The organism is Micromonospora terminaliae (assembly GCF_009671205.1).
GTDB classification, from domain to species: Bacteria; Actinomycetota; Actinomycetes; order Mycobacteriales; family Micromonosporaceae; genus Micromonospora; species Micromonospora terminaliae.
Genome location: NZ_CP045309.1, coordinates 112,984 through 170,278 on the forward strand (window position 1 = coordinate 112,984; position 57,295 = coordinate 170,278).

Annotated in this window: 49 protein-coding genes and 3 tRNA genes (1 of these 52 cut by a window edge); 32 read left to right on the forward strand and 20 right to left on the reverse strand. The window is 74.3% G+C overall.

What is annotated here, in order from left to right:
* Positions 1-530, forward strand: partial view of a transketolase-like TK C-terminal-containing protein gene (locus GCE86_RS00540; protein ID WP_154225077.1) — the final stretch only. Its footprint begins 1,828 nt before the window's first position; the window shows 530 of its 2,358 coding nt (coding positions 1,829-2,358); its start codon lies off the left edge, out of view; the stop codon is at positions 528-530.
* Positions 531-533: 3 nt separating this feature from the next.
* On the opposite strand, the gene GCE86_RS00545 is transcribed toward GCE86_RS00540, so the two are convergent.
* The 3 genes from GCE86_RS00545 to GCE86_RS00555 are packed head-to-tail and all read right to left on the reverse strand — an operon-like array spanning position 534 to position 5,238.
* Entirely contained in the window at positions 534-2,144 is a 1,611-nt protein-coding gene (locus GCE86_RS00545) for a metallophosphoesterase (RefSeq protein ID WP_154225078.1), read from the reverse strand.
* Positions 2,145-2,198: 54 nt separating this feature from the next.
* Positions 2,199-3,374 (reverse strand): PQQ-dependent sugar dehydrogenase, encoded by a 1,176-nt coding sequence (locus tag GCE86_RS00550; RefSeq protein ID WP_154225079.1) that lies wholly within the window; start codon positions 3,372-3,374, stop codon positions 2,199-2,201.
* 58 nt (positions 3,375-3,432) lie between these two features.
* The gene (locus tag GCE86_RS00555) at positions 3,433-5,238 is read right to left on the reverse strand and encodes a SpoIIE family protein phosphatase (protein WP_154225080.1); all 1,806 of its coding nucleotides are present in this window, start codon (positions 5,236-5,238) and stop codon (positions 3,433-3,435) included.
* Between the two features lie 142 nt (positions 5,239-5,380).
* On the opposite strand from GCE86_RS00555, the gene GCE86_RS00560 reads away from it, so the two are divergent.
* A complete protein-coding gene (locus GCE86_RS00560) occupies positions 5,381-6,307 on the forward strand; it encodes a 2-hydroxyacid dehydrogenase (RefSeq protein ID WP_154225081.1) in 927 nt (308 codons plus the stop codon).
* A gap of 4 nt (positions 6,308-6,311) precedes the next feature.
* Here GCE86_RS00560 and GCE86_RS00565 read toward each other — a convergent pair whose 3' ends face one another.
* Positions 6,312-6,689: a PH domain-containing protein gene (locus GCE86_RS00565; RefSeq protein WP_154225082.1), complete on the reverse strand. Its 378-nt coding sequence runs from the start codon at positions 6,687-6,689 to the stop codon at positions 6,312-6,314.
* A gap of 237 nt (positions 6,690-6,926) precedes the next feature.
* Here GCE86_RS00565 and GCE86_RS00570 point away from each other — a divergent pair, with 237 nt between their 5' ends.
* Positions 6,927-9,194, forward strand: coding sequence for a putative bifunctional diguanylate cyclase/phosphodiesterase (locus GCE86_RS00570; protein WP_244317132.1), 2,268 nt, complete (start codon positions 6,927-6,929; stop codon positions 9,192-9,194).
* 31 nt (positions 9,195-9,225) lie between these two features.
* On the opposite strand, the gene GCE86_RS00575 is transcribed toward GCE86_RS00570, so the two are convergent.
* The gene (locus GCE86_RS00575; RefSeq protein WP_154225083.1) at positions 9,226-10,245 is read right to left on the reverse strand and encodes a LacI family DNA-binding transcriptional regulator; all 1,020 of its coding nucleotides are present in this window, start codon (positions 10,243-10,245) and stop codon (positions 9,226-9,228) included.
* Positions 10,246-10,377: 132 nt separating this feature from the next.
* Here GCE86_RS00575 and GCE86_RS00580 point away from each other — a divergent pair, with 132 nt between their 5' ends.
* From GCE86_RS00580 to GCE86_RS00595, 4 genes are all read left to right on the forward strand, one after another.
* Positions 10,378-10,533: a hypothetical protein gene (locus tag GCE86_RS00580; protein ID WP_239542799.1), complete on the forward strand. Its 156-nt coding sequence runs from the start codon at positions 10,378-10,380 to the stop codon at positions 10,531-10,533.
* Positions 10,530-12,977, forward strand: a complete 2,448-nt coding sequence (locus tag GCE86_RS00585; RefSeq protein ID WP_154225084.1) for a glycoside hydrolase family 2 protein — start codon at positions 10,530-10,532, stop codon at positions 12,975-12,977. Before GCE86_RS00580 ends, GCE86_RS00585 begins: the two co-directional genes overlap by 4 nt.
* Before the next feature lie 121 nt (positions 12,978-13,098).
* Complete coding sequence (locus tag GCE86_RS00590; RefSeq protein ID WP_154225085.1) at positions 13,099-13,437, forward strand: ArsR/SmtB family transcription factor; 339 nt, start codon at positions 13,099-13,101, stop codon at positions 13,435-13,437.
* A gap of 77 nt (positions 13,438-13,514) precedes the next feature.
* Entirely contained in the window at positions 13,515-15,158 is a 1,644-nt protein-coding gene (locus GCE86_RS00595; protein ID WP_204342403.1) for a SulP family inorganic anion transporter, read from the forward strand.
* A 14-nt stretch (positions 15,159-15,172) separates the two neighbouring features.
* Here GCE86_RS00595 and ilvD read toward each other — a convergent pair whose 3' ends face one another.
* Positions 15,173-17,020, reverse strand: coding sequence for a dihydroxy-acid dehydratase (gene ilvD / locus GCE86_RS00600; protein WP_154225086.1), 1,848 nt, complete (start codon positions 17,018-17,020; stop codon positions 15,173-15,175).
* Positions 17,021-17,131: 111 nt separating this feature from the next.
* On the opposite strand from ilvD, the gene GCE86_RS00605 reads away from it, so the two are divergent.
* The 4 genes from GCE86_RS00605 to ilvC all read left to right on the forward strand — a co-directional run bounded on the left by GCE86_RS00605 (position 17,132) and on the right by ilvC (position 23,237).
* Entirely contained in the window at positions 17,132-19,582 is a 2,451-nt protein-coding gene (locus GCE86_RS00605; RefSeq protein ID WP_154225087.1) for a putative bifunctional diguanylate cyclase/phosphodiesterase, read from the forward strand.
* Between the two features lie 180 nt (positions 19,583-19,762).
* Positions 19,763-21,649 carry an acetolactate synthase large subunit gene (locus GCE86_RS00610; protein WP_154225088.1) on the forward strand — a complete coding sequence of 629 codons (1,887 nt, stop codon included), beginning with the start codon at positions 19,763-19,765 and terminating at the stop codon, positions 21,647-21,649.
* Positions 21,649-22,164 (forward strand): acetolactate synthase small subunit, encoded by a 516-nt coding sequence (ilvN, locus tag GCE86_RS00615; RefSeq protein WP_046563652.1) that lies wholly within the window; start codon positions 21,649-21,651, stop codon positions 22,162-22,164. The genes GCE86_RS00610 and ilvN overlap by 1 nt, the downstream gene beginning before the upstream one ends.
* 59 nt (positions 22,165-22,223) lie before the next feature.
* Positions 22,224-23,237: a ketol-acid reductoisomerase gene (gene ilvC / locus GCE86_RS00620; RefSeq protein WP_128138621.1), complete on the forward strand. Its 1,014-nt coding sequence runs from the start codon at positions 22,224-22,226 to the stop codon at positions 23,235-23,237.
* A 79-nt stretch (positions 23,238-23,316) separates the two neighbouring features.
* Here the strand turns inward: ilvC and GCE86_RS00625 are convergent, their stop codons facing one another.
* Complete coding sequence (locus GCE86_RS00625; protein ID WP_154225089.1) at positions 23,317-25,059, reverse strand: tetratricopeptide repeat protein; 1,743 nt, start codon at positions 25,057-25,059, stop codon at positions 23,317-23,319.
* Between the two features lie 270 nt (positions 25,060-25,329).
* Here GCE86_RS00625 and serA point away from each other — a divergent pair, with 270 nt between their 5' ends.
* Positions 25,330-26,928 (forward strand): phosphoglycerate dehydrogenase, encoded by a 1,599-nt coding sequence (serA, locus tag GCE86_RS00630; protein WP_154225090.1) that lies wholly within the window; start codon positions 25,330-25,332, stop codon positions 26,926-26,928.
* 61 nt (positions 26,929-26,989) lie between these two features.
* On the opposite strand, the gene GCE86_RS00635 is transcribed toward serA, so the two are convergent.
* Both GCE86_RS00635 and GCE86_RS00640 read right to left on the reverse strand, forming a co-directional pair.
* Positions 26,990-27,346, reverse strand: a complete 357-nt coding sequence (locus GCE86_RS00635; protein WP_208818056.1) for a hypothetical protein — start codon at positions 27,344-27,346, stop codon at positions 26,990-26,992.
* A gap of 333 nt (positions 27,347-27,679) precedes the next feature.
* Positions 27,680-28,555, reverse strand: coding sequence for an FAD:protein FMN transferase (locus tag GCE86_RS00640; RefSeq protein ID WP_154225092.1), 876 nt, complete (start codon positions 28,553-28,555; stop codon positions 27,680-27,682).
* Between the two features lie 223 nt (positions 28,556-28,778).
* On the opposite strand from GCE86_RS00640, the gene GCE86_RS00645 reads away from it, so the two are divergent.
* Positions 28,779-29,810 (forward strand): 3-isopropylmalate dehydrogenase, encoded by a 1,032-nt coding sequence (locus tag GCE86_RS00645; protein WP_154225093.1) that lies wholly within the window; start codon positions 28,779-28,781, stop codon positions 29,808-29,810.
* A gap of 195 nt (positions 29,811-30,005) precedes the next feature.
* Positions 30,006-31,103, forward strand: a complete 1,098-nt coding sequence (locus tag GCE86_RS00650; protein ID WP_154225094.1) for a branched-chain amino acid aminotransferase — start codon at positions 30,006-30,008, stop codon at positions 31,101-31,103.
* 69 nt (positions 31,104-31,172) lie between these two features.
* On the opposite strand, the gene GCE86_RS00655 is transcribed toward GCE86_RS00650, so the two are convergent.
* The 4 genes from GCE86_RS00655 to GCE86_RS00670 all read right to left on the reverse strand — a co-directional run bounded on the left by GCE86_RS00655 (position 31,173) and on the right by GCE86_RS00670 (position 33,562).
* The gene (locus tag GCE86_RS00655) at positions 31,173-31,901 is read right to left on the reverse strand and encodes a tyrosine-protein phosphatase (RefSeq protein WP_208818057.1); all 729 of its coding nucleotides are present in this window, start codon (positions 31,899-31,901) and stop codon (positions 31,173-31,175) included.
* A 67-nt stretch (positions 31,902-31,968) separates the two neighbouring features.
* Positions 31,969-32,379 carry a PRC-barrel domain-containing protein gene (locus GCE86_RS00660; protein ID WP_154225096.1) on the reverse strand — a complete coding sequence of 137 codons (411 nt, stop codon included), beginning with the start codon at positions 32,377-32,379 and terminating at the stop codon, positions 31,969-31,971.
* An 89-nt stretch (positions 32,380-32,468) separates the two neighbouring features.
* Entirely contained in the window at positions 32,469-32,999 is a 531-nt protein-coding gene (ahpD, locus tag GCE86_RS00665; protein WP_154225097.1) for an alkylhydroperoxidase, AhpD family, read from the reverse strand.
* A gap of 2 nt (positions 33,000-33,001) precedes the next feature.
* On the reverse strand, positions 33,002-33,562 hold the full coding sequence (locus GCE86_RS00670; protein WP_154225098.1) for a peroxiredoxin: 561 nt from the start codon (positions 33,560-33,562) through the stop codon (positions 33,002-33,004).
* A 310-nt stretch (positions 33,563-33,872) separates the two neighbouring features.
* On the opposite strand from GCE86_RS00670, the gene cimA reads away from it, so the two are divergent.
* The gene (gene cimA / locus GCE86_RS00675; RefSeq protein WP_154225099.1) at positions 33,873-35,453 is read left to right on the forward strand and encodes a citramalate synthase; all 1,581 of its coding nucleotides are present in this window, start codon (positions 33,873-33,875) and stop codon (positions 35,451-35,453) included.
* A gap of 3 nt (positions 35,454-35,456) precedes the next feature.
* Here cimA and GCE86_RS00680 read toward each other — a convergent pair whose 3' ends face one another.
* Complete coding sequence (locus tag GCE86_RS00680) at positions 35,457-36,419, reverse strand: endonuclease/exonuclease/phosphatase family protein (RefSeq protein WP_154225100.1); 963 nt, start codon at positions 36,417-36,419, stop codon at positions 35,457-35,459.
* 299 nt (positions 36,420-36,718) lie between these two features.
* On the opposite strand from GCE86_RS00680, the gene GCE86_RS00685 reads away from it, so the two are divergent.
* The 8 genes from GCE86_RS00685 (at position 36,719) to GCE86_RS00720 (ending at position 42,812) form a co-directional block, all read left to right on the forward strand.
* On the forward strand, positions 36,719-37,258 hold the full coding sequence (locus GCE86_RS00685; RefSeq protein WP_154225101.1) for a hypothetical protein: 540 nt from the start codon (positions 36,719-36,721) through the stop codon (positions 37,256-37,258).
* A 195-nt stretch (positions 37,259-37,453) separates the two neighbouring features.
* Positions 37,454-38,503, forward strand: coding sequence for an AAA family ATPase (locus tag GCE86_RS00690; protein WP_154225102.1), 1,050 nt, complete (start codon positions 37,454-37,456; stop codon positions 38,501-38,503).
* Entirely contained in the window at positions 38,500-39,486 is a 987-nt protein-coding gene (locus GCE86_RS00695; RefSeq protein ID WP_154225103.1) for a DUF58 domain-containing protein, read from the forward strand. The genes GCE86_RS00690 and GCE86_RS00695 overlap by 4 nt, the downstream gene beginning before the upstream one ends.
* Positions 39,483-40,442: a VWA domain-containing protein gene (locus GCE86_RS00700; RefSeq protein WP_154225104.1), complete on the forward strand. Its 960-nt coding sequence runs from the start codon at positions 39,483-39,485 to the stop codon at positions 40,440-40,442. The genes GCE86_RS00695 and GCE86_RS00700 overlap by 4 nt, the downstream gene beginning before the upstream one ends.
* A 43-nt stretch (positions 40,443-40,485) precedes the next feature.
* Positions 40,486-41,346: a S1C family serine protease gene (locus GCE86_RS00705; RefSeq protein ID WP_154225105.1), complete on the forward strand. Its 861-nt coding sequence runs from the start codon at positions 40,486-40,488 to the stop codon at positions 41,344-41,346.
* A gap of 94 nt (positions 41,347-41,440) precedes the next feature.
* Complete coding sequence (locus tag GCE86_RS00710) at positions 41,441-41,749, forward strand: hypothetical protein (protein ID WP_154225106.1); 309 nt, start codon at positions 41,441-41,443, stop codon at positions 41,747-41,749.
* A gap of 10 nt (positions 41,750-41,759) precedes the next feature.
* Complete coding sequence (gene arfB / locus GCE86_RS00715) at positions 41,760-42,185, forward strand: alternative ribosome rescue aminoacyl-tRNA hydrolase ArfB (protein WP_154225107.1); 426 nt, start codon at positions 41,760-41,762, stop codon at positions 42,183-42,185.
* A gap of 51 nt (positions 42,186-42,236) precedes the next feature.
* Entirely contained in the window at positions 42,237-42,812 is a 576-nt protein-coding gene (locus GCE86_RS00720; protein ID WP_154225108.1) for a GNAT family N-acetyltransferase, read from the forward strand.
* Positions 42,813-42,815: 3 nt separating this feature from the next.
* Here GCE86_RS00720 and GCE86_RS00725 read toward each other — a convergent pair whose 3' ends face one another.
* On the reverse strand, positions 42,816-43,190 hold the full coding sequence (locus GCE86_RS00725) for a hypothetical protein (RefSeq protein WP_154225109.1): 375 nt from the start codon (positions 43,188-43,190) through the stop codon (positions 42,816-42,818).
* Positions 43,191-43,313: 123 nt separating this feature from the next.
* On the opposite strand from GCE86_RS00725, the gene sigJ reads away from it, so the two are divergent.
* Complete coding sequence (gene sigJ, locus GCE86_RS00730) at positions 43,314-44,222, forward strand: RNA polymerase sigma factor SigJ (RefSeq protein ID WP_244317134.1); 909 nt, start codon at positions 43,314-43,316, stop codon at positions 44,220-44,222.
* A 16-nt stretch (positions 44,223-44,238) separates the two neighbouring features.
* Here sigJ and GCE86_RS00735 read toward each other — a convergent pair whose 3' ends face one another.
* Both GCE86_RS00735 and GCE86_RS00740 read right to left on the reverse strand, forming a co-directional pair.
* Positions 44,239-45,117, reverse strand: a complete 879-nt coding sequence (locus GCE86_RS00735; protein WP_244317136.1) for a 3-methyladenine DNA glycosylase — start codon at positions 45,115-45,117, stop codon at positions 44,239-44,241.
* A gap of 33 nt (positions 45,118-45,150) precedes the next feature.
* Positions 45,151-46,518, reverse strand: a complete 1,368-nt coding sequence (locus tag GCE86_RS00740; protein WP_154225112.1) for a hypothetical protein — start codon at positions 46,516-46,518, stop codon at positions 45,151-45,153.
* A gap of 174 nt (positions 46,519-46,692) precedes the next feature.
* Between GCE86_RS00740 and GCE86_RS00745 the strand changes: the two genes are divergently transcribed.
* The 4 genes from GCE86_RS00745 (at position 46,693) to GCE86_RS00760 (ending at position 48,112) form a co-directional block, all read left to right on the forward strand.
* The gene (locus tag GCE86_RS00745; RefSeq protein WP_154225113.1) at positions 46,693-47,496 is read left to right on the forward strand and encodes a fumarylacetoacetate hydrolase family protein; all 804 of its coding nucleotides are present in this window, start codon (positions 46,693-46,695) and stop codon (positions 47,494-47,496) included.
* A gap of 106 nt (positions 47,497-47,602) precedes the next feature.
* Positions 47,603-47,674, forward strand: a tRNA-Gln gene (locus tag GCE86_RS00750).
* 137 nt (positions 47,675-47,811) lie between these two features.
* Positions 47,812-47,884, forward strand: a tRNA-Glu gene (locus tag GCE86_RS00755).
* 152 nt (positions 47,885-48,036) lie between these two features.
* Positions 48,037-48,112, forward strand: a tRNA-Glu gene (locus tag GCE86_RS00760).
* Between the two features lie 170 nt (positions 48,113-48,282).
* Here GCE86_RS00760 and GCE86_RS00765 read toward each other — a convergent pair.
* Positions 48,283-48,969: an IclR family transcriptional regulator gene (locus GCE86_RS00765; RefSeq protein WP_013284529.1), complete on the reverse strand. Its 687-nt coding sequence runs from the start codon at positions 48,967-48,969 to the stop codon at positions 48,283-48,285.
* A 49-nt stretch (positions 48,970-49,018) separates the two neighbouring features.
* Between GCE86_RS00765 and leuC the strand changes: the two genes are divergently transcribed.
* The 4 genes from leuC (at position 49,019) to GCE86_RS00785 (ending at position 53,933) form a co-directional block, all read left to right on the forward strand.
* Positions 49,019-50,461: a 3-isopropylmalate dehydratase large subunit gene (gene leuC / locus GCE86_RS00770; RefSeq protein ID WP_154225114.1), complete on the forward strand. Its 1,443-nt coding sequence runs from the start codon at positions 49,019-49,021 to the stop codon at positions 50,459-50,461.
* A gap of 15 nt (positions 50,462-50,476) precedes the next feature.
* The gene (gene leuD / locus GCE86_RS00775; RefSeq protein WP_154225115.1) at positions 50,477-51,064 is read left to right on the forward strand and encodes a 3-isopropylmalate dehydratase small subunit; all 588 of its coding nucleotides are present in this window, start codon (positions 50,477-50,479) and stop codon (positions 51,062-51,064) included.
* 160 nt (positions 51,065-51,224) lie between these two features.
* Complete coding sequence (locus GCE86_RS00780; protein WP_154225116.1) at positions 51,225-51,851, forward strand: HU family DNA-binding protein; 627 nt, start codon at positions 51,225-51,227, stop codon at positions 51,849-51,851.
* 132 nt (positions 51,852-51,983) lie between these two features.
* Positions 51,984-53,933: an endonuclease/exonuclease/phosphatase family protein gene (locus GCE86_RS00785; RefSeq protein WP_154225117.1), complete on the forward strand. Its 1,950-nt coding sequence runs from the start codon at positions 51,984-51,986 to the stop codon at positions 53,931-53,933.
* Positions 53,934-54,018: 85 nt separating this feature from the next.
* Here GCE86_RS00785 and GCE86_RS00790 read toward each other — a convergent pair whose 3' ends face one another.
* Entirely contained in the window at positions 54,019-54,900 is an 882-nt protein-coding gene (locus GCE86_RS00790) for an NUDIX hydrolase (RefSeq protein WP_154225118.1), read from the reverse strand.
* A 40-nt stretch (positions 54,901-54,940) separates the two neighbouring features.
* Positions 54,941-57,229 (reverse strand): RNA degradosome polyphosphate kinase, encoded by a 2,289-nt coding sequence (locus GCE86_RS00795; RefSeq protein WP_208818058.1) that lies wholly within the window; start codon positions 57,227-57,229, stop codon positions 54,941-54,943.
* Positions 57,230-57,295 lie beyond the last annotated feature (66 nt).

A 57,295-nucleotide genomic window follows, 5' to 3' on the forward strand; every position in this document is an offset into this window, starting at 1 on the left:
ACCAGGCCCCGTTCGAGGCGGCCCGGGCCCGGATCGGCGACGCGGTGCTGCGCCGGCAGGTGGTGGCGGGCGCGTACCGGCTCGTCGACGCGCACGAGGCGTACCCCCAGCTGGCCGACGCCCCGGTCGTGCAGCTCGCCGCCTCCGGCGCGGTGCTGCCGGAGGTCCTCGCGGCCGCCGCGGAGCTGGCGGAGGAGGGCGTCGCGGCGCACGTCGTCGACGTGACGAGCCTGGACCGGCTCTACCGGGCGTGGCAGCGCACCCTGCGCCAGGGTGTGCGGACGGCGACCGTGCCGAGCGTGCCCGGCGCGCTGCGGTCGGCCTTCGCCGACCGGGTGCCGGTGGTCACCGTGCACGACGCCGCCTCGCACGCGATGGCCTGGCTGGGCTCGGCGCTCGGCGCCCCGGCCGTGCCGCTCGGGGTGGACGAGTTCGGCCAGTCGGGCAGCGTGGGCGAGCTGTACGAGTTGCACGACCTGCTGCCCGGCAGCATCGTCAACGCCGCGCTGGCCGCGCTCTCGCTGCGCTGAGCGTCAGCCCGTGGGACTGGGCGTCGCGGTCGGGCTGCCGTTCGGGGCGGGCGAGGCGGGCCCGCCCCGGGTCGGCGTCGGGGTGACCGGCACCTGGTCGCCCTTCGTCGGGTCCTGGATGATGTGCCGTTCCAGGTTGACCTGCGACTGCCCGGTGCCGCCCACGGTGATGTCGTCGTAGGCCTGGAGCAGCTTCTGCTTGTCGAAGTAGAGCACCGTCATCGACAGCGGGGTGGGCTTCTCGCCCTCCAGGCCGCGCAGCCCGGCGCCGCCCGTGGAGCCCTCGACGAAGAGCTGGGTGGGCTGTTTGCCCGGCACCTGCGGCAGCTTCGACACCTGCCGGGCGTGGGTGTGCCCGGCGAGCACCAGCGGACAGGTGCCGGAGAGCGGGCCGGCCGAGGCCGGGTCGTGCACCAGGGCGATGTTCACCGGCTTCGGCGAGTTGTTCACGGTGACGGCAAGCTGCTCGCCGGCCCCGATCACCTGGTCGGCGACCACCTTGGTGAGCCCGCTGCCGGCCGGCGAGGTCTCCTTGTCGGGGGTGAACCGGGGATCGCCGATGCCGGCGATGGTCAGCCCGGCGACCGTGGCCGTGGAGTTGTCCAGCACGACGGCGTTGGGCTGGGCGGCCACCGCGGCGGCCGTACGCGCCGAGTCGTGGTTGCCGCGGATGTAGACGTAGGGCTTCTTGAGCAGGCCGATCGAGCCGACGAAGGAGGCCTCGGGCTCGCTGCCCCAGTCGGTGATGTCGCCGGTGTCGATCACCACGTCGATGCCGAACTGCTCCACCACGGTGCGGATGAGCTGCCAGCCGGTCGGGTTGAGGTGCATGTCGGAGACGTGCAGCACCCGCGTGGTGCCGGGCGACGGCTGGACCACCGGCAGTGAGGAGACCGTGGTGTAGAGCTTGCTGACGTTGCCGACGAGCCGTTGCAGCTGCTCCGCGTACTTCGTGTAGTCGTTGGCGATCCGCCGCGCGTCACCGACGATCGCCGGGGCGTTGACCAGCAGCCCCTCGTAACGGGGCTCCTCTATCGCCTGCGGCCGGATGGTGGCGGCGGCCAGGCCGAGGCTGCCGGCGGTGACCGCGAGCGCGAGCCCGCCGGCCCACGCGGTGCGGCGCACGTCGCGGAAGACCAGCCCGGCCAGCAGCAGGGTGGCCAGCACCGCTGAGGCGAGGGTCTTGAGTCCGAGGCGCATCGCGCCGGCCCGGACGTCCTCGACCGCCGACTGGCTGGCCCGGCTGATGCTCGCCGGGTCGTCGATCAGCGCCTCGGTGCGCCGCTGGTCGAGCGCGCCCAGCTCGACGGTCAGGTAGGCCGGCCCGTCGTGGCTGTCCAGCAGCAGCGCGCCCAGCGGCGGGATGTCGACGGTGGTGCCGCCGCTCAGTGACGGGCTGAGGTTGAGCTGCGCGCGGAACGGCCCGATGTCGGTGCTTACGTGCCCGCCCGCGTACGTGCCGGCCACCACGCCGGCGAGGGTGACCACGAGCAGGGCCAGCACCACGCCGAGCCGGCGCAGGTGGGGGCCGGGGCGCCACCGGCGGCGGGCACGCTCCTCCTCCGGGGCCGCTCCGCCCCCGGCGTCGTGCTGCTCGTTCTCCTGGCCGTCCATGCTGAGATTCTGACCTGCCCGTCGAAGGATCTTGGCAAACCTGGGGAAGCGGGGTCAGCTGCGCCCGGCGCCGCCGTCCGCGAAGACCAGCCGCAGGATCCGGTCGTCGTCGCCGGCCGGCTTGCCGCGCCCGTCCCGGTTGGAGGTGCTCACCCAGACCGACCCGTCCGGCGCCACGGCGGCGGCCCGCAGCCGGCCGTACCGGCCGGTGAGCAGCTCGCGCGGCTGGCCGAGGACGGTGCCGTTGCCGGCCAGCTCGACCAGCCAGAGCCGCTGCCCACGCAGGCAGGCGGTGATCAGCAGCCGGCCGACGGACGCCAGGCCGGAGCAGGACGCCTCGCCGGTGCGCCACTGCACGATCGGGTTGACGTAGCGCTTGTCGTCGCCGCGACCCTCGACCTGCGGCCAGCCGTAGTTGCCGCCCTTGTTGATCTGGTTGATCTCGTCCCAGGTGTTCTGGCCGAACTCCACGGCGTACAGCTTCTTGTCCGGCGTCCAGGCGAAGCCCTGCACGTTGCGGTGCCCCGTTGACCAGACCAGGGAGCCCGCCGTGGGGTTGCCGGGGGCCGGCTTGCCGTCGCGGGTGAGCCGCAGGATCTTGCCGCCGAGGCTCTTCGGGTCCTGCGCGTTAGCGGTGCGCCCGGCGTCGCCGGTGCTGGCGTAGAGGAAGCCGTCCGGGCCGAAGCCCAGCCCGCCGCCGTTGTGGTTGCCGGCCTTGGGGATGCCCGTGACGATCGGGGTCGGGGGCCGGCCCAGTTCCACCTTCGCGATCCGGTTGTCCTCGGCACTGGTGTAGTAGACGAAGACCGTGCGGTCCCGGGCGTAGGCCGGGGAGACCGCGATGCCCAGCAGCCCGCCCTCGCCGGCGGCGGCCACGTCCGGGACGGTCTGCACCACCCGGACGGTCATCCCCTCCGGCCCCGACTCCGGGCCGACCTGGAGGATCCGCCCGCTGTCCCGTTCGGTGACCAGCGCGGCGCCGTCGGGCAGGAAGGCGATGCCCCAGGGCACCGCGAGCCCCTTCGCCAGCACCGTGGCCACCACCTGCTGCCCGGCCCCGCCGGGGCTGGCCGAGGTCGACGGCGACGGGAAGTTGGGCGGCTCACCGGCCGGGTCGGGATCCGGGTCGCCGAAGGCACAGCCGGCGGTGCCCAGCAGCAGCGTCGCGCAGGACGCCGCCAGCGCCGCCCGGAGGCGGCCGGCGCGGGGGTACGGGGGACGCGGCCTCACCCGGCCCAGCCTAGCCGGGCCGGGTGGGGAACCGGGCCGGACTGAACCGGGTAGCGGCTCAACGGGCGCGCAGGGCGAGCAGGGCGACGTCGTCCTCCCGCCGGTGGGCGGCGGCGAGCAGCCGGTCGCAGAGGGTCGCGAGGGGGAGCGCGGCACCTCCGGCGAGCTGCGCCATCAGTTCGACCTCGCCCTCGTCGATCGGCCGGTCCCGGCGCTCGGTCAGCCCGTCCGTGTACAGCAGCAGCGTGTCGCCGGGCGCGAGGGTCAGCTCCTGGCGGGTGCGCCGGGGCGGGCGGGTCAGGCCGAGCAGCGTCCCCCGGTCGCCGTCCAGGGCCCGCACCGGCCCGTCGGCGGGGATCAGCAGCGGCGGCGGGTGACCCGCGTTGCACCAGGAGACCCGCAGCCCCGGCGCGCCCGGGCGGACCCGGGCCAGGACGGCGGTGGCGACGGTCGGCACGGGCAGGCCCCGGATGGCCCGGTCCAGATGGGTCATGATCTCGTCGACCGGGTCGCCCCGCCCGTACGCGTCGCCCCGGACCAGGTTGCGCAGCTGGCCCATGGTCGCCGCGGCCTCGATGTCGTGCCCCGCGACATCGCCGATGGCGGCCACCAGGTCGCCGTCGGGCTGGACGAAGGCGTCGTACCAGTCGCCGCCCACCTCCACCCGGTCCGCCGCCGGCAGGTAGCGGGCGGCCAGCTCGACGCCGGGCACCACGGGCAGGGTGGGCAGCATGCTGTGCTGCAGCACCTCGGCGACGTGCCGCTGCTCGTCGTAGAGCCGGCTGTTGCCCACGGCCTGGCCGGCCCGGCGGCCGACGTCCAGGGCGGTCCGGAGGTCGGTCTCGTCGAACCCGCGCCGGCGCGGGCCGTTGACCAGCGTGACGGCGCCGATGGCCCGGCCGCCGGTGGCGGTGATCGGCACGCTGAGGTGGGAGCCGAAGCCCAGCCGCTCGGCCAGCGGCACCAGCTCCGGATTGGTGGCGCCCCTCTCGACGTCGGCCAGGGCGGCCGCTTCGCGCCGGACCGGCCGCCCGGTGCGCAGCACGGACCGGATGATCGAGTCGGGGCCGAGGCCGGTGGCCAGCAGCGCGGCGAACCGGGCGGTGTCGGCCGCCCGCTCCGGGTCCCAGTGGAATCCCGCCACGGTACGGGGCCGGCCCGCACGGTCGACCAGGGTGATCAGACACCAGTCGGCCAGCAGCGGGACCATGGCGCGCCCGAGCCGGTCGACCGCCGTGGCCACGTCGAGCGTGCCGCCCAGCATCTCGCTCATCCCGGCCAGCATGGCGAGCCGGTCGTGCGCCTCCTCGGCGCGGCGGCGGGCCTGCTCGGCGCTCTCCACGGCGATCCGCAGCCGCAGCTCGGACGAGCAGGCAGCGGCCAGGTCGGCGAGGGTACGCAGCTGTTCGGCGGTCCAGGCCCGGGGCTTGCTGTCGATGGCGCAGAGCGAGCCGAGCACCCGGCCGTCCAGATCGGTCAGCGGCATCCCGGCGTACGCGACGACGCCGAGGTCCTCGATGGCCGGGTTCCGCCGCACCCGGGGGTAGAGCCGGGCGTCGGGCAGCACCATGGGCACCTCGACGTCGACCACGTGCTGGCAGAACGAGTGGGTCAGCGGGGTCTCCCGGCGGGCGGCCCACGGCTCGGGCAGCCCGGTCGCGCCGGGGAAGAACTGGCGGTCGGCGGTGACCAGCGAGACCAGGGCGACCGGCACGTCGAGCAGGTCGCCGACCAGCCGCGCGAACCGGTCGAACGCCTCGTCGGGTGTCGCGTCGAGCCGGGTCTCCGCGAGGGACCGCAAGCGCTCGGGGTCGGTCAGCGCCGGAATCGGCACGACCGCGCGTCCGGCGCTGTCCTCGCTCATGGCCACCCGTCTTCGGTGTGCGGGGCGCCGGCCGACGCTCCGTCCTCGGTTATACCTCGCGCGCTCCGCCGCCAATCGTCCCAGCGGTGATCGTCACGACCCCGCGCGCCCGGGCGGTCCGGGACGGCTATCGTCGGCGGTCGTGAAGGTATGGATTCCGCACCCGGCCGGCCGGGGCCTCGTCGGCGAGCTGCCTCCGGGCGTCACCGTGGAGGTGCTGGAGGACCCCGCCCGGCCGCCGTCGTCCCCGGCCGGCGTGCGCTTCTGGGTGCCGCCCTTTCTCGCCGGCCCGGACGCCGGCGCGTTCCTGGCCGAGCTGCCGGACCTGGAGGTCGTGCAGCTCCTTTCCGCCGGGGCGGATGCCTGGGTGGGGCGGGTTCCCGAGGGCGTGACGCTCTGCGACGCCCGGGGTGTGCACGACTCGGCCACCGCCGAGTGGGTGGTCACCGCGATCCTGTCCGCGCTGCGCGGCTTCGGCCCGCTGGCCCGCGCCCAGGCCCGCCGGGAGTGGGCGTTCGACGAGGTGGCCCCGACCGACGAGCTGGCCGGCAAGCGGGTGCTGATCGTCGGCGCCGGCTCGATCGGCGCGGCCGTCCGGGCCCGGCTGGCCCCGTTCGAGGTGACCTTCACCCTGGTCGCCCGGTCGCCGCGTCCGGCCGAGGGCGTGCACGGTGTGGACGAGCTGCCCGCCCTCCTGCCCGAGGCGGACGTGGTGGTGCTGCTCGTGCCGTTGACCGACCAGACCCGGGGGCTGGTCGACGAGAAGTTCCTCGCCGCGATGCCGGACGGCGCGCTGCTGGTCAACGCCGCCCGGGGCCCGGTGGCCCGCACCCCGGCCCTGGTCGCGGAGCTGGCGTCGGGCCGGCTGCGGGCCGCGCTGGACGTGACCGACCCGGAGCCGCTGCCCGCCGACCATCCCCTGTGGGAGCTGCCGAACGTGCTGCTCACGCCGCACGTCGCCGGGTCGGTCCGTGGCCTGCTGCCGCGCGCGTACCGGCTCGTGGGGGAGCAGGTGCGCCGGTTCGCCGCCGGGCAACCGCTGGCGAACCGGGTGGTCGACGGCTACTGACCGGTCAGCCCGCGGACTCGGGCAGGGCCTGCCCGGTGGCGGCGACCAGCCGGGGCAGGTCGGCGGCGCGGACCGCGGGGAGCACCAGCGTCTCGCCGTCGTCGAGCCGGGCGACCGCCCGGCCGCGCGGGTCGGCGGCCAGCTCGGCGACCCGCTCCCAGGGCACCCTCCGCTGGCCGAGCAGCGCCCGCAGCCGCAGCTCGCGGGCGTCCGCGTCGGTGCCGGCCCGCCACGCCCAGACGCCGACCGCGAGCGGGATCAGCAGCACCCAGAGCAGCCACCACCGCGCGGTCGCCAGCGGCAGCGCGCCGAGGAACGCGACGATCGCGGCGACGAGGATCGCCTGGCTGTGGCGGAAACGGACGGTGTCGGCGCGGCTCACCACCCGATGATCCCACCCCGCACCGGCGCCGGCTCCGGCGGGCGGCGGGCGCCGACGGGACGCGAGGTGTGACGGGCGTCACGTCGGGTGTCGCGTAACCACGAGTGTCCGGGATCGTTTATGGGCGTGGCCGCGCCGGTCCCCGTCCGGCGCCGGCCGCACCCGCACCCGACCCGTTGACCCCGCACGTCGTACCGCAACCGCACCGCCCCGTGCCCCCTCACGAAGGCGACCGCCGTGCCCGTCACCCACCCCGCCGCCGGCCCCCTCCGCCGGCCACCGCTGCCCGACCTCGCCGTGTCGCTCGCCGGCGCGCTGTTCGTCCTCGCCGGTGCCGCCGGCCTGGTTCCCGGCCCGGCCGCCGTGGCGCTCGCCGTGGCCGGTGGCTCCGCCCTGGCCTGCGTCCGGCTCGCCTGGCTGGCCGGCGCCCCGCCCGCGCCACCCGACCCGGCCGCCCCCGCGCCCGCCGGCCGGCAGGCCCGCCGGGTGGCGCTGTCCCGCCGTGTCGCCGGGATCCTCGACGCCGCCGTGCTGGCCGCCGGCCTCACCGTCGCGGTGCTGCCGCTGAGCGACCCGGCGCACCGGCTGCCGGTCGCGCTGGCCGGATTGACGATCACCGCCCCGCTGTACGCGCTCGCCCTGCTGCGGTTGCCCGGCCGCTCCCGTCTCTCCGGCGGTGAACGGCTGCGGCGCGGCGTGGACGTGGCCGGCCTCGGCGTCAGCCTGGTCTTCGCCGGCTGGGTGCTGCTGCCCGCCGGTCCGGTGCCCCCGGCCGCGCGGGCCGCCAGCGTCGGCGGCGCCCTGGCGCTGGCCGTCCTGCTGGTGGCCGCGTTCGCCGAGCGGCGGCGACGGCCCGGCGCGGCCCGCTGCCATGCCGGCGCGGCCACCACGCTCGGTGCGCTGGCGCTGCTCGTGGTCCTGCTCGCCTACGCCACCCCGGAGCGGGCCCTGCTGGTCGTCGCGCCGCCGCTGCTCGCCGGCGCGCTGCTCACCGCGGCCGGCGCCCGGCGCACCGCCGCCGGGGAGCGGCCGCGCCGGGACGCGGCGCCGGCCGCCTGGCCCGGCCTCACCGCGCCGGCCGGCATCGCGGCGCTGGCCGCCGGTCAGCACCTGTGGACGGTGGGCGAGTTCACCGCCCCGGCGATCGCGCTCGGGCTGTCCGTCATCCCGCCCATGGTCGTACGCGAGGTCCTCGCGGCCACCGACCAGCGGCGCCGGGCCGAGCGGCTGGCCGCCAGCGAGGCACGGCTGCGGCACCTCGTCGGGGAGGACCGCCTGCCCGCCGACACCCCGCCGGCCGACCGGGCGGAGCTGGTCCACGCCCTCACCCGGCGGGCCGGCGGCGCGCTGCTCGTGGTCGACCTGCACGGCGCCGACGAGACGGCGGTGCTCGACCGGCCGGTGCTGGCCGAGGTCGTCCACCGGCTCCGGTCCGGCTCCGGCGCGCACGACCTGGTGGCCCGGCTCACCGACACCGAGTTCGCCGTGCTCACCGACCTCGGCCCGGTGCCCGCGTACGCGCTGGGCACCCGGCTGCTGGCCGCGCTCGCCGAGCCGTGTCCACGGCCCGGCGGGGTGAGCCGGATCCGGGCGAGCATCGGGCTGGCCGAGACCACCGGCGGCGAGCCGGAGGACGTGCTGCGCCAGGCCGACCTGGCCCGGCGGCGCGCCGTGCAGCTCGGCCGCGACCGGGTCGAGTGGTACGACGCCTACCTGGAGGAGCAGCTGGTCCGCCGGCTGGACCTGGAACGCGAGCTGCCGGGCGCGGTCGCCCGGGGCGAGCTGGACCTGGTCTACCAGCCGGTGCTGGCGCTGGCCGACCGGCAGCCGGTGGGCACCGAGGCGCTGCTGCGCTGGCGCAGTCCCGCACTGGGCACGGTGCTGCCGGAGGAGCTGCTGCCCGTCGCGGCCGACCTCGACCTGCTCGGCGAGGTCGGGCGGTGGGTGCTGGACCGGGCCTGCCGGCAGCTCGCCGACTGGTCGGGCAGCGGCCGGGAGCTGTGGATGGCGGTCAACGTCACGCCCCGGGAGCTGGCCGCGCCCGATTTCGTGGCCCGTACGGCGACGGCCCTGGCCGCGTACGACGTGCCGCCGGAGCGCCTGGTGGTCGAGGTGGCCGAGCCGGCGGTGGCCGCCGAGCTGTCCACCGTGGTGGCCCGGCTCGCCGGTCTCCGCTCGCTCGGCGTCCGCACCGCGCTCGACGACTTCCGTGCCGAGCACGCCTCGCTCGCCCAGCTCCGCCGGCTCCCGATCGACTTGCTCAAGGTGGGCCCGCACCTGGTCGGGCCGGGCGCCGACGGGCAGCGCCCGCTGATCGACGTGGTCGCCAACCTGGGCGACCGGCTCGGGCTGGAGGTGGTGGTCGAGGGGCTGGAGTCCGACGCCCAGGTGGCCGGCGCCCGGCGGGCCGGCTGCCGCTACGGGCAGGGCTTCGTGCTGGCCCGGCCGGCCCCGGCCGAGCGGGTGGAGGCGTGGTTCGAGGAGTTTCCCTCGACACCCCGCTGACCTGGCCGGCCGTCCAGGTTGCTGAACCGGTTCAGCGCAGGCGCGGCGGCGCGGTGCTGCCGCGCGGCGTGAGGTGGGCGGTCTCGTCCTGGAGCCCGGCCACCGGCTCGCCCGCGATCACGGCGAGGAGTTGGCGCGCGGCGTGCGCCCCGTACGCCGGGATGTCGCGGCCCAGCGCGGTGAGCGGCGGGTGCACGAGCTGGCAGAGCGGGGAGTCGTCCCAGGCCACGATGGACAGGTCGCCGGGCACGGCCAGCCCCATCTCCTGGGCAACGGAGAGCCCGGCGATCGCCATCACGTCGTTGTCGTAGATGACCGCGGTGGGCCGCGCGGCGGAGCTGAGCAGGCGGCGGGTGGCCCGCGCCCCCTCCTCGCCGGTGTAGTCGGACCACACCGTGCTGGCCTCGTCGAGCCCGAGCCGCCGGCACACCTGCGTGAACGCGTCGGTGCGGATCTCGGTGTGCAGCAGCGAGGGCAGCCCGCCGACCCGGGCGATCCGCCGGTGGCCGAGCGCGACCAGGTACTCCACCGTCTCGACCAGGGCCGCCGCGTCGTCGGACCACACGCTGGCCAGGCTGCCGGTGTGGCCCGGCCCGCCGATGACGACGGCCGGCAGCTGCAACTCCTCCAGCGCGGGCACCCGCCGGTCGTCGGTGCGCAGGTCGCAGACGAACACGCCGTCCACCCGGCGCTCGGCCCACCAGCGGCGGTAGACCGCGATCTCGGCGTCCTGGTCCGCCACCACCTGGAGGGTCAGCGCGTAGGAGCGGGCCGACAGCTCGGCCTCCACGCCGCTGATCAGCTCCATGAAGAAGGGCTCGATGCCCAGTATCCGGGCGGGCCGGCACAGGGCCAGGCCGACCGCCTTGGCGGTGGCGCCGGACAGCGCCCGGGCGGCACTGCTCGGGCTGAACCCGATCTCCGCGGCGATCGCCAGGATCCGCTGGCGGGTCGCCTCGGACACGCCGGGCTGGCCGTTCAGCGCGTACGACACCGCGCCCTTGGAGACCCCGGCCCGCCGGGCGACATCGGCGATGGTCGGCCGCTTCACCGGCGCTCCTCCACTGGTCCGGCCCTCGCGGGCCCGTCTCCGCCGCCGGGGTGAACCGGCGGCCGTCACGCTAATGCACCGCCCGCGGCGCCGTCGGTCCGGCGCGGTGCGCCGCTTGCGCGGTTAAGCTCGATGGTCGCGGTCTCCGACCTGGCCAGCGGCAACTACGTGATCTACCGGCGGGTCCTGGCCGGGGCGTTCATCGCCACCGTGCCGCTGCTCGTCATGCTGTTCATCGGTGGACGTCAGATCGTCCGCGGAATCATGGAAGGCGCGGTGAAGTCGTGAGCCGTCAGACGCTGCACGAGGGTTGGGTGCTGCGGGCCGTACCGGGTCCGCAGGTGCCGCCGGAGCTCGCCGGGCGGGCCGTGCCGGCGACCGTCCCCGGAGAAGTGCACACCGACCTGCTGGCGGCCGGCCTCATCCCCGACCCCTACCTCGACGACAACGAGAACCGCCTGCACTGGATCGGCCGCACCGACTGGGTCTACGAGACCACCGTCCAGCGGCCGCCCGGCGACGACGAGCGGATCGACCTCGTCTGCGCCGGCCTGGACACGGTCGCCACGGTCGGCCTCAACGGCACCGAGGTCGGCCGCACCGAGAACCAGCACCGCGGCTACCGGTTCCCGGTCGGCCCGCTGCTCCGGCCGGGCGCCAACACGCTCACCGTGCGCTTCGACTCGGCGTACCGCTACGCCGAGGCGCACCGGGACCGGCTCGGCGACCGGCCCAACGCGTACCCGGAGCCGTTCCACTTCATCCGCAAGACCGCCTGCAACTTCGGCTGGGACTGGGGACCGACCGTGGTCACCGCCGGCATCTGGCAGGAGATCGGGCTGCACGCCTGGTCCACCGCCCGGCTGGCCACCGTTCGGCCGCTGGTCACCGTCGAGGGCGGCACCGGCCGGGTGGAGCTGCACGTCGAGGTCGAGCGGATGCAGGACGGCCCGCTCACCGTGCGGGCCACCGTGGCGGGCGCCGCCGTCGAGGTCACCGTCCCGGCCGGTGAGTGCCGGGCCGTGGCGACCCTCACCGTCCGCGATCCGGCGCTCTGGTGGCCCGCCGGGTACGGCGACCAGCCCCTCCACGACCTCGACGTGACGCTCCACGCCGCGGACGGCCCGGTGCTGGACCGGTGGTCCCGGCGGATCGGCTTCCGCTCGGTACGCCTGGACACCGCGCCCGACGCGCACGGCTCCGCGTTCACCCTGCACGTCAACGAGGTGCCGGTCTTCGTGAAAGGGGTCAACTGGATCCCCGACGACGCGTTCCCCAACCGGGTCACCCGGGCCCGCCTCGCCGAGCGGTTCGGGCAGGCGGTCGGCGCGAACGTGAACCTGCTGCGGGTCTGGGGCGGCGGCCGCTACGAGTCGGAGGACTTCTACGAGCTGGCCGACGAGCTCGGGCTGCTGGTGCAGCAGGACTTCCTCTTCGCCTGCGCCGCCTACCCCGAGGAGGAGCCGTTCCGCAGCGAGGTCGAGGCGGAGGCGCGGGAGCAGGTCACCCGGCTCGCGAGCCACCCCTCGCTCGTGCTCTGGACCGGCAACAACGAGAACATCTGGGGCTGGCACGACTGGGACTGGCAGGAGCCGCTCGCCGGCCGCACCTGGGGACGCGGCTACTACCTGGACCTGCTGCCCGCGGTCGTCGGCGAGCTGGACCCCACCCGGCCGTACTGGCCGGGCAGCCCCTGGTCGGGCAGCGAGGACGTGCACCCCAACGACCCGGCGCACGGCACCACACACATCTGGGACGTGTGGAACACCGACGACTACACGAAGTACCGGGAGTACGTGCCCCGCTTCGTCGCCGAGTTCGGCTACCAGGCGCCCCCCGCGTACGCGACGCTGCGCCGGGCCCTCTCCGACGAGCCCCTCGCCCACGACTCGCCCGGGATGGCGCACCACCAGAAGGCCGCCGACGGGGACCGGAAACTCCAGCGTGGACTCGAGGCCCACCTGCCGGCGCCCGCGGGCTTCGACGACTGGCACTACCTCACCCAGCTCAACCAGGCCCGGGCCATCCAGCTCGGCGTCGAGCACTTCCGCTCGTACCGGCCGGTCTGCATGGGCACGATCGTCTGGCAGCTCAACGACTGCTGGCCGGTCACCTCGTGGGCGGCGGTCGACGGCGACGGGCGGCGCAAACCCCTCTGGTACGCGCTCCGCCGCGCCTACGCGCCCCGCCTGCTCACCGTGCAGCCGCGCGACGGCGGGCTGGCGCTCGTGGCGGTGAACGAGACCGGCGAGGCGTGGCACGCGCCGGCCACGGTCACCCGGGTCGGCCTCACCGGGGAGCCGAGGGCGAAGACCTCGGTGGACCTCGACGTCCCGGCGTACTCCTCGGTGGTGCTGGCGCTGCCGGCGGAGCTGGCGCGGCCGGACGAGGCCCGGCGGGAGCTGCTGGTCGCGGAGGCCGGGGAGACCGCGGAGCGGGCGCTGTGGTTCTTCGCCACCGACCGGGAGATCGAGTGGCCGGCGGCGGAGCTCGCCGCGACGGTCGAGCCGGTCGAGGGCGGGCAGCGGGTGCGGGTGACCGCCCGGACGCTGCTGCGCGACCTGACCCTCTTCCCGGACCGGCTCGACCCGTCCGCGCAGGTCGACGGGGCGCTGGTCACCCTGCTGCCGGGGGAGTCGGCCACCTTCACCGTGCACTCCGGGGCCGCGCTCGACCCCGCCGCGCTGACCACCCGCCCGGTGCTCCGCTGCGTCAACGACCTCACCGGGTAACCGTTCCTGGATCTTGGCGAGTTGCCGTTCGTGGCGGACGGCAAGTCGCCAAGATCTCGGCAGCTAGTTGAAGATTTTCGCAAGTGCTAAAGTCTTCAGGGTTTTCCGGGGAGGAGTCGTCGTGTCGGTGCCGCTGTACCAGGCCAAGGCGGAGCTGTTCCGCACCCTCGGACACCCGGTCCGGATCCGGGTGCTCGAGCTGCTCCAGGACGGGCCCAAGCCGGTCCGCGACCTGCTCGCCGCCATCGACGTCGAGCCGTCCAACCTCTCCCAGCAGCTCGCCGTCCTGCGCCGGGCCGGCATGGTCACCTCGCACCGCGACGGCCCGCTGGTCGTCTACTCGCTCAGCACCCCGGACGTGGCCGACCTGCTCGCCGCCGGCCGGCGGATCCTCGGCGCGGTCCTGACCGATCGGGACGCCCTCCTCGACGAGCTTCGCGCCGGGGAAGGGGAGCGGTGAACGCGGCGGCCCCCTCGGCCATCGACGGCCCGTCCCGTCCCGGCGTCCCCGGCGGCGGTCCACGGCGGGCCGGCCGGCTGCTCCGGACCCGGCTGTCCGGGCTGCTGCCGGGCCGGTCCGACTGGGCGGCGGTACGCCGCTCGCCCCGCCGCGACCTGCTCGCCGGGCTCACCGTGGCCGTGGTGGCGCTGCCCCTCGCGCTCGCCTTCGGCGTCACCTCCGGGCTCGGCGCGCAGGCCGGGCTGGTCACCGCCGTGGTCGCGGGGGCCGTCGCCGCGATCTTCGGCGGCTCCAACCTCCAGGTCTCCGGCCCCACCGGGGCGATGACCGTGGTGCTCGTGCCGGTGGTGCAGCGCTTCGGCGCCCGCGGCGTGCTGATGGTCGGCGCGCTGGCCGGCCTTATCCTGCTCGCCCTCGCCCTGGCCCGCCTCGGCCGCTACGTCCGCTATCTGCCCACGCCCGTGATCGAGGGCTTCACCGCCGGCATCGCCGTGGTCATCGCCCTGCAACAGGTGCCGGCGGCCCTCGGCGTCACGGATGCCCACGGCGAGAAGGTCTGGGCGGTGGCCGCCGACGCGGTCGTGCGGTTCGCCGCCCACCCCCGGCCCGTGGCCGTCGCCATGGCGCTGGCCGTGGCCACGCTCATGCTGCTCGGCGCCCGATGGCGGCCCGGCCTGCCGTTCTCCCTGCTCGGCGTGGCCGCCGCCACGCTGTTCGCCGAACTCGCCCCGGTCGAGCTGGTCCGCATCGGCGCCCTGCCGCAGGGACTGCCGAGCCCCGCACTGGACTTCCTCGACCCCGGCGCGCTCGGCGTGCTGCTGCCCAGCGCGCTCGCGGTGGCCGCGCTCGCCGCCCTGGAGAGCCTGCTCTCGGCGACCGTGGCGGACGGGATGACCGTCGGCGAACGGCACGACCCGGACCGGGAACTGTTCGGGCAGGGCCTGGCCAACCTGGCCGCCCCGGTCTTCGGCGGCATCCCGGCCACCGCCGCCATCGCTCGCACGGCCGTCAACGTGCGGGCCGGCGCCTCGTCGAAGCTCGCTGCGCTCACCCACGCCGTCGCCCTCGCCGCCATCGTGCTGGCCGCCGCCCCGCTCGTCGGCCGCATTCCGCTCGCCGCGCTGGCCGGGGTGCTGCTCGCCACCACCGTGCGGATGGTGGAGGCCGGGTCGCTGCGTGCGCTGTTCCGGGCCACCCGGGCCGACGCCGTGGTGCTGGTGCTCACCTTCGCGGTCACCGTGATCTGGGACCTGGTCACCGCGGTGGCGGTCGGGCTGGCCGTGGCCGTCGTGCTCGCGCTGCGCGCGGTGGCCCGCAGCGCCCGGTTGGAACAGGTCCCCCTCGACCCCGGCGAGCACAGCGCCGAGGAGCACGCGCTGCTGGCCGAGCACATCGTCGCCTACCGGCTGGACGGGCCGCTCTTCTTCGCCGCCGCGCACACCTTCCTGCTGGAGCTGGCCGAGGTGGCCGACGTCCGGGTGGTCATCCTGCGGATGTCCCGCGTGTCCACCGTGGACGCCACCGGCGCGCAGGTGCTCGGCGACGCCGTCGACCGGCTGCGCGGGCGGGGGATCGCCGTGCTGCTCTCCGGCATCACCGCCGGCCACGACCAGGTGCTCAGCACGCTGGGCGTGGCGGCGGAGCTGCGCCGGGAGGGGCTGATCTTCCCGGACACCCCGGCCGCCATCCGCCACGCCCGCACCATCGCCCTGGCGGGCTGACCGCCCGGGGCGGCTTACTCCGGGACCCGCCGGTACGCGCCGTCGCTGGCCGAGGTGGCCATCGAGGCGTACGCGCGCAGCGCCGCCGACACCGGCCGGACCCGGTCGGCCGGGGTGTACGGGCGGTCCCGCTTCTCCTCGGCCACCCGGCGCGCCTGGAGCACGTCGTCGGGCACGTTGAGCTGGATCGACCGGGCCGGGATGTCGATGACGATCTCGTCGCCCTCCCGGACCAGCGCGATGAGCCCGCCCGACGCCGCCTCCGGGGAGACGTGCCCGATGGACAGGCCGGACGTGCCGCCGGAGAACCGGCCGTCGGTGAGCAGCGCGCAGGAGCGGCCCAGCCCGCGGCCCTTGAGGAACGAGGTGGGGTAGAGCATCTCCTGCATGCCGGGGCCGCCCTTCGGGCCCTCGTAGCGGATCACCACCACGTCCCCGGCCACGACCTCCTTGGCCAGGATGGCCGTGACCGCGTCGTCCTGCGACTCGTAGACCTTCGCCGGCCCGCGGAAGGTCAGGCACTCCTCGGGCACCCCGGCGGTCTTCACCACGCAGCCGTCCGGCGCGAGGTTGCCGTGCAGGATGGCCAGCCCGCCGTCCGCGCTGTACGCGTGCTCGCGGTCCCGGACGCAGCCGCCGGCCGCGTCGGTGTCCAGCGAGGACCAGCGGTTGGTGGTGGAGAACGGCTCGGTGGTGCGCACCCCGCCCGGTGCGGCGTGGAACAGCTCGACCGCCTCCCGGGTGGCCGAGCCGCCGCGGACGTCCCAGTCGGCGAGCCACTGCTGGAGCGAGGGGGAGTGCACCGCGTGCACGTCCCGGTGGAGCAGGCCGGCGCGGTCGAGCTCGCCGAGGATGGCCGGGATGCCGCCGGCCCGGTGCACGTCCTCCATGTGGTACTGCGGGGAGTTCGGCGCGACCTTGGCCAGGCAGGGCACCCGCCGGGAGATGGCGTCGATGTCGGCCACGCCGAAGTCCAGTTCCGCCTCGCGGGCGGCGGCCAGCAGGTGCAGCACCGTGTTGGTCGAGCCGCCCATGGCCACGTCGAGCGCCACGGCGTTCTCGAAGGCGGCCCGGCTGGCGATCGACCGGGGCAGCACGGAGGCGTCGTCCGAGTCGTACCAGCGCTTGGCGATCTCCACGGCGGTGCGGCCGGCCTCGACGAAGAGCGACCGGCGGGCGGCGTGGGTGGCCAGCGTCGAGCCGTTGCCGGGCAGGGCCAGGCCGATGGCCTCGGTGAGGCAGTTCATCGAGTTGGCCGTGAACATGCCGGAGCAGGAGCCGCAGGTCGGGCACGCGGAGCGCTCGATCTCGCCGAGCTGCTCCTCGGTGACGGCCTCGTTCGAGGAGGCGATCATGGCGTCGATCAGGTCGATCTTGGAGTGGACGACGCCCTCGATGGCCACCGTCTTGCCGGCCTCCATGGGGCCGCCGGAGACGAAGACGGTCGGGATGTTGAGCCGCAGCGCGGCCAGCAGCATGCCCGGGGTGATCTTGTCGCAGTTGGAGATGCAGACCAGGGCGTCCGCGCAGTGCGCGTTGACCATGTACTCGACCGCGTCGGCGATCAGCTCGCGGCTGGGCAGCGAGTAGAGCATGCCGCCGTGGCCCATGGCGATGCCGTCGTCCACCGCGATGGTGTTGAACTCCCGGCCCACGCCGCCGGCCTCGGCCACCGCGTCGGCCACCAGGCCGCCGAGGTCCTTGAGGTGTACGTGGCCGGGGACGAACTGGGTGAAACTGTTCGCGATGGCGACGATCGGCTTGCCGAAGTCGTCGTCGGTCATCCCGGTGGCCCGCCACAGGGCCCGGGCGCCGGCCATCGTCCGACCGTGGGTGGATGTCCTCGACCGCAGCTCAGGCATGCATACCAGTCTGACACCGCCGCCGCGGTGGCCCCCGGGCACACGCGCCGTGTCCCAACAGTTGCACACCCGGTGCCCCACGGGAGGCGCCGATCCGGCACAGTTGAGGTCGTGCAGTCGTCCCCGGGGATGGTCATCGTCGCGGTGCTGAGCGGGCTCGCCGCAGCCGGCGCCGCCGCCCTGCTCGCCGCCTCGGCGCGCCGGCGGGGTGGGCCGCACCGGCGGGCCCACGTGCTGCTCGCGGCCGCCGCCGGGGTCGCCCTGCTCAGCCTGCTGCTCGGGCTGGCCGGCACCCTCGCGGCCGGCGACCACTGGGCGCACCGGCAGGGGCAGCGCACCGGCTGGGCCACCCTCGTCTCGTTCGGCACCACGGCCGCCGGGCTCGGCCTCGGCGTCGCCCTGCTCCGGCTGCCCGGCACGGCCGCGGCCCGGGCGGCCACCGCCCGGCTGCTGCTCGACGGCGTGATCATGGCGGGCGCGCTCTGGTTCGTCGGCTGGGCGCTGTTCAGCCCGCCGACGCGGCTGCTCGGGGACGCGACCCCGGTCGCCTGCCTGCCCATCCTGCTGGCCACGGTCAGCGCCGCGCTCACCGCCGGGCTCACCCTGATCATGGTGCTGCGGGCGGCGCCGCCGCGCGGCCGGTTGGTCCTGCTCGGTGCCGGCGCCACCGGGGTGACCTGCGGCGGCCTCGGCCTGTCGGCCGGGCTCTGTCAGGCCGGCGCGGGCCTGGCGTTCGCGGGCGCCGCGGTGATCGCCGCCGGCCTGCTGGCCACCGCCCTGGCCGCGCACCGGGTCGACCTGCCGCAGGTCGACGTCGACCTCATCCGCCGCGACGGCGAGTACGCCTTCGTGCCGATGTTCGCGATGGCCGCCTCCGCCATGTACCACCTGGTGCAGGGCGGCCGGTTCGACGTGTTCGGCATCGCGGCCGGCAGCGTCGAGGGCTTCGCCCTGGTGGCCCGGCAGTACCTGGCCCTCAACGACGTCCGCAACTACGCGGGCCGGCTGGCCGAGCGGGAGGCGCACTTCCGCGAGCTGGCGCACACCGACCCGCTGACCGGCCTGGCCAACCGGCGCGGCCTGCTGCGCGCGCTGCACCGCTGCGCCGAGGCCGGCGTCCCCTGCGTGCTGCTCGGGCTCGACCTGGACGGCTTCAAGAACGTCAACGACATGCGCGGGCACGACGTCGGCGACGCCGTGCTGGCCGAGGTGGGCCGGCGGCTGCGCGGCAACCTGCGCCCGGGCGACCTGGCCGCCCGGCTGGGCGGCGACGAGTTCGCGGTGCTCATGCACGGCACCAGCGAGCCCGGGCCGGTCGCCGAGCGGCTGCTCGGCGTGCTGGGCCGCCCCTACGAGGAGGCCGAGGGGCCGGTCTTCCTCTCGGTCAGCATCGGGGTGGCCGGCGGCTGCGGCGAGACCGACGTCGAGCTCCTGCTGCGCAACGCCGACCTGGCACTGCGCTACGCCAAGCAGCGCGGCAAGAACCGGATCGAGCGCTACGACGCCACCTACGACCAGCTGCTGCGCCGGCGCACCATGCTGGAGCACGAGCTGCGGGGCGCCATCGAGCGCGACGAGCTGCGGCTGGCCTTCCAGCCGGTGGCGTCGCTGCCCTCGGTCCGGCCGGTCGGCGCCGAGGCGCTGCTCCGCTGGCACCACCCGGAGCTGGGCAACGTCCGGCCCGACGAGTTCATCCCGCTCGCCGAGGAGTGCGGGATGATCTCCAAGCTCGGCGCCTGGGTGCTGCACCAGGCCTGCTACCAGCTCTCCCGGTGGCTGGCCGACGGGCACGACGTCTGGGTGTCGGTCAACGTCTCGCCCCGGGAGCTGCACGCACCGGAGTACGTGGTCCAGGTCGCCGACGCGCTGCGCGCCCACCACGTGCCGCCGCAGCGGCTGGTGCTGGAGGTCACCGAGCACGCCGTCGCCACCGACCTCGACGAGCTGATCCGGCGGCTCACCGCGCTGCGCCTCACCGGCGTGCGGATCGCGCTGGACGACTTCGGCGCCGGCTACTCCTCGCTGGGGCAGCTGCGCCGGCTCCCCATCGACATCCTCAAGATCGACCACAGCCTGGTGGCCGAGCACGAGCCGGTCCGGCCGGTCGGCCGCGACGGGCCGGCGTTCGCCCCCATGGTCGACATCGTGATGCGTCTCGGGCACCAGCTCGGCCTGGAGGTGATCGCGGAGGGGGTCACCACCCCCGCCGAGCTGGCCGCCGTGGTGGCCGCCGGCTGCCGCTTCGGGCAGGGCGCGGCCTTCGGCTGGGGCGTGCCCGCCGAGCACCTGGAGGCGATGCTGGACGCGGCCACCTCGCCCGGCAACCGCCCCGCCTCGGCGCCGCCCGCCGCGCCGGCCCCACCGGCCCGGATCGGGCCGTCTCCGCTGCTGCCCCGGCTCCGGTCGAACCCGCCCGCCCAGGTGCCCGCGCCGCGTACCTCGAATGAGGGATCTTCGCAGGTCGTGCCGGGCGCGGAGAGCGCTCCGGGAGGCGACACGCCCACGTCCGTGAACCAAAATGTGGGATCAGTTGACTCATCGCGTGAGATGCGTCAGGCTTAGCCGCATGTCGTCGAACCGGTCGCTGCGAGTACTTACCTGAGCGCACTCTCCCCAACGAGAGTGCGCTGGCCCCGTGCATCTTGCACGTGGGCTTTTTTGTTGCCGTCGGACCATCGCCGGGACGCCCGCGTCCCATCCTGAGAAGCGCATCACCCACTCCAGCCGAAGGCCTGAACCGCCATGACGAGACCCACGCCAGAGACCCTCGCCCACTCCGCCCGGCGAGCCCGCCCGGCCACCGAGCCGGCCGGTGACGCCGACCACGCCCCCGCTCCCCGCACCGGTGCTCCGCAGGCCGCCCCGGCCGTACGGCAGCCCGCCACGGCGCAGGTCTCCGGCGCCGGCTCGCTCGTGCGGTCCCTCGAGGCGCTCGGCGTCGACGTCGTCTTCGGCATCCCGGGCGGCGCGATCCTGCCGGCGTACGACCCGCTCTACGACTCGACCGTCCGGCACATCCTGGTCCGGCACGAGCAGGGCGCCGGGCACGCGGCCACCGGCTACGCGCAGGCCACCGGCAAGGTCGGCGTCTGCATGGCCACCTCCGGCCCGGGCGCGACCAACCTGGTGACGCCGATCGCCGACGCGTACATGGACTCGGTGCCGATGGTGGCGATCACCGGCCAGGTGGCCCGCCCGTCGATCGGCACGGACGCCTTCCAGGAGGCGGACATCCAGGGCATCACCCTGCCGATCACGAAGCACAACTTCCTGGTGCAGACGGCCGAGGAGATCCCGCAGGTGCTCGCCGAGGCGTTCCACCTGGCCTCGACCGGCCGGCCCGGCCCGGTCCTGGTGGACATCCCCAAGGACGTCCTCCAGGCGCCGACCACCTTCACCTGGCCGCCCACCCTGGACCTGCCCGGCTACCGGCCCACCCTGCACCCGCACGGCAAGCAGATCCGCGAGGCGGCCCGGCTGATGACCAGCGCCCGCCGCCCGGTGCTCTACGTCGGCGGCGGCGTGCTCAAGGCCGGCGCCACCGAGGGGCTGCGCCGGCTGGCCGAGCTGACCGGCATCCCGGTGGTCACCACCCTGATGGCGCTCGGCGCGTTCCCCGACTCGCACCGGCAGCACCTGGGCATGCCCGGCATGCACGGCACCGTCGCCGCGGTCTACGGCCTCCAGAAGTCCGACCTCATCGTGGCCCTGGGCGCCCGCTTCGACGACCGGGTCACCGGCAAGCTGGACTCGTTCGCGCCGGACGCCACCGTGGTGCACGCCGACATCGACCCGGCCGAGATCGGGAAGAACCGGCACGCCGACGTCCCGATCGTGGGCGACGCGCGGCACGTCATCGACGAGCTGATCGCGGCCGTCATGGCCGAGCAGGCGGCCCGGCCGGCCGCCGACCTCGCCGACTGGTGGAACCAGCTCGACGACCTGCGCGGGCGCTACCCGCTGGGCTACGAGGAGCCGGCCGACGGCACGCTCTCCCCGCAGTACGTGATCAAGCGGCTGGGCGAGATCGCCGGCCCGGACACCGTCTACGTGGCGGGCGTCGGCCAGCACCAGATGTGGGCCAGCCAGTTCATCTCGTACGAGAAGCCGTACACCTGGCTCAACTCCGGCGGCCTCGGCACCATGGGCTACGCCGTCCCGGCGGCGATGGGCGCCAAGGTCGGCAAGCCGGACACCACGGTGTGGGCGGTCGACGGCGACGGCTGCTTCCAGATGACCAACCAGGAGCTGGCCACCTGCGCCCTGGAGGGCATCCCGATCAAGGTCGCCGTCATCAACAACGGCAACCTGGGCATGGTCCGGCAGTGGCAGACCCTGTTCTACGGGGAGCGTTACTCGAACACCGAGCTGGGCACCCACAAGCACCGCATCCCGGATTTCGTGAAGCTGGCCGAGGCGCTCGGCTGCGTGGGCCTGCGCTGCGAGAACGCCGCCGACGTGGACAAGACCATCGAGGCGGCCATGGCGATCACCGACGCCCCGGTGGTCATCGACTTCGTGGTCGGCAAGGACGCCATGGTGTGGCCGATGGTCGCCGCCGGCACCAGCAACGACGAGATCATGTTCGCCCGGGGCGTGCGCCCCGCCTTCGACGAGGACGAACTCTGATGACGATGCACACGCTGTCCGTGCTGGTGGAGAACAAGCCGGGCGTCCTGGCCCGGGTCTCCGGGCTGTTCTCCCGGCGCGGGTTCAACATCGACAGCCTCGCGGTGGGGGAGACCGAGAACCCCGACGTCTCCCGCATCACCATCGTGGTCAACGCCGAGTCCTCGCCGCTGGAGCAGGTGACCAAACAGCTCAACAAGCTGGTCAACGTACTCAAGATCGTCGAGCTGGACCCACAGGTCTCGGTGGCCCGGGAGCTGCTGCTGGTCAAGGTCCGCGCCGACCGCAACGCACGGGGGCAGGTCCTCGAGACGGTCGCCCTGTTCCGCGCCCGGGTGGTCGACGTCGCGCCGGACACGCTGACCATCGAGGCCACCGGCACCCCTGACAAGCTCGACGCGCTGCTGCGCGACCTGGAGCCGTTCGGCATCAAGGAGATGGTCCAGTCCGGCACGGTGGCCATCGGGCGCGGCTCCCGCTCGATCACCGCCGGCCCGGCGCTGCGCGCCGCCTGATTCGCACCCCACCAGATTTTCGACGGGCCGACGGGCACCGCCGTAGGAAAGGGAAGTCAATGAGCGTTGAGGTGTTCTACGACGACGACGCCGACCTGGGCCTGATCCAGGGCCGCAAGGTCGCCGTGATCGGTTACGGCAGCCAGGGCCACGCCCACGCGCTGTCGCTGCGCGACTCCGGCGTCGACGTGGTGATCGGCCTGCCCGCCGGCTCGAAGAGCCGGCCGAAGGCCGAGGAGCAGGGCCTGCGCGTGCTCACGCCGGCCGAGGCGGCCGCCGAGGCCGACGTGATCATGATCCTGGCGCCGGACACCGCCCAGCGCGGCCTCTACGCCGAGGCGATCGCCCCCAACCTCGCCGCCGGCAAGGCGCTCTTCTTCGGCCACGGCTTCAACATCCGGTACGGCCTCATCAAGCCCCCGGCCGACGTGGACGTGGCGATGGTCGCCCCGAAGGGCCCCGGTCACCTGGTCCGCCGCCAGTACGTCGACGGCAAGGGCGTGCCCTGCCTGGTCGCCGTCGAGCAGGACGCCAGCGGCAACGCCTTCGGCCTGGCCCTGGCGTACGCCAAGGCGATCGGCGGCACCCGGGCCGGCGCGATCCGCACCACCTTCACCGAGGAGACCGAGACCGACCTCTTCGGCGAGCAGGCGGTGCTCTGCGGCGGCGCCGCGGCGCTGGTGCAGACCGGCTTCGAGGTGCTCACCGAGGCCGGCTACGCCCCCGAGGTGGCCTACTTCGAGTGCCTGCACGAGCTGAAGCTCATCGTGGACCTCATGTACGAGGGCGGCATCGCCCGGATGCGCTACAGCATCTCCGACACCGCCGAGTACGGCGACCTCTCCCGCGGCCCGCGGGTCATCGACTCCCGGGTGAAGGAGGAGATGCGCAAGATCCTCGGCGAGATCCAGTCCGGCGAGTTTGCCCGCGAGTGGGTGGCCGAGGACGAGGCCGGCCGGCCGAACTTCGCCAAGTGGCGGGCCGAGGGCGCGGCGCACCCGATCGAGGAGACCGGCCAGAAGCTGCGCGCCATGATGAGCTGGGTGGACCGGCCCATCACCGAGACCGCCTGAGTCCGCCTCAGGCAGCTCCGACGCGGCCCGCGGCCCGACGCTCTCCCCGGCGTCGGGCCGCGGGCCGCGGTCGTGGCCGTCACGACGAACCGGCCGTGCCGACCGACTCCTCGATGGCCGCGATCTCGTCGTGGATCCGCTCCGCCTCGGCCGTCCGGTCGAGGCGGAGCAGCGTGAGTCCGAGGTTGCGCAGCGGTGTGAGGAGTTCCGCCTGGTCGATCCGCTCCGGGTCGGCCCGCAAGAGGTCGAGACACTCCCGGTAGCTCCCGACCGCCTCCTCGAGTCGGTCGAGGGCGTGCATCCGGTTGCCCAGGTTGCAGAGCGCCTCGGCCAGCGGCAGCCGGAACGCCACCGGGTCCACGGAGAACAGGTCCCGGCGGACGGCCACGCACTCGCGCAGCAGATCCGCCGACCCGCCCGGGTCGCCGGCCAGGTGCACCGCCCGGGCCAGCGCGAAGAGGCACCGGCCGAGCAACTCCCGGTACGCCGGCTGCGCGCCGGACAGTAACCGGGCCAGCTCGACCGCCTCCCGTCCGGCCGCCAGCCCGTCCCCGTCCGGTCCGTCGACCCCCGGTGTCCCGCCCCCTGCCGCGGCCTCGGCCGCCGGTCCGCCGGGACCCGCGGTGGCCGGCAGCTCGAACACGGTCAGCGCGCAGCGCATCAGCAGGGCGCGGGCCAGCCGGGGGCGCCAGACCTCCGGAAGTTGCCCGGTGTGCTCCCGGCAGAGTGGGACGGCCTCGGCCAGCAGCTCTTCGACCGCCGCCCGGTCCCCGGCCGCGACTCGCAGGTCGACCAGCTCGAACAGGGCTCGGGCCAGCACCTCGTCGTGGTTGGTCCGGGCGAGCGCCGCCGCCTCGGTCAGGTGCGCGACGGCCCTGTCCCGTCGGCCGGCCCGGGCCGTCAGGTCATCCAGCACCAGCAGCCCGTGGGCCAACGCGGCGGCGGAGCCCGGCGTCCCCGCCGCCACCACCGCCCGCTGCCGGTCGACGGCCTGCTCCGCGAGCCGCACGGCCGTATCCGGATCGCCCAGCTGCGCCCGACACTCCGCCTCGATCAGCATGGCCCGGGCCAGCAGCGGTCGCCCCTGCCGGGGCTGGAGCCGGCTCCAGACCTCCACGTCGGGGCGGGACTCTTCGATCAGGTCGAGGGCTTCCTGCGCCGGGCCGGTGACCGTCAGGCCCTGGGCGAGGTCCAGCGCGGCCGCCATGCCGACAGTCAAGGACTGGGAGCGGCGGTAGGCGTTGAGAGCGCGGTGCAGTTCCAGAGCCTGCCGTCGGACGGTGTTCGCCTCCTCCCTCCGGCCCAGCGCCTCCTGGCAGTCGCCGATCACGAGCAGGGTCCGGGCCAGCCGCATCCGCTCCAGCCGGCGCAACTGGCCGCAGGCGTCCCAGGTCGCCCGCGCCCGCAGCGCCAGCCTGAGCGCTTCCCGTATCTCCCCGCACTGGTGGAGGTTCAGCGCGAGGAGTCCCCGGGCGGTGGCGAGCACCACCAGCGCGGACCGGTCGTCGGCGTCCTCGACGTAGCCGATGGCCTCCCGGAGTTGGTCGATCGCCTCGGTGGCGGGGGCGTTGTCGGGGGCCGCGGCCCGGGCCACCAGGGCCCGGGCCAGGGCGACCTGGTGCTGGTCCGGCCGCTCGGCGGCCAGTCGCCGGCAGAGGGCCACCGCCTCCTTGGCCGCCGCCGTGCGCCGCCCGGTCGAACCCGGCAGCCCGCTCATCTGGTGGGACCGGGTGACCAACGCCTCGGCCAGCCGGGGCCCCCACCAGTGGGGACCGAGCCGGGTCAGCTGGCGGAGCAGCGCGATCCGGACCACGAGCGACATCAGCGGCTCCCTCCCCGTGCGGGTGCTGGGTTCCGTTGTACGGGGGCTCCGCCAGCCACCGCGTCCGGTGAACGGCGGATGACGGGCGCGCGACGACCTGTGTGAGGGCGCTCACCCCGAGGTCCGGGACCCGGAGGGCGAACCGCCCCCTACCATCCTTTGTTAGGTGCTCCCGCCGGCACCTGACGGCCATGGCACGGATCGGCGCGGGCGCAGCGAGGCGTCCCGACGCCCCAGGCCGACCAAGAATCCGAGCGTCTACGAGGACCGATGAATCCTGTCGTACTGATCGCCGAAGAACTCGCTCCCGCCGCCATCGAGGTGCTCGCGCACGACTTCGACGTGCGTCACGTGGACGGCACCGACCGCCCCGCCCTGCTCTCCGCGCTCTCCGAGGCCGACGCGGTGATCGTACGCAGCGCCACCCAGATCGACGCCGAGGCGATCGCCGCCGCGCCCCGCCTCAAGGTGGTCGCCCGCGCCGGCGTCGGCCTGGACAACGTCGAGGTGCCGGCCGCGACCGCGCGGGGCGTCATGGTCGTCAACGCGCCCACCTCCAACATCGTGTCCGCCGCCGAGCAGGCGGTGGCGCTGCTGCTCGCCGTGGCCCGCAACACCGCGAGCGCCAGCGCCGCGCTGAAGGCCGGGGAGTGGAAGCGGTCGAAGTACACCGGCGTGGAGCTCCAGGGCAAGACCGTCGGCGTGGTCGGCCTCGGCCGCATCGGTGTGCTGTTCGCACAGCGCATCGCCGCCTTCGGCACCCGCCTGATCGCGTACGACCCGTACATCCAGCCGGCCCGCGCCGCGCAGCTCGGGGTCCGGCTGGTCGGCCTGGAGGAGCTGCTCCGGGAGAGCGACTTCATCTCGATCCACCTGCCCAAGACGCCGGAGACGGTGGGTCTCATCGGCGAGAAGGAGCTGGCGATCGTCAAGCCGGGCGTCCGGATCGTCAACGCCGCCCGCGGTGGCCTGGTCGACGAGCAGGCGCTCGCCAACGCGATCGCCGAGGGGCGGGTCGCCGGCGCCGGCGTGGACGTCTACGCCAAGGAGCCCTGCACCTCGTCGCCGCTGTTCGCCTTCGACAACGTGGTGGCCACCCCGCACCTGGGCGCCTCCACCCACGAGGCGCAGGACAAGGCCGGCCTGGCCGTGGCGAAGAGCGTCAAGCTGGCGCTCCAGGGCGAGTTCGTGCCGGACGCGGTGAACGTGCAGGCCGGCGGCGTGGTCGCCGAGGACGTCCGGCCGCTGCTGCCGCTGGCCGAGAAGCTGGGCCGGGCCTTCACGGCCCTGGCCGGCGGGGTGGCCGCCAGCGTCACCGTCGACGTGCGCGGCGAGGTCGTCGCCAACGACGTGTCGGTGCTCAAGCTCGCCGCCACCAAGGGGCTGTTCAGCTCCGTGGTGGAGGAGCAGGTCACCTACGTGAACGCGCCCCACCTGGCCGCCGAGCGGGGCGTCGAGGTCACCCTCGCCACGCAGGCGGAGACCGTCGACCACCCGAACCTGGTCACCGTCCGCGGCGCGCTGCCGGACGGCCGGACGGTCAGCGTCTCCGGCACGGTCACCCACACCGGCGCGCGCGACGTGCTCAAGCTGACCGAGGTGGACGGTTTCGACGTGGAGATCGGCGCGGAGGGCATCCTGGTCTTCCTGCGCTACGTCGACCGGCCGGGCGTGGTCGGCACCGTCGGCACCCTGCTCGGCGAGGCCGGCGTGAACATCGCCGCCATGCAGGTGGCCCGCCGCGAGGCCGGTGGCGAGACGCTCATGACGCTCACCGTCGACCAGGCCCTGGGGGCGGACCTGCTCACCTCGGCGGCCGACTCGATCGGCGCGGTGGCGGCGAGCGCCGCGGACCTGCGCGACGAGTAGTCCGGCCACGACGTATCGGGGGCCCGGCCGCACGGCCGGGCCCCTTCGTCGTACCCGGAGGTCAGGACTCGACGCGGGCCGGTGGCGGGTAGACCGAGCCGTCCTGGGCGTCGAACAGCATCAGGTCGTGCTCGCCGGCGAGCCGCTCGATGTCCAGCAGCACCTCGTCGGCGCAGGTGGGGAAGAGGTTCAGCTCCACGTGGTCGCTCGCCGCGTGCAGCGGGGCGACCTCCCAGGGCGTACCCGGGCCGGCGGGCCGGTCGGGATAGCTGGCCGTGATGGCGCGGTAGAAGGCGACCACGCGCGGGTCGGGTTGCTGGTTGGCGTGCCACCCCTCGCGGCACCGCCGCACCGCCGCCCGCACCTCGTCGGGTGTGGCCCCGGCCCGCAGGGCCCACACGCTCAGATCGAAACTCACGGCGGACAGCGTGCCATCCCCGGTCCGCGCCGTCACCCCTGCCCCGCCGCAGGTCGACTCGCTGATTACCGACAGCACCCCGGACAGTCCGCTGTGGAGACTCTTGCGTCGAGTTGCGTCGATTCGCTAGCGTACCCGTGCGGTCACTGGCTGAGTCGAAAACCGGCCCGTCTTCGGGTGGCGCGGTCGGCCACCGGCCCACCGGCCCGCACCCCTCGATTGCGCGAGCCACGCGCACTCGTCGCTGACCGGCCCCCACGGTCGTTGCCGAGACCGTGGGGGCCGATCGCGGTCGACGTCCCGGGTGCGAGGGCGGGGCGGCGCGCCGCGCGGTCAGCGCCGGCGGTGGGCGAAGAGCGCCCGGTATTCCGAGCCGTTGCGGAACCAGGCCAGCCCGGCCGGACCGGCCGCGTACAGGGCCGTGGCGTAGGCGTCGGCCACCGCGAGGTCCGGGCCGACCACCGTGGCGGCGACCAGTTGGTCGGCCGGCTCGCCGGTGTGCGGGTCCACGACGTGTCCCCGCCGCCCGGTCACCCCCGAGGTGCCCACCGCACCGGCGGTCATCTCCAGCACCAGCGGCGCCCGGTGCGCGTCGGTCGGGTGGTGCACGGCGACCCGCCACGGGCCTCCGTGCGCGGCGTGGCCCCGGACGGTCAGGTCGGCGCCGGCGAGCACGGCGTAGTCGTGGACGCCCGCGGCGCGCAGCCGGGCGGCGGCCCGCTCCACCGCCCAGCCGCCGAGCAGGCCGCCGGGGTCGAAGCCACCGGGCACCGCCCAGGCGTCGAACCACCCGTCGGTCGCCGCCCGCATCGCGGCGCAGCGGTCCACCAGGTCGGCCAGCGGCGGGTATGAGTCGGGGCTGATCTCGCCCCGGCGGAGCTTCGACACGAGGCTGTCCGGCTGGTTCGGCCCGTAGGTGAGGTCGACGGCGCGCAGCTCGGCGACCGCGTCGCGGAGCGCCTCGCCGACGCCCCGGCGGCCCAGCCACTCCGGCGCGTTGAGCAGCAGCGAGTATTCGGCCGTGGAGGTGCGCACGGTGTGCCGGACGCTGATCCGGTCTCCGGCGGTGCCGGCGGCCCGCTCCAGCCGGTGGCTGCGGGTGCCGAGGCGCAGGTCGGGGCGGCGATTGCGGAAGGCCGACTGGTCGATCCACCGTGTGCGGGGCTGCTCGTCCGCCCAGCGGGCCCGACGCTGCTCCTCGATCGGCATGTCACTGCTCCTCGCTGACCACGCCGCAGCGCCGCGGCGAAAGCCGGTCACGGGCCCCCGTCGACCCTGTCGCCACCGACCCTAAGCAGTGGACATGACCGCACCATGAATGCCACCTGGGAGACTCCTGTGCATCACGCTTTCCCGAATACTGGAAGACGCGTACCGGGAGCCGGGACGGCGACGTACGGTTGCGCCAGAGCGACGAGGTGAGGAGCGCCAGGTGGCACGCATCGCGGTGGTGGCCGGGGACGGCATCGGACCCGAGGTGGTCGGGCAGGCCCGCAAGGTCATCGACGCGGTGCTCCCCGGGGTCGAGGCCACGGAGTACGACCTGGGCGCGGCCCGCTACCACCGCACCGGCGAGGTGCTGCCCGACTCGGTCCTCGACGAGCTGGCCGGGCACGACGCCATCCTGCTCGGCGCGGTCGGCGACCCGACCGTGCCGCCGGGCGTGCTGGAGCGGGGCCTGCTGCTCAAGCTCCGCTTCGCCTTCGACCAGTACGTCAACCTCCGCCCCTCCCGGCTCTGGCCCGGCGTCGCCGGCCCGCTGGCCGCCGTCAAGCCCGGCGAGGTCGACCTCGTGGTGGTCCGCGAGGGCACCGAGGGCCTCTACGCGGGCGCCGGCGGCTCCCTGCACCGGGACACCCCGGCCGAGGTGGCCACCGAGGAGAGCCTGAACACCCGGCACGGCGTCGAGCGGGTGATCCGCGACGCGTTCGCCCGGGCCCGCCGCCGGGAGCGGCGCAAGGTCACCCTCGTGCACAAGACCAACGTGCTCACCCACGCCGGCTCGCTCTGGGCGCGTGCCTTCGCGGCCGTCGCCGCCGACTTCCCCGACGTGACCACCGAGTACCAGCACGTCGACGCCGCCGCGATGTTCCTGGTGACCAACCCGTCGCGCTACGACGTGGTGGTCACCGACAACCTCTTCGGCGACATCCTCACCGACATCGCCGCCGCGGTGACCGGCGGCATCGGCCTGGCGGCGAGCGGCTGCATCAACCCGGAGGGGCGCTACCCCTCGATGTTCGAGCCGGTGCACGGCTCGGCGCCGGACATCGCCGGCCGGGGGCTCGCCGACCCGGTGGCCGCCGTGCTCTCCGCCGCGCTCCTGCTCGACCAGCTCGGCCACGCCGACGCCGCCGCGCGGGTCACCGCCGCGGTCGCCACCGAGCTGGCCGGGCGTACGCCGGGTGCGCCGCTGCGCACCGAGGAGGTCGGCGACCGCCTCGCGGGCCACGCCGTAGCCTGACCGGGCCGTCACATCGGCCCGGATCCGGGCCGCCAGACCCGTACCCGGGCCGCTCCCGTTCCCGTCCCGGCGGGGCCGCCCGTCCGGGTGCGCGGGCGGAGGTATCCGCTGAACGACCGTTCGGGGTAAGTTTCTGGCACCAGTGACGCCGGCGTGCGATCCCGCATGCCGTGAACCCGCAGGGAGGTCAGCGCGATGAGCGGTGGTGACAAGCTCGATTTCGAGATCCGTCCGAATCCCGCGCCGGTATCCGCCGCCGATCGGGCCGCCCTGCTGGCGAACCCGGGCTTCGGCCGGGTGTTCACCGACCACATGGTGACGATCCGCTACGCCGAGGGCAAGGGCTGGTACGACGCCCGGCTGGAGGCGCGGGCGCCGATCCCCATGGACCCCGCCGCCGCGGTCCTGCACTACGCGCAGGAGATCTTCGAGGGGTTGAAGGCGTACCGGACCGGGGACGGGTCGGTGACCATGTTCCGCCCGGAGGCCAACGCGGCCCGCTTCGCCGCCTCGGCTCACCGGCTGGCCATGCCGGAGCTGCCGGCGGAGACGTTCGTCGAGTCGCTGCGCCGGCTCGTCGAGATCGACCAGGACTGGATCCCCGAGCACGAGGACGCGAGCCTCTACCTGCGCCCGTTCATGTTCGCCAGTGAGGTCTTCCTCGGCGTCCGCCCGGCCAACGAATACCTCTACTGCGTGATCGCCTCGCCCGCCGGGGCGTACTTCGCCGGTGGGGTCAAGCCGGTCACGGTGTGGGTCTCGCCGGACTACACCCGGGCGGCGCCCGGCGGCACCGGCGCGGCCAAGTGCGGCGGCAACTACGCCGCCTCGCTCGCCGCCCAGGCCGAGGCCATCGAGGCCGGCTGCGACCAGGTGGTCTTCCTGGACGCGGTGGAGCGGCGCTTCGTCGACGAGCTGGGTGGCATGAACGTGTTCTTCGTCTACGACGACGACACCCTGGTCACCCCGCCGCTGACCGGCACCATCCTGCCGGGCATCACCCGCGACGCGATCCTCACCCTGGCCGCCGAGTCGGGCCACCAGGTGCAGGAGCGGCCGGTCAGCTTCGCCGACTGGCAGGCCGACGCGGCCAGCGGCCGGCTGCGTGAGGTGTTCGCCTGCGGCACCGCCGCGGTGATCACCCCGATCGGCGGCGTGCGCTTCCCGGACGGGGAGTTCCTCATCGGTGGCGGCGAGCCCGGCCGCTCCACCATGGCGCTGCGCCAGAAGCTGGTCGACATCCAGCGCGGCCGCGCCGAGGACCGGCACGGCTGGGTCACCCGCGTCCTCTGACCGTCCACCCGCTCCTCCCGCACGGCCGGCCCGTCACCACGGCGCCGGCCGTGCGCTTTCCCGCGCCGGTCAGTCGAGCAGGTGGGTGCGCAGGGCCGTGAGCTGGTCCTCCGTCACGCCGGCGTGGTGGAGGTATCCCTCGACCGAGCCGTAGCCCGCGCGCAGCTCGGTGAGGAACAGCATCATGGCCTCGGCGGGGGAGGCCAGGAACGGCGGGGGTGGTTCCTCGGCGTCCGGCACGGTGGCCCGGACCCAGGCGCTGAACCGCTCGGACGCGGCGGTGCTGAGCGCGTAGTCGGCGGCGATGTCGTCGTCGGGCACGCCGAGCACGGCCAGGGTGAGCCCGCAGACGATGCCGGTGCGGTCCTTGCCGGCGACGCAGTGCACCACGACCGGCGCGTTGGCACTGTCGGCGATGAGGCCGACCGCCTCGGCCAGCCCGGCGGTGCCGGTGCGCGCCAGGTCGGCGTAGCGGTCGGCGAGGTAGCGGGCCAGGTCGCTGCCCGGCTCGTACCTCCACTCGGCCCAGTCCTGGTGCTCGGGGTGGATGTGCCGGTAGGTGAGCCCGTCGTAGGCGGGCACCCGGCCGTCCCGCGCCACCTCGGTGGGGCGGCGCAGGTCGATGACGGTGCGGATGCCCAGGGCGGTGAACGCCGCCCGGTCGGTCTCGGCGATGCGGTGCAGCGAGTCGGAGCGGTAGAGCCGGCGGTGCCGGACGGTGTGCCCGTCGCGGCTGCGGTAGCCGCCGACGTCGCGGAAGTTGAACAGCGCGGGGAAGGGGGTCTCCAGGGCGTCCACCCCTGACACGGTAACGGCCGGCGGGGCCACGATGTGCCCCGCCGGCCGCTGGTTGCAGGTGTCTCCGTTACCGGGCCGTGCCCGGCGGGATCGACGAGTAGGTGTCGTCGTAGTAACCGCCGAGCTTGTCCCGGTACGCCGGGTCCGTGTCGGTGGCCTCGTCGTACTCGGGCGCGGCCTTGATCTGGTCCTTGCTCCGGTCGACGTAGACCTTCCGCTCATCGTGGTCGACGTGGTTGACGGTGCCGGCCGGCAGCATGACCTTCTTGCCGAAGATCCACGGACCGGTGTCCACCACGAGGAAACTGGAGTTCACCTCGTGGCTGGCCCGGTCCACCTTGCCGATACCGCCGTCACTCGCCTCCACCTTGTAGCCGACCAGGTCGACACCGGTCACCCCGGCGTCCTCCCGGTAGCTCCACGGATCGAAACGCGGATCCGGCGTCCCGTGGGTCGTTCGAGGGTCGAGCCGCTCCATGGCGTCAACACTCCCTTTCTCGACTTTTGGGGGATGTGCCTGTCGGATCCCTTCCTACCCGGATGCGGAGATCGATACACCAGACTGGCTCAGGCCAGTGCGGCCTCCGCGTCCAGGGCCACCGCGGCGGCGTGCACCACGGCCGCGATGCGCAGGCCCTCGTGCACCTGGTCGCGGCTGAACCCGGCGGCGCGCAGGGTCTTCTCGTGCGACTCCAGGCAGACGCCGCAGCCGGTGATCGCCGAGACGGCCAGGCTCCAGAGCTCGAAGTCGGCCTTCTCCACCCCGGGCCGGGCGATGATCTGCATCCGCAGCCGGGCCGGCAGCGAGGCGTACTGCTCGTCGCCGATGAGGTGCTTGGCCCGGTAGTAGACGTTGTTCATGGCCATGATGGTGGCCGCGCCCTTGGCCGCCTCGACAGCCTCGGGGGTGAGGTGGCCGGCCGCCTCGGCGGCGATCTCGCGCAGCACCACCGGGTTGCGGGCCGCCACGGCGCAGGCCAGGGCAGTGCCCCAGGCCTGCTCCGGCTTCAGCGTCGAGGTGGTGATGGTGGAGCCGAGGTTGAGCTTGATGTCCTTGGCGTACTCGGGCAGGGCCGCCTTGACCGCGTCCAGACCCATGCTCAGGCCCCGGCCCCGGCGAGCAGCGCGTTGGCGTCCAGGGTGGCGCCGCCCTTGTTCCAGTTGCACGGGCAGAGCTCGTCGGTCTGCAGGGCGTCGAGCACCCGCAGCACCTCGGATACGTTCCGGCCGACCGAGCCGGCGGTCACCATGGCGAACTGGATCTCGTTGTCCGGGTCGACGATGAAGGTGGCCCGCTGCGCGACGCCGTCCTCGCCGAGCACGCCGCAGTCGGCGGTCAGCTCACGCTTGATGTCGCTGAGCATCGGGAAGGGCAGGTCGCGCAGGTCCGGGTGGTCCTTGCGCCAGGCGTAGTGGACGAACTCGTTGTCCACGGAGACGCCGAGGACCTGGGCGTCCCGGTCGGCGAACTCGCCGTTGAGGCGGCCGAACTCGGCGATCTCCGTGGGGCAGATGAAGGTGAAGTCCTTCGGCCAGAAGAACACGACGCGCCACTTGCCCTCGTAGGTCTTGTGGTTGATCGTCTCGAACGCCTTGTCGGCGTCGAGCGAGACGCAGGCGGTGAGTTCGTACTCGGGGAAGTGGTCACCGACAGTGAGCAACGGTCCTCCTTGCTGGCGGCCCGAACGGTGTGCCGCCGGGCCGGTAACTGGATCTGTTCCAGATGCTTCCGCAGCCCGCTTCCCGCCCGGCGCCGGGCGGTTCCCCTGTTAAGTCGATCACCGGCTTGTCCCGCGATGTGGGTTTCTCCTCCCAAAACCCGGAGCGGAGTGGCAGAGTACGGACCGTGACCAGCTCCGTCCTGATTATTGGCAGCTAGCGCGCCGGCCCACCCCCTCGCCGAGCGCGCAGACCTCCCGCATCCGCGGGGGGTCTTTTTGTTGCTCCCGCAGGTTCGAGAAGAGGACTCCCATGACCTTCCAGGTGTACGACACGACGCTGCGCGACGGCGCCCAGCGCGAGGGCCTCACCTACTCGGTGGTCGACAAGCTGGCGGTGGCCCGCCTGCTCGACGACCTCGGGGTCGGCTTCATCGAGGGCGGCTGGCCGGGCGCGGTGCCCAAGGACACCGAGTTCTTCCGCCGGGCCCGCACCGAGCTGGAGCTGCGGCACGCCGTCCTGGTCGCGTTCGGGGCGACCCGGAAGGCCGGCGTCGCGGTCGAGGACGACCCGCAGGTGCGCGGGCTGCTCGACGCGGCGACCCCGGCCGTCGCGCTGGTCGCCAAGGCGGACCTGCGGCACGTCGAGCGGGCGCTGCGCACCACCGCCGAGGAGAACCTGGCGATGGTCCGCGACACGATCGCGTACCTGGTGGCGCAGGGGCGGCGGGTCTTCGTCGACGGGGAGCACTTCTACGACGGCTACCGCTACGACCCGGCGTACACGGCCGCCGTGGCGGAGACCGCGCTCGCCGCCGGGGCCGAGCGGTTCGTCCTCTGCGACACCAACGGCGGCATGCTGCCCTCCCAGGTCACCGCCGCGATCACCGACCTCACGGCGCGCACCGGGATCGCCCCGGAGCGGCTCGGCATGCACGCCCAGAACGACACCGCCTGCGCGGTGGCCAACACGATCGCGGCGGTCGAGGCCGGCGTCCGGCACGTCCAGGGCACCGCCAACGGCTACGGCGAGCGCCCCGGCAACGCCGACCTCTTCGCCATCGTGGCCAACCTCCAGCTCAAGCTCGGCATGCCCGTCCTACCGGAGGGCTGCCTGGAACAGATGGTGCGGGTCTCGCACGCCATCGCCGAGATCGCCAACATCGCCCCCGACACCCACCAGGCCTACGTCGGGGCCGCTGCCTTCGCCCACAAGGCGGGGCTGCACGCGAGCGCGATCAAGGTCGACCCGTTGCTCTACAACCACGTGGATCCCTCGGTGGTGGGCAACGACATGCGGATCCTCGTGACCGAGATGGCCGGCCGGGCCAGCGTCGAGCTCAAGAGCCGTGAGCTGGGCCTCGACCTGGCCGGCCATCCGGACGCGCTGTCCAAGGTGACCAGCCGGATCAAGGAGCTGGAGGCCGGCGGCTGGTCGTTCGAGGCCGCCGACGCCTCGTTCGAGCTGCTGGTCCGCTCCGAGCTGCCGGACGCCGCGCCGCCCCGGCCGTTCGCCCTGGAGTCCTACCGGGTGCTGGTCGAGCACCGCGAGGACGGCGCGGTCGTCTCCGAGGCCACCGTCAAGATCCGGGTACGCGGCGAGCGCGTCATCGCGACGGCCGAGGGGAACGGCCCGGTCAACGCCCTCGACGAGGCGCTGCGGGTGGCGCTCGCCCGGCACTACCCGGAGCTGCGCGAGTTCGAGCTGGCCGACTACAAGGTGCGCATCCTGGAGGGCAGCCACGGCACCGGCGCGGTGACCCGGGTGCTCGTGGAGACCGCCGGGGCCGGCCGCGACTGGACCACGGTCGGCGTCCACCCCAACGTGGTCGAGGCCAGCTGGCACGCGCTGGTCGACGCCCTCACCTACGGCCTGGACCGGGCGCGGGTCTGAGCCTCACGCGGCGGGCAGCCGCAGCTCGGCCAGCACGGCCCGGTGGTCGCTGCCCCGGACGTCGTGCACGCTGACCGCGCGCACGGCGATGCGCCGGTCGACCAGCACGTGGTCGATGGTCACCGGCGGGATCGGGTCGCCGTCGTAGGGACCCCACGTGCCCGAGAAGCCGGCGCCGGCCGCGTCGGCGGCGTCCACGTAGCCGGTGTCGATGAGATCGCGCAGCGGCGCGTGGTCGAGGGTGGCGTTGAAGTCGCCGGCCAGCACGCTCAAGCCGCCCTCCGGGGTGGCGTGCGGCTGGGCGCGCAGGTCGGTCCACCAGTCCGGCACCACCTCGACGGAGTACGGGGCGGCCGGGTGCGCGGACTCCACCCGCAGCGGTGGCGCGCCCGGCACGGCCACCGTCCCGTACGCCTGGGTGAAGGAGAAGCCCTCGTTGCGCCGGAAGCCGGTGCCGCTGAGCGGGTGGCGCGCGTACAGGCCGGAGCCGGTGGTGCCGACCTCGGGTTGCAGCGACCGGTAGGGCAGCAGGGTGGCCAGCCCGAGCCGGTCCAGCTCGGCGGCGATCTGCGGGGTGAACTCCTGCACGGTGAGCACGTCCACGTGGTGCGTCCGCACCAGCTCGACCAGCCGGGCCGGCTCGGCGCCGCCCTTGAGCAGGTTGGCGGTGAGCAGGCGGAGCACCGGCCCGTCCGCGGTGGGCCCGTCGTCGCCGACGGCCCGTGGCGCCACGGCGCCGGCCAGCGCGAGCGCGGCGAGGGCCGCGACCACGGCGGGCACGCGGCGCCGCAGGGCGAGCGCCAGCACGAGGGCGGCCGGCGCGGCGGCGGCGACGTACGGCGTGAAGGCGACCGCCTGCACGAGCGGCCCCCGTTCCAGCCCGGCGAGCCGGAGCAGCGCCCAGGCGGCCACGGGCACGGCCGCCAGCCAGCACGCGACCGAGGCGACCCGTCCCCTCGTGATCATGGCCGCCACAATACACGGCGCGTTTTCATGAATGGTCGGTCGTTCACTTCTCACAATTATCCAACGCATTTCTCAGACGCGGCCGAGGAAATGTGAGCTATTGACCGTCCGCATTTTCCGATGTTAGGTTCCACCTGGTCGAGACGTCGCGACTCTCCGTAGTAATCCCAGCTTAAGGGCCAGGTGTTCGACACTGACGGTGCGCTCAGAACTGCGCCTGGCTTTTGTGCCGCATCCATCCGTCCCACGCCCAGGCGCGGGCCGGCCGTATCACCACGGTCACAAAAGGGAGATCTTTCATGGCCACATTCCTCAAGCGCAAGGCGACGGTGGTGGCCCTCGCCGCGCTGTCCCTCACCCTGGCCGGCGGGGGCATCGCGGCCGCCGCCCACCCGGCGGCGAAGGCGCCCGCCGAGGTGGCGCAGCCGGGTGCCCGGCCGCCCGGCCAGCAGCCGCCGGTGACCGCCGCCGAGACCCGGGCCGCCAAGGCCGCGCTGAACGCCACCCTGGCCGCGCCGACGCCCGGGCTGGTCGCCTGGGCGGTGGTCAGCAGCAACGGGACGCTGCTCCAGCACTCGGCGAACGTCGTGAGCGCCAAGAAGTTCTCCGCGTCGACGCCGGGCCAGTTCGCCGGGCAGTACCAGGTGACACTCGACTACGCGGTCAACCTCAAGGGCCTGCACGCCACGATCGGCACCAACGACGCGGCGAACGTCCCACCCGCGGGTGAGGTCGCGGTGGCACCCCGCTACCTGATCCCGAACGCGGTCTTCGTCCAGACCCGCAGCTCCACCGGTGGGTGCGCGGACCGGCCGTTCCACCTGTTCATCGCCAACTGACCCCCGCCGGCAGCCGGCCCCCGCCTCCGGGCGGGGGCCGGCTGTCGTGCCCGCCTGCCCCGGTCTGCCCCGGCCCGCACCCGCTCGCGCCGTTGGGGGCCGGCCGGGGGAGTCGTACCCGTCCGGCCCGGGAAGGGCCGCTCAGGGGCCGATAATCCGACGTTTGTCCGCATGCCGGCCCGGGAAGCAAGCACCGTGACGGACATCTCGGACACCCTGGCCAGCGTGCCCAGCCCGGTCGATGCCGACGCGAGCGGCGTCGAGCTGGAACAGACCCTCTTCGAGGTCAAACGCGTGATCGTCGGGCAGGATCGCCTCGTCGATCGACTGCTCACCGCCCTGATCGCCGACGGTCACTGCCTGCTGGAGGGCGTGCCGGGGGTCGCCAAGACCCTCGCGGCGCAGACCCTCGCCACCGTGGTCGGCGGCACCTTCTCCCGGATCCAGTTCACCCCCGACCTGGTCCCCTCGGACATCGTCGGCACCCGCATCTACCGGGCCTCCACCGAGGCGTTCGACGTGGAGCTGGGCCCCATCATGGCGAACCTGGTGCTCGCCGACGAGATCAACCGGGCCCCGGCCAAGGTGCAGTCGGCGCTGCTCGAGGCGATGGCCGAGCGGCAGGTCTCCATCGGCGGCCGGAGCTGGCCGGTCCCGGACCCGTTCCTGGTGCTGGCCACCCAGAACCCGATCGAGTCGGAGGGCGTCTACCAGCTCCCCGAGGCGCAGCGCGACCGCTTCCTCATGAAGATCGTCGTGGACTACCCGAGCGACGCCGACGAACTGGCCATCCTCTACCGGATGAGCACCGAGCGGCCGACCGCGCGCCCGGTGCTCGACGCGGCCCGGCTGCGCGAACTCCAGCGCCGCGCCGCCGACGTCTTCGTCCACCACGCCCTCGCCGAGTACGTGGTCCGGCTCATCCTGGCCACCCGGGACCCGGGGCGGTTCGGGCTGCCCGACATCGCCCCGCTGCTGGCGTACGGAGCGAGCCCCCGGGCCACCCTCGGCCTGGTGGCGGCGGCCCGGGCGCAGGCGCTCATCCACGGCCGCGACTACGTGCTCCCGGAGGACGTGCGGGACCTCGCGGTCGACGTGCTGGCCCACCGGCTGGTGCTCTCCTTCGACGCGGTGGCCGACGGGATCTCCGCCGAGACGCTGGTCCGCCGGCTGGTCGAGGCGGTCCCGCCACCCCGGGTGGTCACCGGGCACCCGGAGGCGGCGGCCGACCTGGCGGCGGCATGAGGCGCCGGGACGCACCCACCCTGCCCGACCCCGGGCTCGCCGACCTGGCCCCCGACCAGCGGTTGCGCCGCCTGGAACTGACCGTCACCCGGCGGCTCGACGGGTTGCTGCACGGCCAGTACCGGGGCCTGCTGCCCGGCCCCGGCAGCGAGGCCGCCGGCAGCCGGGAGTACCGCCCCGGCGAGGACGAGGTGCGCCGGATGGACTGGGCGGTGACGGCCCGGACGACCGTCCCGCACGTCCGCGAGGTCGACGCCGACCGCGAGCTGACCACCTGGCTGCTGGTCGACGCCAGCCCGAGCATGGAGTACGGCACGGCCACACTGGACAAACGGGAGCTGGCGGTGGCGGCCGTGGCGGCGGTCGGCTTCCTCACCGCCGGCGTCGGCAACCGTCTCGGCGGGCAGGTGCTCGCCCCGGACGGGATCCGCCGGTTCCCGGCCCGCGGCGGGCGTACCCATCTGCTCGGCCTGCTCCGCGCGCTGCTGGACGCGCCGCGCACCGACGGGCACCCGGTGACGCCGGGCCTGCACGACGGGCTGGACGGGCTCCAGCGGATGGCCACCCGGCGCGGGCTCGTGGTGGTCGTCTCCGACTTCCTCGACGGGCTGCCCGACGAGCCGGACGCCGCACCGGCCTGGGAGGCCGTGCTGCGCCGGCTGGCCGTCCGGCACCAGGTGCTGGCGGTCGAGGTGACCGATCCCCGCGAGCTGGAGCTGCCCGACGTCGGGCTGGTCACCCTCGTCGACCCGGAGACCGGCCGCCGCCGTGAGGTGTGGACCGGCGACCCGGGCCTGCGTGAGCGGTACGCGCAGGCCGCCGCCGCCCAGCGCGACCAGGTGCGCGACGCGCTGCGCCGGTCCGGGGCCACGCACCTGGCGCTGCGTACCGACCGGGACTGGAGCGCCGACATCGTGCGGCACGTGCACGCCCAGCGCCGGCTCGCCGCCGCGCCCGCCGTGGCCCGGGGAGGTGCGGCGTGACCTGGGAGTCGCCCGCCCGCCTCTGGCTCCTGCTCGGCGTCGCCGCGCTGGTCGTCGGCTACCTGGCCATGCAGCGCCGGCAGAGCCGGTACGCCGTGCGCTTCACCAACCTGCGGCTGCTGGACCGGGTCGCCCCGCAGCGGCCGGCCTGGCGCCGGCACGTCCCGGCGGGGCTCTTCCTCGCCATGCTGGCGTTGCTGGTGGTCGGCTTCGCCCGGCCCAACGCCGAGGTGCGGGTGCCCCGGGAACGGGCCACCGTCATGGTGGCGGTGGACGTCTCCACCTCGATGCTGGCAGGCGACGTCGACCCGGACCGGCTGACGGCCGCCAAGGAGGCCGCCCGCCGGTTCGTCGACGGGCTGCCCGACGAGTTCAACGTCGGGCTCGTCGCGTTCGCCGGCAGCGCGGCCGTGGTGGTGCCGCCGAGCACCGACCGGGAGGCCCTGGACGAGGGGGTCCAGCGGCTCGCCGAGGGGATCACCGGGGTGCAGGGCACCGCCATCGGCGAGGCCATCAGCACCTCGCTGGGCGCGGTGAAGAGCCTGGACGCCAAGGCCGCCAAGGACCCGCCGCCGGCGCGGATCATCATCCTCTCCGACGGCGCGAACACGTCCGGGATGGATCCCATGGAGGCGGCCGGCCAGGCCGTGGCGGCCAAGGTGCCGGTGCACACCATCTCGTTCGGCACGCCGTCCGGCTCGGTGGACCGGGGTGGGCGGGCGATCCAGGTGCCGGTCGACGGCCAGACCCTCAAGGCGGTCGCCGAGGAGACCGGGGGCGGCTTCCACGAGGCGTCCACGAGCGCCGAACTGCGCGCCGTCTACGAGGACATCGGCACGTCGGTGGGCTACCGCAGGGAACGGCAGGACATCTCGGCCCGCTTCATCGGCCTCGGGCTGGTCTTCGCCATGGGTGCCGCCGCCGGATCGCTGCGGTGGTTCTCCCGGCTGCCCTGACCAGCAAGGACCGGACGACGCACGACACGTGAGGAGCCCAGGTATGGCAGTGCAGACCGGACTCGGCGAGCCGCGCGGCCCGTGGTTCGTCTCGCCGGAGCTGGACCCGGACGGGCGCGGGCGCTGGGACGTACCCGGATCGGAGCGGGACGCCGCACGGCGCGGCTGGCGGCGCCGGCTGCTGAGCGCCGCGGCGGTGGTGGCGCTGTCCACCGTCTCCGGGGCGGCGGCCGGCACCTGGGCCGCCGACCGGGACGCGCCCGGCCCGTCCGCGGCCTCCGCGGCTCCGGTGCCGGCGGAGCTGGTCACGGCCGCCGAGAAGACCGTCCCCGGCGTGGTCTCGGTCATGGTCGGCGGATCGACCGGCGCGTCGGCCAGCGGCTCCGGCTTCGCCATCGACAACGAGCAGCACATCGTGACCAACGACCACATCCTGTCCCGGGGCGGCTCCGGGCCGGTGACCGTGGAGACCTCCGACGGGCGCCGGTTCGCCGCCGAGGTGGTGGGGCGGGAACCGGCCAGCGACCTGGCGGTGCTGAAGGTGCCCCCGTCGGCCCGGCTGTCGGCACTGCCGCTGGCCAAGCCGAACTCCACCCGGGTGGGCGAGCCGGTGCTCGCGGTCGGCTCCCCGCTGGGCCTGGCCGGCACCGTCACGGCCGGTATCGTCAGCGCGCTCAACCGGCAGGTGCGCATCGGCAACGGCCGGCACACCGCGGTGCAGACCGACGCCTCCATCAACCCGGGCAACTCCGGCGGGCCGCTGGTCAACGCGCGTGGCGAGGTGGTCGGGGTGAACACGGCCATCGCCACCATCGACGGCAACGGCTCCATCGGCATCGGGTTCGCCATCCCGATCGACCAGGTGCAGCAGACCGCCGACACCATCATCGGCCGGGGCGGCTGACCTGCGCGGTCGTGGTGGCCCGGGAAGTGTCGGATATCCGGCGTGGGACCATCGGGCCATAGAAATATTACGCTGAGTATGGATACTGGCGTGGGTGGAGCAAGCTGTCATCGCGGCCCTCCTCCTGATGGGCCTGGTCATCGGCGCCGGTGTCGGCGCGTCGTACGCCCGCGCGCAGCGGGGTTGGAAGGACTACCAGACGATCAAGACCAGCGTGCCCGGTGCCCGGCGTACCGCCTGGGTGGCGATCCGGGCGGTGGTCACCAAGATCGGTGTGATCGCGCTGCTGCTGGTCGGGGCGGCGGCGTACGCGGCGGCCGGGTCGGACCACGAACGCGCGGACCCCGCGACCACCCCGACCCCGACCGTGACCGCCACCCCGGGTCACCGCGCCGGGCGCTAGCCTCGGGGGCGTGGACGACGGACTGCGGGTGACGGACCGGCTCGTGGTGCCCGATGCCGAGCTGCGGGAACGCTTCTCCCGCTCGTCCGGCCCGGGTGGACAGGGGGTCAACACCACCGACTCCCGGGTGGAGCTGAGCTTCGACCTGGCCGGATCGCCCAGCGTGCCCGAGGCGCTGCGCGCCCGCGCCCTGGACCGGCTCGCCAACCGGCTGGTCGACGGGGTGCTCACCGTCGCGGCCAGCGAGCACCGGGCGCAGCTGGCCAACCGCGAGGCGGCCCGCGAACGCCTGGCCGCCCTGCTGCGCGAGGCGGTCGCGCCGCCGCCGAAGCCCCGCCGCCCCACCCGGCCGTCCCGGGCGGCCAAGGAGCGGCGGCTGGCCGAGAAGAAGCGGCAGTCCCAGCGCAAGCGCGACCGCCGGGTGGACGGCGACTGACGTACCCGAAAAGGGTTTGAGCCCCGGGTCAGCCGCCCCCAGAATGCCCGGGTGCCGAGCGATTTCTCCGTCAAGCCCACCCTCACCGGCGAGCGTGCCCTGCTGCGCCCGTTCGTCGACGACGACCTCGCCGCCTTCGAGGCGATCCTGGCCGACCCGGAGGTGGCCCGGCTCACCGGCAGCCCGCCGGGGGAGGGGCTCGAGCCGGCCCGGCTGCGGGCCTGGTACGGCACCCGCAACAGCCAGCCGGACCGGCTCGACCTGGCCGTCGTCGACCGGGCGACCGGGGCGTGCGTGGGCGAGGTCGTCCTCAACGAGTGGGACCGGGACAACGGCAGCTGCAACTTCCGCACCCTGATCGGTCCCGCCGGCCGGGACCGCGGGCTCGGCACCGAGGCGGTCCGGCTCGTCGTCGGGTACGGCTTCGAGCAGCTCGGCCTGCACCGGATCGGGCTGGAGGTGTTCGCCTTCAACCCGCGCGCCCGCCGGGTCTACGAGAAGGTCGGTTTCGTGGTCGAGGGCACGCTGCGGCAGGTCCTCCGCGACGGCGACGGCTGGGTGGACGCCAGCGTCATGTCGATCCTGGCCGACGAGTGGGCCGTGCACCGGGGCCACCCGGCCGCCTGACCCTCACCGGCGGGCCAGCGCCAGCACACTCAGACCGAACATCAGGACACCCAGGGGCAGGTGGACCGACGGGACGTGCGCGATGCCGAGCACGACCTGGACCGAGGCGAGCACGAGGAATCCCGACGCGTGCCAGACCGGCCGGGGCGAGCCGCCGCCCGGCTTCCACGCCAGCACCGCCGCGAGCACGTACAGCATCGACGCCGCGTACATCACCCGGGCTCCGGCGCTGTGCAGCGTCTCGCCGTAGGACGAGGTCAGCAGCAGTCCGGCGGAGACCGCCTGAACGAAGATGGTCAGGGTCTGCAGGGCGATCGCGAGCTGCAGGAACGAGAAGCCGCGCCGCGCGTTCGCCGGCGCCGTCACCTGGGTGGCCATGTCACGGTCCCCTTTCCCGCCCTCGGGTTCGCCACCCTCGGGCAGTAGATCGTCAAGGTCTCACCAGCCCGACGACGCGGGCCGGCGAAAGGTAAGGCGGGGGCGACCGGAAGCATGGGGACTGTGGGAACCCGCACAGAGGAGATAGCCGGCGAGCGACGGCAACTGATCAACGTCGCGTACCGGCTGCTCGGTTCGGTGAGCGAGGCCGAGGACGCCGTACAGGACGCCTACGCACGCTGGTACGGGCTGCCCCCGAGCCGGCAGGAGGAGATCCGGTCCCCGGGCGCCTGGCTGACGACGGTGACCAGCCGCATCTGCCTGGACGTGCTCGGCTCGGCCCGGGCCCGCCGGGAGCGCTACGTCGGCGCGTGGCTGCCCGAGCCGCTGCCCGACCGCACCGAGTGGAACCACGCGGGCGGCGCCGACCCCGGCGGCCCCGCGGATCCCGCCGACCAGATCGTCCTGGACGAGTCGGTGTCCATGGCCCTCCTCGTCGTCCTGGAGTCGACGACGCCCGCCGAGCGGGTGGCGTTCGTCCTGCACGAGGTCTTCCGGTACCCGTTCGCCGAGATCGCCGACGTTCTCGGCCGTTCCCCGGCGGCCTGCAAGCAGCTGGCGGCCTCGGCGCGGCGGCGGGTGAGCGCCGCGCGCGCCCCCGAGCCGGCGACCGGCCAGGCCGAGGTGGTGCGGGACGTCCGGAAGGCGTGGGAGGCCAGGGACATCGCCACCCTCGTCGGTCTCCTCAACCCGGCCGCCGTGATGACCGCCGACGGCGGCGGCGTGGTCGGTACGGTCCTGCACCCGGTCGAGGGCGCGGCACGCATCGCCCGGTACCTGGTCGCCATCGCCGACCTGGCCCCGGGCCTCGAACTCCTGGAGCGGTCCGTCAACGGTGTGCCGGGCCTGGTGGCCCAGCGTGCCGGCGTCGTCGTGACGGTGGCCTCGTTCGACGTCTCCGACGGGCGCGTCCGGCGGATCTGGGCGGTCCGCAACCCGGAGAAGCTGCGGCCGTGGGCGCCGGAGGGCTAGCGTCGCGCCGGCCCCGTCACACCCCGGCCGGTTCCAGCATGGTCGCGCAGACCTCGATCAGCCGGGCCCGGAGGTGGCCGGCGCGCTCGGCGAACTCGCGTTGACGTGCGACGTACTCCGCCTTGCCCTCCGGGGTCTCGATGGCCACGGGCCGTTCCCCGTAGGAGGAGAAGTCGTACGGGGAGGCCTGCATGTCGAGCAGCCGGATGTCCCCCGCCAGCGCGAAGCAGTCGAGCGCCAGCTCGCCCGGAACCGCGGGCCCCAGCTTGGTCGCCCACTTGTGGCAGTCCATCGAGGCGTGGAGGCAGCCCGGCTGGTCCAGCTCCACCTGGCTCTCCCGCGTGGGCCGGAGCCGGTTGAGGCCGACCGCGTCCGGGGTGAAGAAGCGGAACGCGTCGAAGTGCGTGCAGCGGATCTGGTGCGACTCGACCACGGCGTCGGTGCCCTCCTGGCCGAGGCGCAGGGGGAGCGGGTGACGATGGGCGCGCTGCCGGTACACCATCGCCCACTCGTGCAGGCCGAAGCAGCCGGTGAAGGCCGGCCGCGACGCGATCGAGGACAGCAGCCGGTGGATGAAGCGCACCGACTCCGCCCGGTCGGCGAGGAACGCCTCGGTGTCGAAGCGCACACCCCCGTCCGCGTCGGTGGCGTACCACCGCCAGGTCCGGTGCGGCGCGGGTCCGTCCGGACCGGGTTCCAGGGTGACCCCGACGCCGGGGTGCCACCGCCGCAGCACGGACGGCCTGGTGCCGTAGTAGTCGTAGAGGAAGTCGTCGATCGCGTGGCGCTCCCGCGCCGCCCGGCGGGCGCGGTGCCCCGCAGTGAGTGAGTCGGCGCGCTCCTCGTGCGCCCGCAGGCGGGCCAGCCAGGTGGCGGGGGCGAGGGCGGCGGTCACGGACCCCAGGGTACGGCCGCCGCCCGCCCCCGGTCACCGCACGTCCACCCGCACCCCGGCCGAGAAGACGCCGCTGCGCAGCTCCAACTGCTTGGGCGGGGCGTCGCCGTGCACGGTGAACACCAGCGGCAACAGCACCCGGGAGCCCGCGGCGACCGGGTGGGCGAAGACGTCCCGGCCGAGGTTCGCCACCCGGGTGGCGTTCTCGTCGGTGGCCACCCAGTTGCCCCCGGGCAGGTACGCCCGCTGCAGCTGCCCGTGCCAGGTCTGCTCCCCGCCCGTGAGATTGCGCACCCCGACCGTGGCCAGGCACTGCCGGCCGCCGCCCGGTGCCGCCGGCAGCGTGCCCACGCCGCAGGACACCCGGTAGACGGTGAACTCGAACGCGGTCTCGCGCAGCGGGACGCCGAGCGCACCCGTGACGCTGTTGCCCATCCAGGCGCCGCTGGTCGGCTGCTTCGTGGTGTCCATGGCGGCGACCCGCTGGGTGGCCGTCCACGCCGCCGCGCCCACCACGCCGGCCAGCACCGCGGCGGCGACACCGACCACCAGCCAGATCGGCGGCCGTCGGCGGCGCCCGGCGAGGGCGGGCATGGCCGGACGCGGGTACACGGTTCCCTGCTCCGCCGGGCCGCCCACGCCACCGGCGACGGTCGGGACGCCGGTGGCCGCCGGGGCCGGGCCCGGCCGCGTGCGCCGCCGGCGCCACGCCCACCACAGCACCCCGCCCGCGACGACCAGGAGCGCGGCCAGCGCGGCCAGCAGCACCGGCGGGCGGCGCCAGGCCGGGGCCGCCGCGGTCACCTGCGCCGCCGGGATCCTGGACCCCGTCCAGGTCGCCGTGGCGCAGTCGTACGGCCGGGTGCCGTCGGTGCCGTAGGCGCAGGTCGGTGCGGTCACCGCCCGGCCCGGAGCGGCCGTGCTGAGCGCGGTGTTCAGCGTGGTCGTGCTCCGCCCCGGCAGGCGCAGCCGCCAGGTCACCTCGTTGGCGGCCGCCGAACCGACGGGGTGGTTGGCCCGTCCGCCGCCGGTCACCGCGGTCGCCCGGGCCCCGGCCGGCAGTTCCTGCCGGACGGTCGTCTCCACCGGCGTCGGGCCGGCGTTGTGAACCTGGATCCGGTAGCCCGGCGCCGGTGTGCCGGCCGCGGCCACCGCCACGGTGACCGGCGGCGTGCTGAGCTGGATCGGCGCCGGTTTCGTGGTCGGCGCCGCCGGTGGCGCCGCCGGCATCCCGGTCTGGATCGGGGTGGCCTGGGCCGCCGCGGCCGGCGGAGCCGCCGGTTGCGGGGGCGCGGCCTCCGCCCGGGGCGCCGCCGCGGGCAGCGCCGGCACCGCCGCGATGATGCCGAGGCAGTTCACGAGCACGGCCAGGGTCCTGTGGTGTCGTCTCGATGCAGGCATACGAACGCACCTCCGGCCCCGAAGCTATGGGCCCGGACCCGCCGGGCGGGTACGAAGTCCGCAATCCCGCCCCGGCCGGCGCGGGCCGGCGTACCCTGGCGCGCCGCCCGCCCGGTGGGAACCCCTGGCCGCGTCCGGCGTGGCCCGCCCCGCCGGCGGGGATAGATTGGCCGGGTGCGTATCGCTCGTTTCGCTCATGCCAAGGGAATGTCGTTCGGGGTCGTCGAGGGCGAGCCGGAGGCCGGGCCGCAGGGCCTGACCATCGCCGAGATCGAGGGCCACCCGTTCGGCCAGATCCAGTTCTCCGGCGCCCGGTGGGCGCTCTCCGACGTCCGGCTGCTCTCGCCGATCCTGCCCAGCAAGGTGGTCTGCGTGGGCCGCAACTACGCCGAGCACGCCGCCGAGCACGGCAGCGAGGTGCCCAAGGAGCCGCTGCTCTTCCTCAAGCCGTCCACCTCGGTGATCGGCCCCCGGGACGCCATCCGGCTGCCGATCTTCTCCAAGCAGGTCGAGCACGAGGCGGAGCTGGCCGTGGTGATCGGCGCCCCCGGCGCCCGGCGGGCCGACCGGGCCGCCGCCGAACGGGCCATCTTCGGCTACACCTGCGCCAACGACGTCACGGCGCGGGACCTCCAGCGCTCCGACGGGCAGTGGACCCGGGCCAAGGGCTTCGACTCGTTCTGCCCGATCGGGCCGTGGATCACCACGGGGCTGGACGTCAGCGACCTGGAGGTCCGCTGTGAGGTGGGCCGCAACCCGGAGGAGATGGAGGTACGCCAGCTCGGCCGCACGAAGGACATGGTCTTCGACGTGCCGGCCCTGGTGTCGTACATCTCCCACGTCATGACGTTGCTCCCCGGTGACGTGGTGCTGACCGGCACGCCGGCCGGGGTTAGCCCGCTCACCGACGGGGATACGGTCACCGTGCGGATCGAGGGGATCGGCGAACTCACCAACCCGGTGGTGCCGGTCGCCTGATGCGTCCGACGCCTCGTTTCCGCAGTTGAGGGGCGGTTCGAGGGGTTGGATTTGGCCTGTCGGCACCGGGAGGGTAAAGTTCGTTCCTGGCGCCGCAAGGGGCCAATGGGGTATGGGGTAATTGGCAGCCCGACTGATTCTGGTTCAGTTAGTCTAGGTTCGAGTCCTGGTACCCCAGCGCAACCGCGGATTCGCGAGAATCCCGGACGCTGGATTCTGGCGGAGTTCCGCTCAGCTCCTCGCACGAGGAGCGGCAGTTGATCTCTGATAGAGTGCAGCTTCCCCGCCCGCGAGGGCGCGGAAGCATGAAGTTCTGGCCCCGTCGTCTAGCGGCCCAGGACGCCGCCCTCTCAAGGCGGTAGCGCCGGTTCGAATCCGGTCGGGGCTACAAGCGCTGACAGCCCGTCCCACCTCGTGGGGCGGGCTGTTTCGTTTCTTCGTTTCGTCCCTGACGGCCCGACCCCCTCGTGGAGGCCGGATGTGGTGCCGCTAGACTACTGCCGCACCGCTCGTCAGGGCGGTGAAGCAGGAAAAGTGCCTGGCCCCGTCGTCTAGCGGCCCAGGACGCCGCCCTCTCAAGGCGGTAGCGCCGGTTCGAATCCGGTCGGGGCTACCACCGGAAACGGCCCGTCTCGCTTTCGTGAGACGGGCCGTTTCCCGTTCGGTCCCCGCACCGCGCAGACTCACTCCGTCCGACCACTCCGTCGATCATGAGGTTGGCGGCGGTCTTGATCTCCCTGACTGCCGCTACCTCATGATCAACGGGGCGAGTGGGGTGGGGTGCCGTTACAGGCCGGAGAGGCGTTGGCCCGCTCGGACCACCGCCATGGCGTGGCGTTCGCCGGGGCGGCGGCCCAGGCGTTCGATCGGGCCGGAGATGCTGATGGCGGCGATGACCCGGCCGGTGCGGTCGCGGATCGGGGCCGAGACGCTCGCCACACCGGCCTCGCGCTCGGCGACGCTCTGCGCCCAGCCGCGGCGGCGTACCTCGGCGAGGGTGCGGCCCGTGAACTTCGACCGGGGCAGCAGCGGCATGACCGCCTCGGGCGGCTCCCAGGCGAGCAGGATCTGCGCCGCCGAGCCGGCCGTCATGGGCAGCACCGAGCCGACGGGCACGGTGTCCCGCAGGCCGCTGGCCCGCTCGGCCGCGGCCACGCAGATCCGCTCGTCGGCGCGGCGCAGGTAGAGCTGGGCGCTCTCGCCGGTGGCGTCGCGCAGCGCGGCGAGCAGCGGCTCGGCCGCGGTCAGCAGCACGTCCGGCGCGGCGTTGGCCAGCTCGCCGAGCCGGGGGCCCGGGCGCCAGCGCCCCTGGGTGTCCCGGACCAGCATCCGGTGGATCTCCAGGGCCTGTGCCAGCCGGTGCGCGGTGGCCCGGGGCAGCTTGGTGCGTTCAACGAGTTCGGCCAGGCTGGCGCCGTCGACACAGGCGGCCAGGATGACCACCGCCTTGTCGAGAACGCCGACACCGCTCATACTGTGTCCCACAAGCCGAAATTTACCTCCCAGAATTTAGGATGTCCAGATGGTGGGAGTCACTCAACCGAGGACCCTGGCCGAGAAGGTCTGGGACGCGCACGTCGTCCGCTCCGCCGACGGCGAGCCGGACCTGCTCTTCATCGACCTGCACCTGCTCCACGAGGTCACCAGCCCGCAGGCCTTCGACGGGCTGCGCCTGGCCGGTCGCCCGGTCCGCCGCACGGACCTCACGATCGCGACCGAGGACCACAACACCCCGACCGGGTACGACGACCCAGCGTTCCGCTCCCGGCGCGGCGACCTGCTCACGATCGCGGACCCCACCTCCCGCACCCAGATCGAGACGCTGCGCCGCAACTGCGCCGAGTTCGGGGTGCGGCTGCACCCGCTCGGCGACGAGAACCAGGGCATCGTGCACGTCATCGGCCCCCAGCTCGGCCTCACCCAGCCGGGCATGACGATCGTCTGCGGCGACTCGCACACCGCCACCCACGGCGCGTTCGGGGCGCTCGCGTTCGGCATCGGCACCAGTGAGGTCGAGCACGTGCTGGCCACCCAGACGCTGCCGCAGGCCCGCCCGAAGACCATGGCCGTGAACGTCACCGGCCGGCTCGCCCCGGGGGTGACCGCCAAGGACCTGGTGCTCGCCCTCATCGCCCAGGTGGGCACGGGCGGCGGCCGCGGCCACATCGTGGAGTACCGGGGCGAGGCGATCCGGGACCTCTCCATGGAGGGCCGGATGACCATCGCCAACATGTCCATCGAGTGGGGCGCCAAGGCCGGCATGATCGCGCCGGACGAGACCACCTTCGCGTACCTCAAGGGGCGGCCCAACGCGCCGCAGGGGGCCGACTGGGACGCGGCCGTGGACCACTGGCGGACGCTGCCCACCGACGACGGGGCGACCTTCGACACCGAGGTGACCCTGGACGCGAGCCGGATCACGCCGTTCGTCACCTGGGGCACCAACCCGGGCCAGGGCGTGCCGCTGGGCGCGGCCGTGCCGGACCCGGAGGAGTTCGTCACCGAGCCGGAGCGGGTCGCCGCCCGCCGGGCCCTGGAGTACATGGATCTCACGCCCGGCACCGCGCTGCGGGACCTGGCCGTGGACGTGGTCTTCGTCGGCTCCTGCACGAACGGCCGGCTGGAGGACCTGCGCGCCGCCGCCGACGTGCTGCGCGGGCACCGGGTCGCCGACGGCGTACGCATGCTGGTGGTGCCCGGTTCGGCCGCGGTCCGGGAGGCGGCCGAGGCGGAGGGGCTGGACAAGGTCTTCGCCGACGCCGGCGCCGAGTGGCGCTTTGCCGGCTGCTCTATGTGTCTGGGCATGAACCCGGACACGCTGAAGCCCGGTGAGCGCTCCGCCTCCACCTCCAACCGCAACTTCGAGGGCCGCCAGGGCCGGGGCGGGCGTACGCACCTGGTGTCCCCGCCGGTCGCCGCCGCCACCGCCGTGGTCGGCCGGCTGGCCGCCCCCGCCGACCTGTAGAAGGGCAGCCGAGCAATGGACAAGTTCACCACCCACACCGGCACCGCCGTGCCCCTGCGACGCTCCAACGTGGACACCGATCAGATCATCCCCGCCGTGTACCTCAAGCGGGTGACCCGTACCGGTTTCGCCGACGGACTGTTCAACGCGTGGCGGGAGGACCCCTCATTCGTCCTCAACGATGCCGCCTATTCGGGTGCGTCGATTCTGATCGCCGGTCCCGAGTTCGGCACCGGATCCTCCCGCGAGCACGCCGTCTGGGCGCTGCGGGACTGGGGCTTCCGGGCCGTGATCGCGCCCCGCTTCGGCGACATCTTCCGTGGCAACGCGCTCAAGGAAGGTCTCCTTCCGGTCGAGTTGGAATTGAAAGCCGTGGAAGAACTGTGGGATCTCGTGGAATCCGAGCCGAGCACCCCCGTCACGGTCGACCTCACCGCCCGCCAGGTCCACGCCGGTGACGCCACCTGGGCGTTCCCGCTGGACGACCACAGCCGTTGGCGGCTCATGGAGGGCTTGGATGACATTGGACTCACCCTCCGGCACGAGGCCGAGATCAGCGCCTACGAGGCGTCCCGGCCGTCGTTCCTGCCGTCGGTCGCCTGATCGCAGATAGCTTTTCGCCCCCACCGGCCCCGCCGGTGGGGGCGAATCCGTTACGACACAAGGGCTTTTTTCCACCGAATGTTTGTGTCCAGGCAGCACAGGGCATACCGTGCGCGCAGAATGGCTCGCGACGAGTCAGTTGCACAATCGGGAGGAAGTCGTGAACAAGGCCGAGCTCATCGAGGCGCTCGCCGTTCGCCTGGGGGACCGGAAGACGGCGACGGCCGCGCTCGAGGCGGTCCTCACTGAGGTCCAGGCGGCGGTCACCAAGGGCGAGAAGGTGGCGATCACCGGTTTCGGAGCGTTCGAAAAGCGTGTCCGGGGCGCCCGAACAGCGCGCAACCCGCGGACCGGCGAGGCGGTGAAGGTCAAGAAGACCTCCGTCCCGACCTTCCGTGCGGGCGCGGGCTTCAAGGAGATGGTGGCCAGCGGCAAGGTGCCGAAGGCCACGGTCGCCGCCAAGAAGACCACCACGGCCGCCGCGAAGACCACCGGCGCGAAGGCGACCGGGGCCAAGGCGACCGCCGCGAAGAAGACCACGGCGGCGGGCGCCGCCAAGAAGACCACGGCGGCGAAGGCCACCAGGACCACCGCCGCGGCCAAGAAGACCGCGCCCGCGAAGAAGGCCGCGACCAAGACGACCGCGGCGAAGAAGACCACCGCGGCGAAGTCGGCCGCGGCCAAGAAGACCACGGCGGCCAAGAAGACGACGGCCGCCAAGAGCACTGCCGCCAAGAAGGCGCCGGCGAAGAAGGCCCCGGCCAAGAAGGCCGCCAGCCGGCGCTGACCGCACGCCCCGAAAGGGCGCCCACCGTCCGCGGTGGGCGCTTTTTCGTGGGTACGCGTTGACCCGCCGTCGCGCGGGCCCGCAGAATCCTCGTGCCGAAAACCCCCGTCGGTCACGAGAAGAGGGGCGCCCGTGCGCCACCGTCAGCTCCGCACCGCCGCGCTCGCCCTGGGCGTCGTCGTCCTGCTCGACGTGCTGCGGGTCTGGCTGCCGTCGATCATCACCGTCTTCGGCCGGGCCGCCGAGACACCGGCCGAACTCCTCGGCGCCTTCGCCCTCGGCTGGTTCGTGCTCGCCCTCGCGGCGCCCGTCCTGGTCCGCCGGCTCGGCCCGCACCCGGTGGGCGCGGTGGCGGCCGGGGTCCTGGCCGCCACCCGGCTCGCCCTGACCGCCGCGCCCGGCGGCCGGGTCCAGCTCTGGCTGGGCTGCGCCGGCCTGCTCGCCGGCCTCGTGTGGCTCGCCGCGACCGCCGCGACGGTGTCGCGGCCGGTGCCGGGGCTGGCGTACGGCCTGGCCGTGGCCGCCGTCGGGCACGCCCTGCTGGGCACCGAGGACCTGGTCTGGCGGGGCGGCGTGCTCGGCTGGGTCGGGTCCGTCCTGCTGGTTGCCGCCTTCCTCGCTGCCCAGCTGGCCGCCTCGCCGCCGGCCGGTCGCGTCGCTCTGGACGGTGGCGCCGCCTCGGAGCCGGGCGGGGGAGCCGGCCGTGCGGCCTGGCTGCTGGTGGGGCCGGTGCTGTTGCTGGCCGGCCAGGTGGCGCTCGCCCCGGCGGTGTGGGACGCGGCCGCCGCGTACTGGCACGGGTCGGTGGACCTGCCGGGCCTGGCGCTGCCCCCGGCGCGCCTCGCGGCGGTGCCCGAGGTGGCGATCGGCCTGTTCCTGGCAGCGGTGCTGCTCCGCCCGCCCCGGCCGGTGGCGCGGCTGCTCTGGCCTGCCGCGCTGGTCGTCGGGGCCGGGCTGTTCGCCACCGACCGGGCGGGCTGGCTGGCGCCGGCGGTCCTGCTCGCCGCCGCCGGCCTCGGTGGCTGCCTCGCCCTCGTGGACGGCCCCGGCGGCCCCTCGCCGAGCCAGGACCTCGGCATGGCCGCCGATCCCGGCACGGACGGCGGGCGGCGGCGAGGATTCGCTGTCGTCGGCGGCATGCTGGGGTTCGCCATCGGCGCCGTGGCCTACTACGCCGCCTACGACCTCGGGTACCCGAACGGATGGGTGCCGGCGCTGGCGGCGCTCGCCGTCGCCGTCGCGGCCGTGCTCGCCCCACCGTTGGCCGCGGCCCCGGTCCGGTGGCCCGTGCCGGTGTGGACGGTCCTCGCGGCGATGCTCCTGACCGCTGTCGGTGGCGGGCTCCACCGCCCGGCCCCGGCCCCGAAGCCGCCCGCGACGCCTCCGGCGGCGGTACGCGTGGTGGCGTACAACATCCGGATGGGGTTCGGGCTGGACGGGCGGCTCGACGTGGACGCGCTGGCCCGGGCGGTGAACGGCAGCCGGCCGGACGTGGTGCTGCTCAGCGAGGTGGACCGGGGCTGGCTGCTCAACGGCGGCCACGACACCCTCGCCCTGCTGGCCGGGCGGCTGCGGATGCCCTACGTCTTCGCGCCCGCCGCCGACCCGGTCTGGGGCGACGCGGTGTTGAGCCGCTTCCCGGTGCGGGCCGGCCGTACCGAACCGCTCGCGGCGCACGGCGCGCCGACCGGGGCGCAGGCGCTCGGCGTCACGCTCGACCTCGGCGGCCGGGACCTCGCCGTGGTCGCCACCCACCTGCAACCGCCGCCGGGGGAGGGCCCGGTGGCCCAGGCCGGCGAGGTGGCCGCCTTCGCCACCCGGTACGCGGCCGGCCGCCCGCTGGTGCTCGGCGGCGACCTCAACACCGAGCCCGGCGATCCGGCGTTCGCCGAGTTCACCCGGGCCGGACTTGTCGACGCGCTGGCCGCGGCCCGCCCGCTGCGCACCAGCCCGGCCGACGAGCCGCGCAGCCAGATCGACCACGTCTTCGTCACACCCGGGCTGTCCCCGTCCGGGGCGGCCGCACCGCGCGGCACCGCCAGCGACCACCTCCCGGTCGCCGTGACGCTCGCCCTGCCCTGAACCGACGCCAACTCGCCGAGGTGGCGGTGTCCGACCGCGCCGGATGCCGCCACCTCGCCGAGCCGCCGGGAGCCGCCGCGCCGGATCAGAGGCGGTCGGCCGCGACGAGGCGGTCGCCCGTGAAGGCGAGCAGCCAGCCGCCGCCCTTCGGGGTGGTGAAGTCGTCGGCGCGCCCGGTCAGCCGTTCCAGCGCGCCGGGGATCACCTTGCCCTGGCTGCACACGGCGACCGGTTCCCCGGCGGCGGCCAGCGCGGCCAGCCGGGCGGCGGCGGCCAGCGCGCACTCGTCCACCTGCTGGCCGGGTCGCGGCTCGTCGAGGTCGCCGACCACCTCGATGGGCAGGTCCAGCAGGGCGGCCGCCGGGTCGAGGGTCTGCACGCAGCGCCGGGCCGAGGCGGAGACCAGGCGGGCCGGGCGGACCAGGGCGACTAGGGGCGCGAGCGCCTGCGCCTGGGCCCAGCCCTCGGCGTCCAGCGGCCGGCCGTCGTCCGGGCCGGTCCAGGTGCCCCGCTTGCCGGCGTGCGCGTGCCGGACCAGCAGCAGGGTGGCGGTGACCGGCGGCAGCGCCGCGAACGCGGCGATCACCTCGGCGTCGTGCGGGTAGCTGACCCGGCGTGCCGCCTCGTCGGTGGGGAACCAGGCCACCTCGTCCACCTCGGTGTCCGGCTGGAAGCCGCCCCGGGCGACCGCCCGCATCGACCAGTAGTCGACGGCCTTCGACCGGCCCTCGCTGCGGTAGCGGGCGCCCGGCAGGCGTACCTGCGGCACGGCCCGGACGTCGGTCTCCTCGGCGACCTCGCGGACGGCGGCCCGCAGCGGGTGTTCGCCGGTGTCCAGCTTGCCCTTCGGCAGTGACCAGTCGCCGTACCGGGGGCGGTGCACGAGGCAGACCTCGACGCCGGATCCGGCCGGGCGCCAGACGACCCCGCCCGCCGCCCGGATCCGCACCGGCTCGTCGTCCGTCATCCGCTCACCGTATGCCCGCTCCGAGCGGGCCGTGGTCCGGTCAGCCCGCCCTGCCGCCGACCCGGTGCAGGAGCAGGTCCTGGAGGTGGGTCAGCGGCGTGTCGTCGGTGCCGGTACGCCGCTGCCAGGTGCCGTCCCCGGCCAGCTCGAACGCGTCCACCTCGGGGCTGAACGCGGCGGTCAGCACGTGGTCGAGCTCGGCCCGGGCCACCGGGTCGCTCACCTGCACCAGCGCCTCCACCCGGCGGTCGAGGTTGCGGTGCATGAGATCGGCCGAGCCCATCCAGAACTCCGCGTCGCCGTTGTTGCCGAACCGGAAGATGCGCGAGTGCTCCAGGAACCGGCCGAGGATCGAGCGGACCCGGATGTTCTCCGACAGGCCCGGCACGCCCGGCCGCAGCGTGCACATGCCCCGGATCAGCAGGTCGACGTGCACCCCGGCGATGGACGCCCGGTAGAGCGCGTCGGTGATCTCCTCGTCGACCAGCGCGTTCACCTTGAACTGCACGAGCCCCGGCATGCCGAGCCGCACGTGCTCGATCTCCCGCTCGATCCGTTCCACGAGGCCGCTTCGGATGCCCTGCGGGGCCACCAGCAGCCGCCGGTACGCGGTCTGCCGGCTGTAGCCGGTGAGCACGTTGAACAGGTCGGTGAGGTCGGCCCCGATCTCCGGGTCGGCGGTGAGCATGCCGAAGTCCTCGTAGAGCCGGGCGGTCTTCGGGTGGTAGTTGCCGGTGCCGATGTGGCAGTAGCGGCGGATCTGGTTGCCCTCCTGGCGTACGACCAGGGCGGTCTTGCAGTGGGTCTTCAGGCCGACCAGGCCGTAGACCACGTGGCAGCCGGCCCGCTCCAGGGTGCGCGCCCAGCCGATGTTGGCCACCTCGTCGAAGCGGGCCTTCAGCTCGACGAGCACCACCACCTGCTTGCCGGCGGCGGCCGCATCGACCAGCGCGTCGACGATGGGGGAGTCGCCGCTGGTGCGGTAGAGGGTCTGCTTGATGGCCAGCACGTTCGGGTCGGCGGCGGCCTGCTCGACGAAGCGCTGCACGCTGGTCGCGAACGAGTGGTACGGGTGGTGCACCAGCACGTCGCCGTCCCGCAGGGTGGCGAAGACGCTGCGCGGCACCTCGCCCTCGGCGAGCCGGGGGTGGGTGGCCGGCACGAACGGCGGGTCCTTGAGGTCGGGCCGGTCGGCCTCGCCGTAGACCTGCCAGAGCGCCGAGAGGTCGAGCAGGCCGCGGACCCGGAGCACGTCGTGGCCGTCCATGTCCAGCTCGCGGACGAGCAGCTCCAGCATGTGGTCGGAGATGGAGGCGGCCACCTCGAGGCGTACGGGCGGGCCGAACCGGCGCCGCGCCAGCTCCCGCTCCAGGGCCTGGAGCAGGTCCTCGTCGCGGTCCTCGTCCACCTCCACCTCGGCGTTGCGGGTCACCCGGAACAGGTGGCACTCGACCACCTGCATGCCGGAGAAGAGCTGCCCGAGGTGCACGGAGATGAGGTCCTCCACGGGCAGGAAGCGCACCCCCGGCTCGTCGCGGGCCACCCGGACGAACCGGGGCACGTTGTTCGGCACCTTCACCCGGGCGAACAGCTCCGAGCCGCCGTCCGGGTCGCGTACCGAGACGGCCAGGTTCAGCGACCGGCCCGAGATGTACGGGAACGGGTGCGCCGGGTCCACCGCGAGTGGGGTGAGCACCGGGAAGATGTGCTCCCGGAACCAGGTGCGCAGCCGTTCCCGCTCGGCGTCGTCGAGGTCGCTCCAGCGCAGGATCCGGATGTCCTCGGCGGCCAGCTTCGGCAGCACGTCGTCGACGAAGCAGGCGGCGTGCCGGGCGACCAGGTCGGCGGTCTTCTCCGTGATCCGCTCCAGCTGGGTGCGCAGTGGCAGCCGGTCACCGCCGCGCACCGGCAGGCCGGCGGAGAGCCGGCGCTTCAGCCCGGCCACCCGCACCATGTAGAACTCGTCCAGGTTGCTGGCGAAGATGGCCAGGAACTTGGCCCGCTCCAGCAGCGGGGTGCGGGGATCCTCGGCCAGGGCCAGCACCCGGGCGTTGAAGTCGAGCCAGGAGAGCTCCCGGTTGAAGAACCGGTCCTCCGGCAGCGGCCGGGCTGTCGGGGGCTCCAGCTGCGGCCCCGGCCCCTCGACCGGGTCGAGGGTCTCCTCCAGCCCGGCGGAGGCCGCCGCGACGGGCTCCGGGCTGACGCTCTCCTCCGGGGGGCGGACGCGGCGGAACCGGCCGTCGGCGCCGCGGGTCGACGCGCCGTTGCGGGGCGCGCCGGGGTCGACGAGGTTACGGGGACCGTCGGGCTGCTCGCGAGGGGTGCTCACCACCTCATGATTCCCCGACGAGGGTGAACGGAAAATGAACTCGGGGCAGGTTGGTCACGCCATCGT

Coding starts and splice junctions, on each gene's coding strand:
- GCE86_RS00545 (WP_154225078.1), bottom strand. CDS start 2,144: ATGGACGGCCAGGAGAACGAGCAGCACGACGCCGGGGGCGGAGCGGCC.
- GCE86_RS00555 (WP_154225080.1), bottom strand. CDS start 5,238: ATGAGCGAGGACAGCGCCGGACGCGCGGTCGTGCCGATTCCGGCGCTG.
- GCE86_RS00580 (WP_239542799.1), top strand. CDS start 10,378: ATGGTCGCGGTCTCCGACCTGGCCAGCGGCAACTACGTGATCTACCGG.
- ilvD (WP_154225086.1), bottom strand. CDS start 17,020: ATGCCTGAGCTGCGGTCGAGGACATCCACCCACGGTCGGACGATGGCC.
- GCE86_RS00610 (WP_154225088.1), top strand. CDS start 19,763: ATGACGAGACCCACGCCAGAGACCCTCGCCCACTCCGCCCGGCGAGCC.
- ilvN (WP_046563652.1), top strand. CDS start 21,649: ATGACGATGCACACGCTGTCCGTGCTGGTGGAGAACAAGCCGGGCGTC.
- ilvC (WP_128138621.1), top strand. CDS start 22,224: ATGAGCGTTGAGGTGTTCTACGACGACGACGCCGACCTGGGCCTGATC.
- GCE86_RS00625 (WP_154225089.1), bottom strand. CDS start 25,059: ATGTCGCTCGTGGTCCGGATCGCGCTGCTCCGCCAGCTGACCCGGCTC.
- serA (WP_154225090.1), top strand. CDS start 25,330: ATGAATCCTGTCGTACTGATCGCCGAAGAACTCGCTCCCGCCGCCATC.
- GCE86_RS00640 (WP_154225092.1), bottom strand. CDS start 28,555: ATGCCGATCGAGGAGCAGCGTCGGGCCCGCTGGGCGGACGAGCAGCCC.
- GCE86_RS00650 (WP_154225094.1), top strand. CDS start 30,006: ATGAGCGGTGGTGACAAGCTCGATTTCGAGATCCGTCCGAATCCCGCG.
- GCE86_RS00660 (WP_154225096.1), bottom strand. CDS start 32,379: ATGGAGCGGCTCGACCCTCGAACGACCCACGGGACGCCGGATCCGCGT.
- ahpD (WP_154225097.1), bottom strand. CDS start 32,999: ATGGGTCTGGACGCGGTCAAGGCGGCCCTGCCCGAGTACGCCAAGGAC.
- cimA (WP_154225099.1), top strand. CDS start 33,873: ATGACCTTCCAGGTGTACGACACGACGCTGCGCGACGGCGCCCAGCGC.
- GCE86_RS00680 (WP_154225100.1), bottom strand. CDS start 36,419: ATGATCACGAGGGGACGGGTCGCCTCGGTCGCGTGCTGGCTGGCGGCC.
- GCE86_RS00685 (WP_154225101.1), top strand. CDS start 36,719: ATGGCCACATTCCTCAAGCGCAAGGCGACGGTGGTGGCCCTCGCCGCG.
- GCE86_RS00695 (WP_154225103.1), top strand. CDS start 38,500: ATGAGGCGCCGGGACGCACCCACCCTGCCCGACCCCGGGCTCGCCGAC.
- GCE86_RS00705 (WP_154225105.1), top strand. CDS start 40,486: ATGGCAGTGCAGACCGGACTCGGCGAGCCGCGCGGCCCGTGGTTCGTC.
- GCE86_RS00725 (WP_154225109.1), bottom strand. CDS start 43,190: ATGGCCACCCAGGTGACGGCGCCGGCGAACGCGCGGCGCGGCTTCTCG.
- GCE86_RS00740 (WP_154225112.1), bottom strand. CDS start 46,518: ATGCCTGCATCGAGACGACACCACAGGACCCTGGCCGTGCTCGTGAAC.
- GCE86_RS00765 (WP_013284529.1), bottom strand. CDS start 48,969: ATGAGCGGTGTCGGCGTTCTCGACAAGGCGGTGGTCATCCTGGCCGCC.
- leuC (WP_154225114.1), top strand. CDS start 49,019: ATGGTGGGAGTCACTCAACCGAGGACCCTGGCCGAGAAGGTCTGGGAC.
- leuD (WP_154225115.1), top strand. CDS start 50,477: ATGGACAAGTTCACCACCCACACCGGCACCGCCGTGCCCCTGCGACGC.
- GCE86_RS00790 (WP_154225118.1), bottom strand. CDS start 54,900: ATGACGGACGACGAGCCGGTGCGGATCCGGGCGGCGGGCGGGGTCGTC.